The sequence below is a fragment of the Limnobaculum xujianqingii genome, from assembly GCF_013394855.1.
Taxonomy (GTDB): Bacteria; Pseudomonadota; Gammaproteobacteria; order Enterobacterales; family Enterobacteriaceae; genus Limnobaculum; species Limnobaculum xujianqingii.
The window spans coordinates 1-56909 of sequence record NZ_JABMLK010000002.1; the positions used below are offsets into that span (position 1 = coordinate 1).

General features: G+C 45.0%; 59 protein-coding genes, 1 tRNA gene, 1 pseudogene and 1 riboswitch (1 of these 62 running past the window's edge). Of the genes and pseudogenes, 42 read left to right on the plus strand and 19 right to left on the minus strand.

Features of this window, described 5'->3' with window-relative positions; translation table 11 throughout:
• The first annotated feature begins 100 nt into the window (after positions 1–100).
• The 3 genes from GOL65_RS13955 to GOL65_RS13965 all read left to right on the plus strand — a co-directional run bounded on the left by GOL65_RS13955 (position 101) and on the right by GOL65_RS13965 (position 4075).
• Complete coding sequence (locus GOL65_RS13955; protein WP_179038393.1) at positions 101–2179, plus strand: replication endonuclease; 2079 nt, start codon at positions 101–103, stop codon at positions 2177–2179.
• Positions 2180–2299: 120 nt separating this feature from the next.
• Complete coding sequence (locus GOL65_RS13960) at positions 2300–2500, plus strand: hypothetical protein (RefSeq protein WP_179038394.1); 201 nt, start codon at positions 2300–2302, stop codon at positions 2498–2500.
• A 336-nt stretch (positions 2501–2836) separates the two neighbouring features.
• Complete coding sequence (locus GOL65_RS13965; RefSeq protein ID WP_179038395.1) at positions 2837–4075, plus strand: HEPN domain-containing protein; 1239 nt, start codon at positions 2837–2839, stop codon at positions 4073–4075.
• Between the two features lie 450 nt (positions 4076–4525).
• Here GOL65_RS13965 and GOL65_RS13970 read toward each other — a convergent pair whose 3' ends face one another.
• Genes GOL65_RS13970 through GOL65_RS13980 form a run of 3 tightly spaced genes read right to left on the minus strand, consistent with a single transcriptional unit; the run spans position 4526 to position 8077 of the window.
• Entirely contained in the window at positions 4526–5557 is a 1032-nt protein-coding gene (locus tag GOL65_RS13970) for a phage portal protein (protein WP_029094709.1), read from the minus strand.
• Positions 5550–6311, minus strand: coding sequence for a terminase large subunit domain-containing protein (locus tag GOL65_RS13975; RefSeq protein WP_179038396.1), 762 nt, complete (start codon positions 6309–6311; stop codon positions 5550–5552). Before GOL65_RS13975 ends, GOL65_RS13970 begins: the two co-directional genes overlap by 8 nt.
• Complete coding sequence (locus GOL65_RS13980; RefSeq protein ID WP_179038397.1) at positions 6311–8077, minus strand: terminase ATPase subunit family protein; 1767 nt, start codon at positions 8075–8077, stop codon at positions 6311–6313. Before GOL65_RS13980 ends, GOL65_RS13975 begins: the two co-directional genes overlap by 1 nt.
• Before the next feature lie 165 nt (positions 8078–8242).
• Between GOL65_RS13980 and GOL65_RS13985 the strand changes: the two genes are divergently transcribed.
• The 25 genes from GOL65_RS13985 (at position 8243) to GOL65_RS14100 (ending at position 24674) form a co-directional block, all read left to right on the plus strand.
• Positions 8243–9064: a GPO family capsid scaffolding protein gene (locus tag GOL65_RS13985; protein WP_179038398.1), complete on the plus strand. Its 822-nt coding sequence runs from the start codon at positions 8243–8245 to the stop codon at positions 9062–9064.
• Positions 9065–9077: 13 nt separating this feature from the next.
• Entirely contained in the window at positions 9078–10169 is a 1092-nt protein-coding gene (locus GOL65_RS13990) for a phage major capsid protein, P2 family (protein WP_179038399.1), read from the plus strand.
• Between the two features lie 2 nt (positions 10170–10171).
• Positions 10172–10831 (plus strand): phage terminase small subunit, encoded by a 660-nt coding sequence (gene gpM, locus GOL65_RS13995; RefSeq protein ID WP_029094713.1) that lies wholly within the window; start codon positions 10172–10174, stop codon positions 10829–10831.
• Between the two features lie 86 nt (positions 10832–10917).
• Entirely contained in the window at positions 10918–11382 is a 465-nt protein-coding gene (locus GOL65_RS14000) for a head completion/stabilization protein (protein ID WP_179038400.1), read from the plus strand.
• Positions 11379–11582, plus strand: coding sequence for a tail protein X (locus tag GOL65_RS14005; protein WP_179038401.1), 204 nt, complete (start codon positions 11379–11381; stop codon positions 11580–11582). The genes GOL65_RS14000 and GOL65_RS14005 overlap by 4 nt, the downstream gene beginning before the upstream one ends.
• Positions 11573–11824, plus strand: coding sequence for an HP1 family phage holin (locus tag GOL65_RS14010; RefSeq protein WP_179038402.1), 252 nt, complete (start codon positions 11573–11575; stop codon positions 11822–11824). Before GOL65_RS14005 ends, GOL65_RS14010 begins: the two co-directional genes overlap by 10 nt.
• Positions 11805–12341 (plus strand): lysozyme, encoded by a 537-nt coding sequence (locus tag GOL65_RS14015; protein ID WP_179038403.1) that lies wholly within the window; start codon positions 11805–11807, stop codon positions 12339–12341. The genes GOL65_RS14010 and GOL65_RS14015 overlap by 20 nt, the downstream gene beginning before the upstream one ends.
• On the plus strand, positions 12341–12766 hold the full coding sequence (gene lysB / locus GOL65_RS22260) for an Rz-like lysis system protein LysB (protein ID WP_179038404.1): 426 nt from the start codon (positions 12341–12343) through the stop codon (positions 12764–12766). The genes GOL65_RS14015 and lysB overlap by 1 nt, the downstream gene beginning before the upstream one ends.
• Positions 12657–12902, plus strand: a complete 246-nt coding sequence (gene lysC, locus GOL65_RS22070) for an Rz1-like lysis system protein LysC (protein WP_267313826.1) — start codon at positions 12657–12659, stop codon at positions 12900–12902. The genes lysB and lysC overlap by 110 nt, the downstream gene beginning before the upstream one ends.
• The gene (locus GOL65_RS14025) at positions 12865–13284 is read left to right on the plus strand and encodes a phage tail protein (RefSeq protein ID WP_179038405.1); all 420 of its coding nucleotides are present in this window, start codon (positions 12865–12867) and stop codon (positions 13282–13284) included. The genes lysC and GOL65_RS14025 overlap by 38 nt, the downstream gene beginning before the upstream one ends.
• Positions 13281–13718, plus strand: coding sequence for a phage virion morphogenesis protein (locus tag GOL65_RS14030; protein ID WP_179038406.1), 438 nt, complete (start codon positions 13281–13283; stop codon positions 13716–13718). Before GOL65_RS14025 ends, GOL65_RS14030 begins: the two co-directional genes overlap by 4 nt.
• A gap of 73 nt (positions 13719–13791) precedes the next feature.
• On the plus strand, positions 13792–14412 hold the full coding sequence (locus GOL65_RS14035) for a phage baseplate assembly protein V (RefSeq protein WP_179038407.1): 621 nt from the start codon (positions 13792–13794) through the stop codon (positions 14410–14412).
• The gene (locus GOL65_RS14040; RefSeq protein WP_179038408.1) at positions 14412–14753 is read left to right on the plus strand and encodes a GPW/gp25 family protein; all 342 of its coding nucleotides are present in this window, start codon (positions 14412–14414) and stop codon (positions 14751–14753) included. The genes GOL65_RS14035 and GOL65_RS14040 overlap by 1 nt, the downstream gene beginning before the upstream one ends.
• Before the next feature lie 2 nt (positions 14754–14755).
• Positions 14756–15667 carry a baseplate assembly protein gene (locus GOL65_RS14045; protein ID WP_179038409.1) on the plus strand — a complete coding sequence of 304 codons (912 nt, stop codon included), beginning with the start codon at positions 14756–14758 and terminating at the stop codon, positions 15665–15667.
• On the plus strand, positions 15660–16265 hold the full coding sequence (locus GOL65_RS14050) for a phage tail protein I (RefSeq protein ID WP_179038410.1): 606 nt from the start codon (positions 15660–15662) through the stop codon (positions 16263–16265). Before GOL65_RS14045 ends, GOL65_RS14050 begins: the two co-directional genes overlap by 8 nt.
• Complete coding sequence (locus GOL65_RS14055) at positions 16265–17536, plus strand: phage tail protein (protein ID WP_179038411.1); 1272 nt, start codon at positions 16265–16267, stop codon at positions 17534–17536. The genes GOL65_RS14050 and GOL65_RS14055 overlap by 1 nt, the downstream gene beginning before the upstream one ends.
• A gap of 1 nt (position 17537) precedes the next feature.
• Entirely contained in the window at positions 17538–17960 is a 423-nt protein-coding gene (locus GOL65_RS14060; protein WP_179038412.1) for a tail fiber assembly protein, read from the plus strand.
• Between the two features lie 102 nt (positions 17961–18062).
• On the plus strand, positions 18063–19232 hold the full coding sequence (locus tag GOL65_RS14065; RefSeq protein WP_179038413.1) for a phage tail sheath protein: 1170 nt from the start codon (positions 18063–18065) through the stop codon (positions 19230–19232).
• Between the two features lie 8 nt (positions 19233–19240).
• Entirely contained in the window at positions 19241–19756 is a 516-nt protein-coding gene (locus tag GOL65_RS14070) for a phage major tail tube protein (RefSeq protein WP_179038414.1), read from the plus strand.
• A 69-nt stretch (positions 19757–19825) separates the two neighbouring features.
• Entirely contained in the window at positions 19826–20140 is a 315-nt protein-coding gene (locus tag GOL65_RS14075) for a phage tail assembly protein (protein ID WP_179038415.1), read from the plus strand.
• 14 nt (positions 20141–20154) lie between these two features.
• The gene (locus GOL65_RS14080) at positions 20155–20271 is read left to right on the plus strand and encodes a GpE family phage tail protein (RefSeq protein WP_179038416.1); all 117 of its coding nucleotides are present in this window, start codon (positions 20155–20157) and stop codon (positions 20269–20271) included.
• Entirely contained in the window at positions 20268–22838 is a 2571-nt protein-coding gene (locus tag GOL65_RS14085) for a phage tail tape measure protein (RefSeq protein WP_179038417.1), read from the plus strand. Before GOL65_RS14080 ends, GOL65_RS14085 begins: the two co-directional genes overlap by 4 nt.
• A gap of 11 nt (positions 22839–22849) precedes the next feature.
• Complete coding sequence (locus GOL65_RS14090; RefSeq protein ID WP_051323313.1) at positions 22850–23278, plus strand: phage tail protein; 429 nt, start codon at positions 22850–22852, stop codon at positions 23276–23278.
• Between the two features lie 2 nt (positions 23279–23280).
• Complete coding sequence (locus tag GOL65_RS14095; RefSeq protein ID WP_179038418.1) at positions 23281–24393, plus strand: phage late control D family protein; 1113 nt, start codon at positions 23281–23283, stop codon at positions 24391–24393.
• Between the two features lie 59 nt (positions 24394–24452).
• Positions 24453–24674, plus strand: coding sequence for an ogr/Delta-like zinc finger family protein (locus GOL65_RS14100; RefSeq protein ID WP_179038419.1), 222 nt, complete (start codon positions 24453–24455; stop codon positions 24672–24674).
• Between the two features lie 26 nt (positions 24675–24700).
• Here GOL65_RS14100 and GOL65_RS14105 read toward each other — a convergent pair whose 3' ends face one another.
• A complete protein-coding gene (locus GOL65_RS14105) occupies positions 24701–25270 on the minus strand; it encodes a DUF4875 domain-containing protein (RefSeq protein WP_456152041.1) in 570 nt (189 codons plus the stop codon).
• A gap of 170 nt (positions 25271–25440) precedes the next feature.
• Positions 25441–25516 (minus strand) — tRNA-Ile (locus GOL65_RS14110).
• Between the two features lie 141 nt (positions 25517–25657).
• Between GOL65_RS14110 and mug the strand changes: the two genes are divergently transcribed.
• On the plus strand, positions 25658–26158 hold the full coding sequence (mug, locus tag GOL65_RS14115; protein ID WP_140920392.1) for a G/U mismatch-specific DNA glycosylase: 501 nt from the start codon (positions 25658–25660) through the stop codon (positions 26156–26158).
• Between the two features lie 38 nt (positions 26159–26196).
• On the opposite strand, the gene GOL65_RS14120 is transcribed toward mug, so the two are convergent.
• The 5 genes from GOL65_RS14120 to GOL65_RS14140 all read right to left on the minus strand — a co-directional run bounded on the left by GOL65_RS14120 (position 26197) and on the right by GOL65_RS14140 (position 32785).
• A complete protein-coding gene (locus GOL65_RS14120; RefSeq protein ID WP_140920391.1) occupies positions 26197–26760 on the minus strand; it encodes an NADAR family protein in 564 nt (187 codons plus the stop codon).
• 91 nt (positions 26761–26851) lie between these two features.
• Entirely contained in the window at positions 26852–28696 is a 1845-nt protein-coding gene (gene rpoD / locus GOL65_RS14125) for an RNA polymerase sigma factor RpoD (RefSeq protein ID WP_140920390.1), read from the minus strand.
• 166 nt (positions 28697–28862) lie between these two features.
• Complete coding sequence (dnaG, locus tag GOL65_RS14130) at positions 28863–30611, minus strand: DNA primase (RefSeq protein WP_140920389.1); 1749 nt, start codon at positions 30609–30611, stop codon at positions 28863–28865.
• Between the two features lie 148 nt (positions 30612–30759).
• Positions 30760–30975, minus strand: coding sequence for a 30S ribosomal protein S21 (rpsU, locus tag GOL65_RS14135; RefSeq protein ID WP_027275017.1), 216 nt, complete (start codon positions 30973–30975; stop codon positions 30760–30762).
• A gap of 256 nt (positions 30976–31231) precedes the next feature.
• Complete coding sequence (locus GOL65_RS14140) at positions 31232–32785, minus strand: vWA domain-containing protein (RefSeq protein ID WP_140920388.1); 1554 nt, start codon at positions 32783–32785, stop codon at positions 31232–31234.
• Positions 32786–33065: 280 nt separating this feature from the next.
• On the opposite strand from GOL65_RS14140, the gene tsaD reads away from it, so the two are divergent.
• Positions 33066–34082 (plus strand): tRNA (adenosine(37)-N6)-threonylcarbamoyltransferase complex transferase subunit TsaD, encoded by a 1017-nt coding sequence (tsaD, locus tag GOL65_RS14145; protein ID WP_130593734.1) that lies wholly within the window; start codon positions 33066–33068, stop codon positions 34080–34082.
• A 98-nt stretch (positions 34083–34180) separates the two neighbouring features.
• On the opposite strand, the gene plsY is transcribed toward tsaD, so the two are convergent.
• Complete coding sequence (gene plsY / locus GOL65_RS14150; protein ID WP_140920387.1) at positions 34181–34816, minus strand: glycerol-3-phosphate 1-O-acyltransferase PlsY; 636 nt, start codon at positions 34814–34816, stop codon at positions 34181–34183.
• Positions 34817–34923: 107 nt separating this feature from the next.
• Here plsY and folB point away from each other — a divergent pair, with 107 nt between their 5' ends.
• Both folB and bacA read left to right on the plus strand, forming a co-directional pair.
• Entirely contained in the window at positions 34924–35283 is a 360-nt protein-coding gene (gene folB / locus GOL65_RS14155) for a bifunctional dihydroneopterin aldolase/7,8-dihydroneopterin epimerase (protein WP_140920386.1), read from the plus strand.
• A 126-nt stretch (positions 35284–35409) separates the two neighbouring features.
• On the plus strand, positions 35410–36231 hold the full coding sequence (gene bacA, locus GOL65_RS14160) for an undecaprenyl-diphosphate phosphatase (protein WP_140920385.1): 822 nt from the start codon (positions 35410–35412) through the stop codon (positions 36229–36231).
• A 303-nt stretch (positions 36232–36534) separates the two neighbouring features.
• On the opposite strand, the gene GOL65_RS14165 is transcribed toward bacA, so the two are convergent.
• A complete protein-coding gene (locus GOL65_RS14165) occupies positions 36535–37767 on the minus strand; it encodes a multifunctional CCA addition/repair protein (RefSeq protein ID WP_140920384.1) in 1233 nt (410 codons plus the stop codon).
• Between the two features lie 102 nt (positions 37768–37869).
• The gene (locus GOL65_RS14170; protein ID WP_140920383.1) at positions 37870–38490 is read right to left on the minus strand and encodes a TIGR04211 family SH3 domain-containing protein; all 621 of its coding nucleotides are present in this window, start codon (positions 38488–38490) and stop codon (positions 37870–37872) included.
• Positions 38491–38697: 207 nt separating this feature from the next.
• Here GOL65_RS14170 and GOL65_RS14175 point away from each other — a divergent pair, with 207 nt between their 5' ends.
• Together GOL65_RS14175 and glnE are read left to right on the plus strand one after the other, a co-directional pair.
• Entirely contained in the window at positions 38698–39990 is a 1293-nt protein-coding gene (locus tag GOL65_RS14175; RefSeq protein ID WP_140920382.1) for a CYTH domain-containing protein, read from the plus strand.
• 32 nt (positions 39991–40022) lie between these two features.
• Positions 40023–42863 carry a bifunctional [glutamate--ammonia ligase]-adenylyl-L-tyrosine phosphorylase/[glutamate--ammonia-ligase] adenylyltransferase gene (gene glnE / locus GOL65_RS14180; RefSeq protein ID WP_140920381.1) on the plus strand — a complete coding sequence of 947 codons (2841 nt, stop codon included), beginning with the start codon at positions 40023–40025 and terminating at the stop codon, positions 42861–42863.
• 41 nt (positions 42864–42904) lie between these two features.
• Here the strand turns inward: glnE and GOL65_RS14185 are convergent, their stop codons facing one another.
• Positions 42905–43837, minus strand: a complete 933-nt coding sequence (locus tag GOL65_RS14185; RefSeq protein ID WP_140920380.1) for a Kdo(2)-lipid IV(A) acyltransferase — start codon at positions 43835–43837, stop codon at positions 42905–42907.
• A 145-nt stretch (positions 43838–43982) separates the two neighbouring features.
• On the opposite strand from GOL65_RS14185, the gene hldE reads away from it, so the two are divergent.
• The gene (hldE, locus tag GOL65_RS14190) at positions 43983–45410 is read left to right on the plus strand and encodes a bifunctional D-glycero-beta-D-manno-heptose-7-phosphate kinase/D-glycero-beta-D-manno-heptose 1-phosphate adenylyltransferase HldE (RefSeq protein WP_140920379.1); all 1428 of its coding nucleotides are present in this window, start codon (positions 43983–43985) and stop codon (positions 45408–45410) included.
• Positions 45411–45419: 9 nt separating this feature from the next.
• Complete coding sequence (gene yjeH, locus GOL65_RS14195) at positions 45420–46679, plus strand: L-methionine/branched-chain amino acid transporter (protein WP_140920378.1); 1260 nt, start codon at positions 45420–45422, stop codon at positions 46677–46679.
• A 55-nt stretch (positions 46680–46734) separates the two neighbouring features.
• Here yjeH and ubiK read toward each other — a convergent pair whose 3' ends face one another.
• Positions 46735–46986, minus strand: coding sequence for a ubiquinone biosynthesis accessory factor UbiK (gene ubiK, locus GOL65_RS14200; protein WP_130593733.1), 252 nt, complete (start codon positions 46984–46986; stop codon positions 46735–46737).
• Between the two features lie 188 nt (positions 46987–47174).
• Positions 47175–47342: riboswitch (FMN riboswitch) on the plus strand.
• Between the two features lie 105 nt (positions 47343–47447).
• Here ubiK and ribB point away from each other — a divergent pair.
• Positions 47448–48101 (plus strand): 3,4-dihydroxy-2-butanone-4-phosphate synthase, encoded by a 654-nt coding sequence (gene ribB, locus GOL65_RS14205; protein WP_140920377.1) that lies wholly within the window; start codon positions 47448–47450, stop codon positions 48099–48101.
• A 281-nt stretch (positions 48102–48382) separates the two neighbouring features.
• Here the strand turns inward: ribB and zupT are convergent, their stop codons facing one another.
• Complete coding sequence (zupT, locus tag GOL65_RS14210) at positions 48383–49150, minus strand: zinc transporter ZupT (RefSeq protein ID WP_140920376.1); 768 nt, start codon at positions 49148–49150, stop codon at positions 48383–48385.
• 316 nt (positions 49151–49466) lie between these two features.
• Between zupT and ygiD the strand changes: the two are divergent.
• Positions 49467–50257: pseudogene (ygiD, locus tag GOL65_RS14215) on the plus strand (4,5-DOPA-extradiol-dioxygenase).
• A gap of 372 nt (positions 50258–50629) precedes the next feature.
• Here the strand turns inward: ygiD and GOL65_RS14220 are convergent.
• The 3 genes from GOL65_RS14220 to tolC all read right to left on the minus strand — a co-directional run bounded on the left by GOL65_RS14220 (position 50630) and on the right by tolC (position 54174).
• The gene (locus tag GOL65_RS14220) at positions 50630–51787 is read right to left on the minus strand and encodes a glutathionylspermidine synthase family protein (protein WP_140920374.1); all 1158 of its coding nucleotides are present in this window, start codon (positions 51785–51787) and stop codon (positions 50630–50632) included.
• A 12-nt stretch (positions 51788–51799) separates the two neighbouring features.
• On the minus strand, positions 51800–52462 hold the full coding sequence (locus GOL65_RS14225) for a DUF1190 family protein (RefSeq protein ID WP_140920373.1): 663 nt from the start codon (positions 52460–52462) through the stop codon (positions 51800–51802).
• Positions 52463–52821: 359 nt separating this feature from the next.
• On the minus strand, positions 52822–54174 hold the full coding sequence (gene tolC / locus GOL65_RS14230; protein WP_140920372.1) for an outer membrane channel protein TolC: 1353 nt from the start codon (positions 54172–54174) through the stop codon (positions 52822–52824).
• 236 nt (positions 54175–54410) lie between these two features.
• On the opposite strand from tolC, the gene nudF reads away from it, so the two are divergent.
• The 4 genes from nudF to cpdA all read left to right on the plus strand — a co-directional run.
• Positions 54411–55043 carry an ADP-ribose diphosphatase gene (gene nudF / locus GOL65_RS14235; RefSeq protein WP_140920371.1) on the plus strand — a complete coding sequence of 211 codons (633 nt, stop codon included), beginning with the start codon at positions 54411–54413 and terminating at the stop codon, positions 55041–55043.
• Between the two features lie 109 nt (positions 55044–55152).
• Positions 55153–55491, plus strand: coding sequence for a hypothetical protein (locus tag GOL65_RS14240; RefSeq protein WP_130592610.1), 339 nt, complete (start codon positions 55153–55155; stop codon positions 55489–55491).
• A gap of 289 nt (positions 55492–55780) precedes the next feature.
• Positions 55781–56206: a DUF1249 family protein gene (locus GOL65_RS14245; protein ID WP_130592609.1), complete on the plus strand. Its 426-nt coding sequence runs from the start codon at positions 55781–55783 to the stop codon at positions 56204–56206.
• Positions 56207–56256: 50 nt separating this feature from the next.
• Positions 56257–56909 carry the 5' portion of a 3',5'-cyclic-AMP phosphodiesterase gene (gene cpdA, locus GOL65_RS14250; protein ID WP_140920370.1) on the plus strand. The gene runs 175 nt beyond the window's last position, so the window shows 653 of its 828 coding nt (coding positions 1–653); its start codon is at positions 56257–56259; its stop codon lies off the right edge, out of view.

Sequence of the window (56909 nt, forward strand, 5' to 3'; positions counted from 1 at the left end):
ATTGGGCCTTAACAACTCGCGGCGGCAATCAATTTGATTTATTGGCTTCCGTAAATAATCACAGCGTTTGTAATAGTGTTTATGCCGGTGTGTGTGAGTAATGCTGGTAAATACTCCTTATGTTCTTAATGCCAATGGCGCTTTAGAAAGTATTCTGATGCCGGTTTTCCCTACCAGAAAACCAGCCAACATGTCGATCACTGAGCATGAACTTTATGAAGTAAACAGCGATGACCATGAGTGGCGCAAGAAATACCTAGACGAAATGCCGGGCTTTCTGTCCGGCTACTTTGGCCGCCGGTATGAAACATTATTCAATACCAAAGGGCGGCGTGTTGCTAATACATTTTTGCGTACCGCGGTAGGCGATAATGTATTACCAAGACTGAAAAAAGTTAGTGATAAATACAAAATCACGGCCTTTGCTGCTGACCATCTTCAACTCGCTATTTTTGACGATTTCGAAAAACTGCCAACGCTGGACCGCCAGCAGATCAGGAACCTTGCGCATAATGTCGCGATGTATATAGAAACCGCCTTTAATGGTTTTATCGATCGAGTTAAACCCTCACCAGATAGCGACGACGCGCTATTTAAAATCTATGCGGCCGTTGCTGATCTATTAACCCCTTTTAATATCACCCCGCCGTATTGGTCGCTTTATACCAATGAAAAAATGCATGACCGCCATATTTTATCGGCTATCGCCCGTATGACTTCCCCCACTTGGTGGACCAGTCAAATTAAGCGCCGCCGGGATTTACAGCGGGAACATTTATCAATTGCGGTTGGCCAAGTCCAAAAGGCAGCATCCGCTTATGTTAGCCGGACAACGCTAGGAGAGTGGAAAGAACAAAAAAAACGAAATTGGGAATTCTTTAAAAAACATGAGTTAGAAAATCAAGACGGCGATCGTGCTTCACTTGAAACGATGGTACTAGCCAGTAACGCTAATCCAGCCGTGCGGCGGGTTGAACTCATGGTAAGAATGAGGGGGTTTGAAGATCTTGCTGATGAGCTGGGCTGCGTAGGTGAATTCTATACCATCACCGCTCCATCTAAATATCACGCTGTACGGTCTTCAGGTGGCTTCAATCAAAAGTGGAACGGCTCAAGTCCGCGAGATACACAAAAGTACCTTTGCAACGTATGGGCGCGTATTCGTGCAGCCCTGAGTCGGGAGGATTTGCGCGTATTCGGGTTCCGCGTGGTTGAGCCACATCACGATGGAACACCGCATTGGCATATGTTGTTGTTTATGCCGCCTGAACATGTCGACGCAGTGAGAGATATCATGTGTTACCACGCCCGCATAGACGATTCTGAAGAACTACAAAGTGACCGCGCTCTAAAGGCCCGCTTTCATGTTGAGCCTATCGATAAAGAGAAAGGCAGTGCAACCGGTTATATAGCTAAATACATATCAAAAAATATTGATGGCTTTGCTCTAGATGGTGAGACCGACAACGAAACCGGGCAGGATTTAAAAGGCATGTCTAAATCTATTACCGCTTGGTCGAGCCGTTGGAAGATCCGCCAGTTTCAGCAAATCGGCGGCGCACCGGTCACGGTCTGGCGAGAATTACGGCGGGTGCGTGGTGACGAACAGATCTTTAATGATGCTGATATGGATAACGTGCGATTTGCTGCCGATATTGGCGATTGGTACGCATATACGGAGTTGCAAGGCGGCGCATTCGTTGCTCGTAAAAATCTTACCGTTCGTCTTTCTTATGAAACAATCGAAGAAGGTGGCGCATATGCGGAAGAGATCAAGAAGGTTCAAGGGGTATTCTCTCCCTATCTGGGTGTGTCGTCAGAGATAACAACGCGTACGGTAAAGTGGAAGATTGTCCCTAAGTCAGCCGCGTCAGCGGATGATGCCCTTAATATGGACCGCAACGCGGTCCCTTGGAGTTCTGTCAATAACTGTACGGAGCCACAGCGAAGGGTTAGCCGAAATATAGAGTTGCAGTTAAAAAGCCGGGGTGAAACTGGCGACCCGGAACAGGTTTCAATACTTATTCGTGGTGGAATTCTACGAACAGACCCCGGAAAGGGGCTGAGGATTGCAAATAATCAGCTTGTTGATGTGACCATGGGGTTAGATGTGGACCGGGTTTATGTTCCTGATAATTTCGGCAACGTGGAAAGGGTTTTTCTGAGGTTAGGTATCTAAAATATCTTACCTATTGTTATTTATATTATTTAATCTATAAGTGATATTTTTTCATTAAAGCATAGACAACAACCCAAAGTTGTTTTACTGTGTTTATATACAGTTATTTTTGGGGGCGGAATGGGATTATATTTTAAGCAATCGATGGCAGTTGAGCGGTCTGAATTGTTGGTACGGCTGATTGTTGACGCTCAGTGTTCAGAGAAAGATAAGGAGATTGCTATTGCTTGGATTGCTGATACCTTGGGAAATGATAAAAAGTTAAGTGAGCATAAAAAAAATAGTGAAACAGATAACGATGGTATTTTTCTGGAAGAATAATGAAGTCGATAAAAATTTATCAAGAAATTCTCTCAATAGGTTTTGATGTAAAATTTATATTTTTGATATATTCATGTTATGTACTACCTCTCAATAAGGAATGCCCCAAATTGAGAGGCAGTGAGTTATAGCTTAAAAAAATTGTATAAAAACTCAGTGGTGATTTTTATATACCTAGATTTTATATGATACTTATAGAAAATTAGCATCAAATTATATGTCTTTTTTTCTATATTTCATCCTCGTTGACTTGCTATCAAATTAGGCCGGGCTAGATTAATGTATAAAAATATGTATATGATAGGGTTATATTTATTTTTATACGGAGATTCAGTTATGACGCCTAATTCCTACACATCAGAATATCTATTGAATTTTTCTGAAGAAAGAAAATTATTTCAAGATGAAAATGATTTAATTAATGGACTTAAATTGAATAAGAATATAAAAATAACGATAGGTGATAAAAGTCATCTAATCGAGTTTAACGAACGTAAGTACGAATTAGATGTAAAGAAAATTAAATCTAGGGTAGATGTTATTAGAAATTATTTAATAAAAATATCAACTAAAGAAAAATGTGATTCACATGAAGAAAAAATATGTTTTAGAGATTTAAATTCTGAAGTTATAGAAACAATAAAAGAGCTACAACATTCACAGTTAAATACATTGCGTGATGACTTGTCTACAGAGTTTTCAATAGAGAGTTACAAGCACATACATGAAATAGAAAATAAAATGAGGAAGTTAATTACTATATTTATGTCAATAAAAGTTGGATTGGAGTGGGTTTCATCAAACACACCTAAGGATGTTATTGACTCTATTAAAAACCCAAATGATAAGAAAGATACGCAATCTTTAAATACTTTTCTATCTGATACTGATTTCATACAACTATCAAAATTCTTATTTGATAAATATAGTACTTTAAAAGTTAATGATGTACATAGAATTTTATCTAGCAAAAAGAAAGCAATTGATATCGAACAGTTAATGGAGTTTATTCCTCAGAGTAATTGGCAGCGGTATTTTGCACCAGATATAGATGGTGATAATAAGAATAGTAAAATTGATGAGCAAATAATAGATGCGTGGGAAATGCTTTATGATTTGCGTAATAAAATAGCCCATAATAGGTTCATTTCTTATGAGGATAAACAAAAAATAATAGCAAAAAAAGAAGAGGTAAATAGTGTCATTGATGATGCGTTAAGTAAAATTGATAATATTGAAGTAACTAATGAACAGAAGAATGAGATAACTTCAGAGTTGAAGTCAACAATAAAAGAAGAATTGGAGGTTGTTGCTACTGTTGAAGAAAACATCCCATCATCACCTAATGAAAAACTTATGTTGGAAGCAGAGCAAACAATAAAAAAACTGACAAAATATATATATATGGATATTTCCGAACACTATAAAAAAGAACTAAGAAGGCATAGAAATAATTTAAATAGAGCGATTGAAAATTTTAGGCGGGAACCGTCAAAGCAATTGGGTATTAATATGTTAGACTTGGAGTTGATTAGATCTAAGAAGTATTTGTTAACATTAAAAGATGTTATATAATTTTTATTACACTATGAGATAAATTTATTTTTTTAAATTTTAATCAGAAATATTATTACTGGTTTTTTAAAATCCCAGTTATTTGCTTATGCTAGTTATAACTAATCTTAATTACAGTTTATTATTATGCATGTCTATGCTGCATGAATCCGCATGAGCACCACGTTAGATAATTTACCTTGTAACCCCCAGTCAGGCGTGGTCCAAATCGGATCGCGCACTCGCATGAAAATCATTCAATCAAGTGCGGAGGCGTGGTGGGGGTACGATTGCGCGCGCTGAGTGATTTAGATGTAAAATCGCCCACTCAGGCCGCATCCTGTGCTATTCACTTTCATCCATTAAGCCAGTGAGTTGCTTCAAGTGGAGCCTTTGAGAATGGCGCACAGCTCGATATAACGCAGGCAATAAAAAACCGCCACGCGGCGGTTTAGTTTGTAGGGTTGATTATCAATCTGCAGGTAACTGATATTCTTTAAATCTGATCACTTCATCACCAAACCATTCGTTAAACTCTTTCATTCTTTCCTGTAGTGGTATCAGCTCATTCTGTACAAAAACCTGTGAGGCTTTCTTAACATCACCAAAGCCGCCAGTATTGTTAGGGATAATTCCCATCATCTGAGGTGGTACGCGGTGAGCGCTTAACATGTCGTCTCGTGTAACATTCTTAATGTTAAAAAACTCATCCTTAGCCGTGACTTCACTCAGTGGAATTATCTGTATGCCGTCTTTCTTACCATTGGGTGCATACATGAACAGATTGCGGAAGTTGCCACGCCCGCGCGCACTTTTCATTGCATTGCGGATATTATCAACATCAGTCTGATTCTGAGCCTGATCGGTTAAATACATGATGTAACCGGCGTGTTGTCCATTTTCAAAATACTTACGGCGAAATAGCGTCGCTGATTCATTAAGCCAGATAGAGTTCAGCGCTGATAAATATTCAGGAACGCCGTATACCTCCTGATTAATATCAGGTTCAGGTAGGTGAAATATACTGCCCTGCTCAAACTCATAAGCCTTATTCCATTCATTAACAAACCAGAAACTCTGCAGATCGATGCCCCGCCGGGTAAACTTAGCTAATGATGATTTAATTTCTAATGGTTGATGTAATTTGTTCTTTCTAACTTCTAGATAACCATTGCCAAAAATTAAGTAATCCAATGACCATCGGCTGAAATCCTGCTGTTTTAGCAGCTTATGGGGCAGAAATGTACTAACTAAAATATTTCGTTTTACATAGATAGGTGAGCTGTGATGAGTTGCAGCGCGAAAGGTACGCGATAAGCCTTCTAAGCTAACCGGCGGCTCATAATATTTATCTATTGCTACACATTCAACATAGCTAAGAAAATCATTGCGATCCATTACTGGCACTGGGTCACCAAAGGTTAGCTCGATCGGGCTGTGGTTTTTATTAGCCGGTTGCTTACTGGCCTTTAATGCCTCTTTCTTTAATTGACGCTTACTCATTTCCACGCTCCGAATTATTCCATTGGCATAAATATAATCTATTGAAAGTTTCGGCGGTCATTGAGTCTTGAATATCCTTGATTGACTCTTGATCCCAAAGGTTGCAACCCTGCTCCATGGCTTGGTAAATTGTAATTGATTGCCGCCACTGGCCATCTACGCAGAGTTGACCGTTATTAATATTTTTAATTGGAATATTTCCCTTGGGTATTTTTGTTTGTTTAATTAATGACCCATTCCAAATAGCAAAGCCTGATTCAGATTCTGAAACTGATGTATAGAATGTACTGCGATATTGGTTGTGTGCAGCTACACCTATAGCTATTTGATAAACGCTTTTTGGATCTTTCATCCACGCATACTCACTAACATAAACGTTTCCATGTAAGGCTGCGAAATGACTTTTTTCACCGTGAAAACCAATCATTGCGCCATTACTTAAATAGATATCTTTGTTTGTAGTGGTTAATTTAACGCCCACCTCTGCAGCAAATGAGGTTATGTAAGATCTAAGAACTAATGCGGCTTTCTGGCTTGTAGCTATAATTTGCTGATTACGGCCTGTAGTTAGTGAATCAATAAGGGCCTCTCGTGAGAAATAACTATCTGCTCCAACTTGTCTAGCTTTGGTGAGATTTCTCTTTCTTTGGCTTAATCCTGCGTGATACCAATCTAATTGATATTTAAAGGAATTTTTTAATAAATTATCTTGTAAATCATCAATCTGAGTTGGTGTGAATGAGTTGGCTTTCATTAGTATATTTCCACAATGTTAGAGTTTTGCTGCGTTGAACCTTCCAGCGGTTCATTAGATAAGGCGTGCATTGTCGCCCAAGCTAAATCAGCGTGGCTGGCTTCTTCACTGCGTGAGGCTTCATAAGTTGGGCGGTTTCCGCTGGCTGTTATCGCTTTGCGGATTGCCATAAATGATTGGGCTATATCGGTATAACCGGCATCAAACTCTAAGCGCCGATTAGTGATTACGTCTTTAGCTTTAAGGACTAGGGCATTTTTAACTGTTGGGTTATAGACAAACTCACGCGTAGCCGGGAAGAACTGTTTTACTAAATGATATACGCCATGCCCTACGCCGGTTGAGTCGATACCTATGTAAGTCACGTTATAGCGTTCAGTTATTTGCTTGATACTCTCCGCCTGTGCGGTGAAGTCCATCCCCCGCCATTGATGGCGCTCAAGAATACGAAATTTACCACCGGGTACAACTGGCGGAGCTATAACAACACATCCGGCACTATCGCCGTTAGCAGTTCCCTTGGCTGGGTCATAACCAACCCAGACTGGCCGGTAAGCAAATGGCCGGATCAGAAACTGGTTGTAGTCCTCCCATACCTCCATGCTATCAACCATACAGCGCTGCATTTCTTCCAATGGAAATACAGACGATAAATCATCGACAAACTCACACATCAGTAAGTTTTGGTAATCATGCGGCCCGTATTCCAACCTGAGCTGGTCAAGGTCAAACAGGTTACAGCCGCCGTTTATTGCATCCTCAACCGTGATGATTTGTCGATATTGACCATCCTGACAAAGAACACCTTTTCCTAAATGCGAATGTGTTAGATCGAGTTCAATACGATCAGCTTTAGGCCGTCCTCGGTTGAACAGTGCACCACTCCAGAACGGATAAGCGCTATGGGTTAGGCTGGATGGGGTTGAAAAATATGTTTGCCGCCATTTTTTATGCAGCGCCATACCGGATGAGACTTTTTTCAACTCAAGGAATTTCGGTATCCAGAAATATTCATCAAGGTATAGATTGCCGTGATAGCTCTGTGCTGTACGGGCGTTTGTACCAAGGAAGTACAGCATTGCACCGTTAGGCAGCGTGATCGGGTCACCACGCAAATCAACATCCACCTCTCGCGCAAATTCAATAATATATTGCTTAAATACGTGGGCCTGTGCCTTGGATGCTGATAAGAATATTTGATTACGCCCGGTAGCAAGGGCATCAATGAACGCCTCTCGAGCAAAGTAGTAGGTCGCACCTATTTGCCGTGATTTGAGAATGTTTCGGATCCGGTGTTGGTTTCCAGCTCGATACCAGTCGCGCTGATAATCAAACATAGAATCCATAAACAGGCCGTTTAATTTATCGATCTGCTCTTCTGTAAACTGGTTCTTTTCGGCTTGCTTTCGAGTGCCACTATTGCGGCTTTTGATGTTTGGATTTAAATCAGCCTCATTCCCGCCATTGTTAAATTTACCTATTCTTGCGTGTCGTTCAGCTTGTCGCCCTAAAAGGTCTATTTCCTTAAGGTCTCGGCCTTCCTTTTTGGGATTCATGATCAGTTGGCAATAACGCGCTGCAGTAGTTAACTGCATCTGATCTAAGGGGCCATAGCTGCCCCATTTATCGCGCTTTTTCCAGCTGTGGACAGTCGAAGGCTTCTCGCCAAGCATTTCAGCAATGCGCGCGATGCGTAGCCCTTGAAAGTAGAGGAACATTGCCTGACGGCGTGGATCCAGATCGGTATTTACGAGTGTCGTATTCATGCCGCAAGATTAGCGACCGTTTACCAACTTCACGATTAACCGCCATTGTGTGAATCCCTACACACAAGGCTTTTATTGTTTCTTATCCCTAATCCCCGCCAACATACCCGTTACTTATTTTTAGTTTGTTATTACTACATATATTTATTAACCGGGGCCTGTCGAATGGGTAAAAAATCAAAGTTTTTCCGTGTTGCTGTTGAAGGGGCGCTATGTGATGGGCGCACTTTAGAGCGTAAACACATCGAGCAAATGGCTGCAAATTATGATCCAAAAGTCTATTTGGCTCGCGCCAATCTTGAACACTTAAGAAGTGTTTACCCTGATAGCGTTTTTCGTAGCTATGGTGAAGTGCTGGCGGCTAAAACAGAGGAAGTTTCTGACGGTGCGCTGGCGGGTAAGTTAGCGCTATTGGTTCAGGTTGATGCCTCTGATGATTTGGTTGCACTAAATCAGTCAAAACAGAAGTTATCTACCAGCATTGAGTATTACGCAGAGTTTGCAGATACCGGTGAAGCCTATTTGGTTGGTCTGGCATTTACCGATAACCCCGCCAGTTTGGGAACTGAAATGATGATGTTCTGCGCCAATGCTCAGAGTAATCCGTTAGCCTCCCGAAAAACCAATTTATTAACCTCTTTTACTGAGGCGCAGGAAACTACGCTTGATTTCGAAATTGAGCCAGAACCCAAGCCGAGCCTTTTATCCATGGTGAAAGGGATGTTAGGTAAAAACAGCAAACAGCAAGCTGATATTCAAAGCGATGTATCAGGCGCTGTAGAGCTACTCACCTCACACCAACAAACTTTAGCCGATCGTATTTCTGCAATGGAAAAACTGCAGGCAGACGACTCGCAAAAATCACAGCTAGAGCAACTATCGAAAGACTTCACCGATCTGAGAACTCAGTTATCAATAGAAGATCGTAACTCAAGCCATCGCCCGCCAGCTACCGGCGGCGGCTCTTCAATCGTGACTGATTGCTAAGGAAAATTGATTAATGAAAACCCTTACCCGCAAAGCATATAACGGCTACTTAATCCAGCTCGCCAACCTGAATCATGTTGATGTTCAGGATTTATCTTCTAAATTTCCGGTAGATCCATCCGTCGAGCAGACTTTGGAAGAGAAAATCCAAGAATCAGCCGACTTCCTGAAAAATATCAATATTTCACCGGTAGATGATAAATCCGGTCAGGCTCTTGGCTTAGGTGCAGACCGCCCATGTGCGGGAACAACCGATACAACCACTCAAGAGCGCGAGCCAACCGACCCAACTAGCATGACTGCTGTTGAGTATGTTTGTGAGCAAACCAATTTTGATACGTCGTTAACCTATAACAAGTTGGATTTATGGGCTAAGAAAAAGAATTTTCAGCCAATTATCAGAGATTCAATTATTAAGCGTCAGGCTTTAGACCGGATCATGATCGGTTTCAATGGCGTTAAGCGTGAGAAAACATCTGATAAAACTACTAATAAGATGCTGCAGGATGTGAATGTTGGTTGGCTGCAGAAAATCAGAAATGACCGCCCAAGCCATGTTATGTCAGGTGTAACTGATGAATCCGGTCAGGTGATTGTAGATAAAATATATGTTGGCCCCGGTCATGATTATATCAACCTCGATGCTGTTGTAATGGATGCCGTTGATAACATTATTGCGGAACACTTCCAAGATGATGATCAGCTAGTGGTTATCTGTGGCCGTAAGTTACTCAGTGATAAATATTTCCCTCTGGTTAATAAAGAGCAAGAAAACACAGAGCAGCTAGCTGCAGGCTTAATTATCAGCCAAAAACGGTTAGGTGGTTTGTGGGCGGTTCGGGTGCCTTATTTCCCAGCTAACGCAATGTTAATTACCCGCTTAGATAACCTGTCTATCTACTGGCAAGAAGGGACGCGCCGCCGTTCAATTATCGACAATCCAAAGCGTGACCGTATCGAAAACTATGAGTCAGTGAATGAGGCTTACGTTGTTGAAGATTACGACTGTGCCGTTTTGATTGAAAACATTGTTATTGGCCCAAAAGCGGAAGTGATCGAAGAGCCAGAAGATGAAGCGCCGAAAACAGATGGCGCAGAGGCTTAATAATGACTAGTCCAGCTCGCCGTCATGTAGTCCGCGTTTCTGCTCAAGAGGCCGCCCGAAAGGGCGGCTCATATCAGTACGCCAGCGCATATGAACTGATGTTGGTTAAGTTAAATGCCGATCGCCAGCGGTTGCGGTTAGTCCAATCTGTAGAGAAAAAGGCAGAACTTAAGAAAAAGTTATTGCCTGAGTACTCGCCGTGGGTGGCCGGGGTTTTATCGCACGGTATAGGCCATCAGGATGATGTTGTTATGTTTATCATGATTTGGCGTATTGATACCGGTGACTTGTCCGGTGCGTTGGATATCGCTGAGTATGCCCTAAAACATGATCTTGCCATGCCCACGCGATTTAATCGCCAGACTGCCTGCGCAATTGCTGAAGAGGTTGCCGAATATGGATCTCGTAGTTATGGGGCTAAATTGCCGGTTGATTTACCTCTACTGATGCGAGCCTTAGAGCTAACTGATGGCAAAGATATGCCTGATGAAGTCAGAGCCAAGCTGCATAAGATTATTGGCTTTGCTGAACGCTCACGAAATAACCCTGTTATCGCCCTTAATCATTTAACTCGCGCCTTACATTTGCATAGTAAATGCGGTGTGAAAAAGGATATCGACGGGTTAGAGAGAGAGATAAGAAACGCCGCTAAAAGCGGATAAAAGAACGTGCCAACGCGCGGGGCGGCACGGGTAAGTGTTGAATTAAACGCTTATTCCGTCCACCGCCCAACCTAACAGGGAATAACATGAAATTTATTACCGCTAATCCACCGCCAGAAAATGAAGAGCCAATCGTTAATACCAATTTTTGGCCCTCTGTTGATTTGGCTGATTTACGGGATGTTATGCGTATTGATGGAACCGTATCTACTCAACGGCTCCGGCATATTGCGTTAAATGAAATTGCCAGTGTGAATGGTGAGCTTTTTGTCTGGCGAGATGAGCAAAAAGCTAAAGGTTACTCGTCTTTAAGTGCCGTTCCGGCGGATTCCATTGGCGGCCATAGCATCCATTTATTCAGATATAAGCAGGCCGTGTATTGTAAGACCAAAGCCGGGTTACTTGAACGTTACCGGGATTATGACGCGACCAATTCAGGCAACCAGAAAGCTGAGGAAATGCCGGATTCTATTGATGATTTACGCCGTGATGCGGCTTGGGCCATTAGCGAGATCCAAGGCTTGCCTCATAGCACCGTTGAATTGATATGAAAGTTATCGCACATCAGGGAGATACCGTGGATGCCATCTGTTGGCGGTATTACCAGCGTACAGCCGGTGTCACTGAGTTAGTGTTAAGAGCTAATCCTGGTCTATCAGATCTTGGTGTGATTATTCCGCATGGCACACCGGTAGAACTACCGGATATCGCGCCGGTAACAAATAGAAAAATGGTACAGCTATGGGATTAGTTGAGCGCTTGATTTTGGATATATCTAACTGGCTGGATCGTCATATCACAAATCTTAGCTACTCAATGTCTGTTCTTGTTACCACTTGCGGTGCGATGACATTGCAAGAATGGATGTATGTAACAGGGATCGCTGTGGCAATCGGTACGTTCTTTGTTAATTGGCACTATCGCCGGAAAACAGCACGGATATTAAAAGATTTAGGAATAAGTCAGAGGATTTATGAAGAAACTAACAGGTAGTGCCTGCGTTATTACTGCAGTATTAGGTATTTTCTGGACGCTGCCCGGCGCGGATTCGTTGCGGGTTAGTGATGATGCTATCCAACTTATTGCTGAATTTGAAGGCTGTAGAACTAATGCCTATCAATGTTCAGCCGGTGTCTGGACAAATGGAATCGGTCATACCAAAGGCGTTAAACGTGGTGATACAGCAACAACAGATAAGATCGCTAGATTCTTGATTGAGGATATTACTGATGCTGAACGTTGCGTTATGTCTAAGTTAAATGGCGAAAATATGCCTCAGAGTGTTTTAGATGCCAGCGCATCGTTAGTACTGAATGTTGGCTGTCAGGCGGCAATATATAATCGAAAACAAAAAAGGCCAACCTATTTAGCAGCGCATGCAACTCAACGAAACTGGCGCGCCATGTGTAATGAGTTCGGCGGCTTTAAATATGCAGCCGGAAAAGTTTCGCCGGGATTAGAACGCCGGAGGGCTGCTGAAACTAAATTATGTTTATCGGGGGTTCGGTGATGAAACTAACCGCTGTATTTATTATTTCTATTATCGCTGCTGTTATTTTCTTGTTATGGCGGGTTGATTATTTATCCGCTAAATGGGACAACGCAAAATTACTGATTAATACCCGTGATAACACCATTAATGAATTAAATAAAAGCATTGAAAAATTGGCTTCATTAAAGCGTGATAATGATAAGGCTCAGGTTATTCATCAACAGCAATTAACGAAAACAACTGAACGGCTTAATATCAAAAATAAGCAATTACAGAGACTGACTCATGAAAACGAAATGTTACGCGACTGGTTTAATTCTGGCTTGCCTCCTGATGTTATCAGGTTGCGCCAAAGGCCCGCCATCAACGGCGCGTCAGATTATCGTAAATGGTTGTCCGAGCGTGACAGCTTGCCAGTTTCCGGCCCAGAATCCATTCACTAACGGTGATCTGGATGATGTGGCGAATCAGTTAGAGTTGGCGCTATATCAGTGCGCTGAAAAGGTTGATATGATTTTAAATTGCCAGCGAGATATTAATAATGATAAAGCCGGATTCTCTGAGGGATATGCTCAATAAGAGTGTTGATTTTGTCCGTAAATCACCTGAGAGCCTACATGTATTTATTAAAGACGGAAAAGTTATTTCTACGTTGGGTCCTTCACTATCATTCGAATATCAGTATGTGATGAATATATTGATTACTGATTATTCAGGTGACGCCAATTTATTAATCGTACCGATCTTGTATTGGCTGAGAAAAAATCAGCCAGATATATTAACTGCTGAATCTGACGGCTTTAGATTTGAGGTCGATTTTCTGAATCATCAACAACAGGATATTGATATTTCATTACGGCTAACGGAGCGCGTTATTGCCAGTATGAAAGATGGCGCTATTTTTATTCAAAATATTCCTGAACCACCACCACCTATTAGTGATGAATGGGCTATGCCATGAGTGACTTACATCAGGTAGATCAAGCCATTGCCGCATTAATTAACCGGACATCACCTGCAAGTCGCCGCAAGATGAACTCTGCGTTAGTGCGAAAGTTACGCCAGCGCCAGCAGATAAGTATCCAGAAACAGCAAGCCCCGGACGGAACGCCTTACGCCCCACGAAAAAATAAGAAGCCGGGCAAGCGGGTAATGTTCCGCCGGTTACGTACCGTTCGTTTTATGAAAACGCGATCTACGCCCGATGATATGACTATTTCATTTACTCAGGGTGTGCAGAATATAGCGCGGATCCATCATTATGGGCTGAGAGAGAAAATAGAAACCAGAGGGCGGAAACTTGAAATTAAATACGCTCGGCGGCAGTTGATTGGTCTTACTCATCATGATGTGGAAATTATCGGTGATTCAATTATCGATTTTCTCAGTAAATAAATTCAATTTGTGTCACCTCTGGCACACCTTTAATTAATCCAAAAATTGTCAGGTAATCGGCACACTACCCGTTATGAATAATCTTGATGTAATAACCGACCTGAGAAGGCGTTTAGATAATTTATTGCGTGTTGGTGTTATATCTGCGCTCGATCCTGCTCGTCCATATTGTCGGGTTAAAACCGGGGAGCTTGAGACCGGCTGGATAAAATGGATATGTCAGCGTGCCGGGGGCGATTCTGATTGGTGGCCACCAACGGTAGGCGAACAATCTCTATTATTGTGTTTGGGGGGCGAACTGACGACGGCCTTTGCTTTGGTGGGTATTTATTCCGACGATCATCCGCCGCCGTCCCTGTCACCAACGGCCCGGAAAATTAAGTTTTCTGATGGTGCAGTTATTGAGTATGAGGCCGCAACCAGTACGTTAAACGTTGATGGAGCCAAGACAGTTTTAATTGATAACGCCGATCTGATAACTGCCAATGCAGGAACCAAGATAATGCTTAACTCGCCGGTTGTTGAGTGTTCAAGTTTATTAATCACTCAATCTCTGCAGGTGAACGGCGGCGGGACGATGAAAGGCAATATTAATCATAGTGGCGGCAGTTTCTCATCAAATGGCGTGGTTGTTGATACTCATATTCATGATGGTGTTAAACAGGGCAGTGATTCATCAGGGAGGCCGAGATAATGTATTTAGGTATGAACGCCGATACCGGGCGCAGTATTTCCGATTTGGATCATATCCGCCAGTCGGTGAAAGATATCATTATTACACCGATTGGCTCCAGAATTGCCCGCCGGGAATACGGTTCATTGCTGTTCAGGCTCATTGACCAACCCCAAAATGATGTAACCCGATTAAGAATGATGTCAGCTATTTATAGTGCTCTCACCCGGTGGGAATCTCGCATTCAGCTAACCGATATTGATGTACAGCCTTCTTTTGATGGAACGATGGTTGTTACGTTTAGTGGTAAGCGAATAGATACAGATATGAACGTTAATTTTGAACTGCCAATAGGGGGCTAGCGATGAGTGGCGCTATTGATTTAAACCAGTTACCCGCCCCTGATGTGATTGAGTCATTGGATTTTGAAGTAATTTTTCAAGAGCGAAAGCAGCGGTTAATTTCACTTTATCCAGAAGAACAGCAGTCCAATGTTGAGGCGACATTGCAGTTTGAATCTGAGCCAATCGTTAAGCTACTGCAGGAGAATGCTTACCGTGAGTTGGTGCTCAGACAGCGAGTTAATGAGGCCGCACGCGCCGTGATGGTTGCTTATTCTGGCGGTAATGACTTGGATAACTTAGCGGCAAATTACAATGTTGAACGTCTTGTTATTCATCCTGCAGATAGTAAGTCCATTCCCCCGGTTGCTGCAGTGATGGAGTCTGATAGTGATTTAAGGCTGAGATTGCCTCAAGCCTTTGAGGGGATGAGCGTTGCCGGGCCTACTGGCGCTTATGAGTTTCATGCCAGAAGCGCTGATGGTAGGGTGTCTGATGTGTCAGCAATCAGCCCGCGCCCGGCTGAGGTATTAATATCAGTTTTATCCAGAGAAGGCACCGGTCAGGCAAGTAGCGATCTTATTTCAATTATTAATAAAGCGCTTAATGATGAGAACGTGCGCCCGGTTGCTGACCGTGTGACGGTTCAATCAGCGGAAATAATTAAATATCAAATAGAAGCCAATTTATGGTTTTATCCGGGGCCTGAGTCTGAGCCTGTGCGATTAGCGGCAGAAAATAAGCTAAGGGAATATATAGCAATACAACGGCGGTTAGGCCGGGATATTAGGAAAAGTGCTATTTATGCCGCCTTAACCGTTGAAGGAGTCCAGCGCGTTGAGTTAATCAGCCCGGCTGAGGATGTGGTTTTGGATAAGACTCAGGCGGCTTATTGTTCCTCATATCAAATTGGTTTTGGTGGATATGATGAGTAATCAGTTATTGCCTACTGGCTCATCTTTGTTGGAAATCGCAGCTGCAAAAGCGTTAGCTGATATCGATCAGCTCTCAGTGCCTCTGAGGGAACTTTGGGATCCAAACCTTTGCCCTGCTAATTTTCTGCCTTATTTGGCTTGGGCTTTCTCTGTCGATTATTGGGATAGTAACTGGCCCGAACAGGTGAAACGTAATGCTGTTTCTGCGTCTTATTATATTCACCGGCACAAAGGCACTATTGCCGCCATTCGCCGAGTTGTTGAACCATTGGGTTATTTAATCCGTGTTGTTGAATGGTGGAAATCTGGTGATATTCCGGGAACATTTCGGCTTGATGTTGGTGTCTTGGAAACGGGTATCACTGATGAAATGTATCGGGAGTTAGAGCGGTTAATTAATGATGCAAAACCCTGCAGCCGCCACCTTATCGGACTCTCGATTAATTTAGAAACTCAGGGCCGCGCTTATATTGCTTGTTCTAGTTATAGCGGGGATGAATTAACTATATATCCATACGTGCCGGATGAAATTGTTATTAGCAGTAATATTAATACGGCTGGCGTACTTCACTTAATAGACATAATGAGAATAGAGTAATGACAAGTAAATATTATGTGATTCTAACCGCAATTGGTGCAGCTAAGTTGGCTAATGCTACCGCCTTGGGTGCTCAGTTAGAAATTACCCATATGGCTATTGGTGATGGTGGTGGAGTAGTTCCTAATCCTGATGCCACACAAATCAAATTAGTGAATGAGTGCTACAGGGCCCAATTAAACTCATTGTCTGTGGATGGAAACAACCAGAATCAGATTATTGCCGAAATGGTTTTACCCGAGACTATAGGCGGCTGGTATATCAGAGAAACCGGACTTTATGATTCCGCTGGCGATCTGATTGCTGTAGCTAATGCCCCTGAATCCTATAAGCCGCAATTACAGGAAGGATCTGGCCGTACACAGGTTGTACGGATGGTTTTGATTGTTAGCAGCTCAACCAATGTATCATTGAAGATTGATCCTGCTGTAGTGCTGGCAACTCGTCAGCATGTTGAACAGTCAATTTCAGCGCTTGAACTGAGAATGAAAACGGCTCTTAGTGATCATGAGGAATCAAGGAACCATCCTGATGCGACTTTGACCAATAAGGGCTTAATTCAACTTGCGTCTGGTAATGATGTTTTTAATGGAATTAATAATAAAAAAGCGTTAACTCCTAATTTACTTCAAGTTAAAGGTTACTTTCATTCTCAGGTTAATAAGCAGGATATCAGCCAATTTACCTTTAGCGATTTTGGGCGTCGCGTATGGGTTGATTCTGACTCTCCGTCTGCATTTACATTGCCAGACATCAGCAAGATTGGCTGTAGTGGGCAAACTATCACGATCTGGAATGTTAAAGATGCGAACATTACCATCTCGGTTGGTAATGAAAGTAATAACATATCAATACCTATGTCCACGGTAAAAATGCTGACATTAAAACCTACTGAAAGCGCCACATTTATTGTTGAGCAGAATAAGGTATGGCATGCCACGGGGGATGGAGTCTTAAAACACTCAATAATGTTTGGTGCAAATCTTGCACAAAATGGGTGGAAGAGAGAGCCATCAGGGTTGCTTACTCAATGGGGATCGGCAATTGGGAGTAATGGATTATCGAATGTAACGTTTCCGATCGCTTTCTCTAATCGCCCATTTACGATAATTTTTGGTTTTCGAGAGGGGGCCTATCCTACGTATGCACAATCTATAGTATTGGATGACACAGCAACAACAAATGTAGGATTTAGATGTAGAACAATGATGGCAACTTATCCTGCGTCGAATTCAGCAAGTGCCTACTTCTGGCGTGCAGAGGGTGTATAAAATGTATAATTATAGCGCGAAAAATAACGCATTCTATCCAGACTCAGAGAGGTCCAATTATGAGTTATACGACTCTTGGCCTAATGACTGCGTTTCAGTTCCCGATTCCATTTATAGTGAGTTTGCAGCATTTGAGCCACCGATTGGTAAAGTACGGACCGCTGGCAGTGATGGGTTGCCGTACTGGAACGATATTCCTAAAGCGACAAAAGCCGAGCTTATCGCGATTGCTGATGCTGAAAAATTTGCTTATTTGGCATTAGCAAATGAGAAAATAGCACCTATGGCTGATGCAGTTGATCTAGAAATGGCCACGAATGAAGAAATAAGACAACTTAAAGAGTGGAAGATATACCGTGTATTATTAACTCGAATTGATACCGGTACGGCCCCAGATATCATCTGGCCCACTCAACCAGAATAATCAGATTGTGCCAGCAATGGCACACATCCAATAAGCTGCGCTCTTCTTATCCTTTCCTCATTATATCCGGTGACATTCTTTGTTCACCGGAGAACTATTTTAATGGCTCAAGATTATCATCACGGCGTACGCGTTCAGGAAATTAATGAAGGAACGCGTACTATCAGAACTATCAGCACTGCAATTGTTGGCATGGTCTGCACCGCTAATGATGCTGATGAAAAAATATTTCCATATGACACGCCGGTTTTACTCACCGATATCAATAAAGCCATCGGGAGTGCTGGCGAAGCTGGAACGCTTGCCCGATCTCTTGATGCTATCGCAGATCAGACTAAGCCGGTCACGGTTGTTGTTCGTGTGAAAGAGGCTGAAACGGAAGAGGAAACTACCTCAAATATTATTGGTGGCAATGTTGCTGGCCGTAATACAGGTATGAAAGCCTTACTTTCAGCACAAACACGACTAGGTGTAACGCCACGTATTTTGGGTGTTCCGGGTCTTGATAACGAGTATGTATCAGCGGAACTAGCCTCTATTTGTCAGTCATTGCGGGCGTTTGGTTATATCAGCGCTCACGGCTGCGAGAGTAAAGAAGAGGCAATGTTATACCGGCAGGGGTTCAGTCAGCGCGAACTAATGTTGATTTGGCCTGATTTTATTAACTGGGATACCGTTAAAAATCAAGAGGCCACAGCCTACGCCACCGCCCGCGCTTTGGGGTTACGCGCCAAGCTGGATGAGGAAATCGGCTGGCACAAAACCTTATCAAACATTGGTGTAAATGGCGTGACCGGGATTAGCCATGATGTTTATTGGGCGCTCCAGAATCCCGCCACTGATGCAGGGCTGTTAAATGAAAATGATATTACTACCTTAATTCGTAGTGATGGCTATCGTTTTTGGGGGTCCCGTACCTGTTCTGATGATCCGCTTTTTGCATTTGAAAACTATACCCGTTCGGCTCAGGTTCTGGCGGATACGATGGCAGAGGCTCACATGTGGGCGGTCGATAAGCCATTAACGCCAACTCTGGCAAAAGACATTATCGAAGGCATTCGGGCCAAGCTGCGTGAGCTGGTTTCTACCGGCTACCTGTTAGGCGGTGATTGTTGGTATGACGATTCGGTCAATGATAAAGACACATTGAAAGCCGGTAAGTTATATCTGGACTACGACTACACGCCTATCCCTCCACTGGAAAACCTAATGTTCCGTCAGAGAATCACTGATTCTTATCTGATGAACTTTGGACAATCTTTAAATAGCTAGGGTGAAACATGGCATTACCAAGAAAACTTAAATACCTCAACACGTTCGTTGATGGTGATAACTGGGTTGGTGTTATTGAATCCATGACCCTACCTAAGCTGACTCGTAAGTTAGAGAACTACCGAGGCGGCGGAATGAATGGTTCTGCACCTGCTGATCTGGGGCTGGATGATGATGCGTTATCGCTGGAATGGGCTATTGGTGGTCTTCATCCACTTATCTATAAACAGCTTGGCGCGCCAACTGCTGCCGCAGTACCTATCCGTTTTATGGGGTCGTATCAGCGGGATGATACCGGTGATACTTCTGCGGTAGAGGTTGTGATGCGTGGCCGTCATAAAGAGGTTGATGGCGGCGAGTTAAAGCAAGGTGAGAACACATCGACCAAGATCAGCACTATCTGCACGTATTACAAATTGGCCATTGATGGTGAGGATATCGTTGAAATCGACACTATCAATATGATTGAAATTATCGGCGGTGATGACCGCTTAAAACAGCACCGGAAAAACATCGGGCTGTAATTCATTTAATTATCACATTTAAGCGCGTCAACTGGCGCGCTATCACAATATAAATTGGAGTAGATACAAATGGCGAAAGATAAAGGTACGGTAAAAGTAGTAGAGCCAGTAACGCTGGATACGCCTATTCAACGCGGTGATACCGAAATTACGCAGGTCTATGTTAAGAAGCCTAATTCCGGCTCTCTGCGCGGTACTTCCCTAACTGACTTAATGGGGATGGATGTTGTTGGCCTGATTAAAGTCTTGCCTCGTATAACCAACCCCGCACTGACAGAAGTCGAAGTTCAGAATATGGACCCTGCCGATCTGGTTCAGTTGGGTAGTGAACTTGTTGGTTTTTTGCTACCGAAATCAGCGCTGCCGGGATACCAAGAGGATTAACCGTTAATGATCTGATGGCGGATATTGCCATCATTTTTCATTGGCCTCCTTCTGAAATGTACGATATGAGCATTACCGAACTTTGGGAATGGAGAGCGCAGGCAGCAAGGCGAACGGAGAATGATGAGTGAGTGGTTCAAAATTAGAGTTAAGAGTAATTCTGAATGCGGTTGATAAACTCACTCGCCCATTTAAATCGATGCAATCGGCTAACACTAAGTTGGCCCAAAATATCAAAGCCTCCCGTGAACAGCTTAAGCAACTGAATAGCCAAGCCTCACAGATAGAGGGCTTTCGTAAAACACAGGCTCAGGCCGCAGTTACTGCGCAGAACTTAAAGAAGGCTAAAGCTGAGGCCGCCGCCTTAGCCCAACAATTTAAGGCATCACAAAACCCTACCGCGCAGCAAGCCAAAGCTATGCGGGCGGCTGCGCAAAATGCCAAACAACTACAGCAACAGTATAACGGTCTGCAATCCTCACTACAGCGCCAGCGTGATGCACTAAACGCAGCCGGGTTATCAACCCGCACGCTGGGCACATCACAGCGGGCATTAAGAACCAACATTACCAGCACCACGCAGCAACTTAGGGCGCAACAAGCAGAGTTAGTCCGGCTTGGAGAACGTCAACGGCGGCTAGCGGCAGTTAGAGATCGTTATCAGCGATCTATGCAGCATAAGGCTGTAGTTGCCGGGATGGGATACACCACTCAAGCCACCGGGCGTAGGGTTGGTCAACTGGGGATCCAGTCATTACGGGTAGGTTATGAATTTGATGCTTTGATGAGTAAAACTCAGGCCGTAACCCGCATTCAGGATAAAAACGCGCCAGAAATGCAGGCGCTCAGGCAGCAGGCAAGAACGTTGCCGCTATCATCAAAGTTCACTGATTCCGAAGTGGCCGAAGGTCAATACTTTTTAGCCCGCACCGGCTATAACGCCAAGCAAGTATTAGGGGCAATGCCGGGAATGCTTAATCTTGCCTCGGCTGGCGGTATTGATCTAGGCACTACCGCAGATATAGCATCAAACATTCAGATGGCCATGGGAATACCGGCCGAGAAGATGGACCACGTTGCAGATGTTATGACGGCGCTATTTACTCGGAATAACGTCGATATTCCCATGCTTGGTGAGTCTCTTAAATATTCTGCCGGTGTTGGCCGGGAATACGGGCAGAGCCTTGAAACCGTGGCAGCAGCAACGGCAATGCTAGGGAGTGCCGGTATTCAGGGTAGCCAAGCTGGTACAACGATGCGGAGTGTATTAAGCCGGATTGGTAACTCTGCCGCAGTGAAAGAATTAGGCGTTAAGACCTCAGATAAAAATGGGAATATGCGGGACTTAGTCGATATTTTGAAAGATATCGACGCTAAAACCGCGAAAATGGGGAACGTTGATCGCGGAGCTGTTTATAAGTCCATCGCTGGACAATATGCGGTTACCGGTTTTGGTGTACTCATGCGTGCTGCCAGTAATGGTTCTTTGGAGAAAATGAGAGGCCAGCCCGGCGAGTATGACGGTGAAGCGACTAGGGTCGCCAGAACGATGATGGATAACTTAGCCGGTGATATGACTATTTTACACGCCGGTTTAGAGAACATCAGCGTTGAGCTATTTGAAAAGAATAACGGCTGGTTACGAGAAACGGCCACAAAACTCAGTGATATATTGCATTCAATTTCAGACTTCTTAAAAGCCCACCCTGCCGTGAGTAAAGGGATCGTAATTATTGCCGCTTCTTTTGCTGTAGTTGCCACCGTGATGGGAACGTTGATGATCGGTGTTATGGGGGTTCTTGGCCCTTTGGCTATGCTAAAAATGACATTTTCTATTCTCGGCATTAAAGGTTTTTCAGCTTTCTCCTTAATTACCAAAGGTGTTGGCCTATTGGGTAAAGGGATTATGTTTTTAGGTCGGGCAATGATGGCTAACCCCATTTTGGCAATCATCGCCCTGATAGCGATGGCAGCTATCTGGATTTGGCAAAACTGGGATTGGTTAGGGCCAAAGTTTATAGCACTTTGGGAAAGCGTTAAAAACGCCTGTTCTGTTGCTTGGACCTATATAAAGAATGCTGTAATAACTGCAGCTAAAGCGGTATTGAATTTCTTTATAGATTGGTCATTGCCGGGGCTGATTTATAAGCATTGGGATGCCATTCGAGATAAGACCGGTAAGGCATGGGAAGCATTTAAACGGGTTTGTACGGATGTAGGTACAGCGGTTGCTAACTTTTTTATTAATTGGTCCTTGCCGGGGATCATCTATAAGCACTGGGATGGAATTGTCGATTATGTCAAAGGGCTTAAAGATAGTTTTGTTGAGAATGGCCGGGCCATTATTGACTGGTTGTTATCAGGGATTGATGAGAAGTGGTCAGAACTAAAAAATAAATTTAGTTCTTTAAGTGATCTCATCCCCGGCGGGGTTAAAGAGTTCTTTGGCGTTGAGGCCAGTGCCGAAGTACAGACAAATGGCAATGACCAGCCTCTTTCTAAAATGGCCGATCTGGCTTCTTACCAGCCCCTTAAATTTGGTGGCAGCAATCAGTATGTGGATCAGTCCAAGACTGAAATCAATATTACAAATGGTTCGGGTAATACGGATAGCACGGTAAAGCTGAAAAGAATGCTTGATGAAAGAGATCGAGAAAAGGCCGCACGTCAGCGCAGGGTGTTAGCTGATACTAACTGAGTGGTGAATTTATGATGATGATATTAGGTATGTTCCCGTTCATGTTAAAAACGGTCCCGTATCAGGAATTCCAGCAAACAAAATCGTGGCGCTTTCCCACTAATAATCGCGTTGGAAAATCGCCAGCGGTGCAGTTTACCGGAATAAATAACGATACTATCACCTTATCCGGCGTCTTATTACCTGAGTTTACCGGCGGGCGGCTATCCATGTTTGGGCTAAAAACAATGGCTGATGCAGGTATGGCTTGGCCTTTGATTGAGAGTAGTGGCGCTATATATGGCATGTTTGTTATTGAGAGTATAACGGAAAATAAATCCTTCTTTTTTAAGGATGGTACGGCTCGCCGGATTGAATTTACCATTAACCTTAAGCGCACTGATGATGGCTTATTGGATATGTTAGGGAGCTTAGGCGAGAAAATAGCGGGGTTATTCTGATTATGCTTGATGGAATAATTAACGCCCTAACCGCAAACCCGCTAGCCCCTGACTTTAAGCTGTCTATTGCAAGTAAAGATATTACGAAATCGTTAAGCAGCCGGTTAATTTCGTTGTCTTTAGCCGATAATAGAGGCTTTGAAGTAGACCAGCTTGATATCACCTTGGACGATAGCGATCAGATGTTGGAGTTACCGCCGCGTGGGGCTGTCATTTCTTTATCATTGGGCTGGAACGGCGAACCACTAATTGATAAAGGTGATTTTACGGTAGATGAAATTAGCCATTCTGGTACACCAGATGTATTAACTATACGCGCGCGTAGTGCTGATTTTCGGGGGAATATGAATATCCGTCGTGAAAAGTCATACCATGAAACGACGTTAGGCGAGATCGTTTGGGGAATAGCCGAAGCTAATGGTCTAAAGTTTAAAATATCACCAGAGTTGGCTGAGATTGATATAGACCATATAGACCAGACTGGTGAAAGTGATGGCAGTTTTTTAACTCGGATCGCTCAGGATTATGGGGCTATAGCGACAATTAAGAAGGGCCAATTATTATTTATTTTACCGGGTACCGGTCTGACGGCATCAGGTCATAGTCTAGAGCCTTTTACACTTAAGCGCAGTGATGGTGATAGCCATCAGTTTAATATTGCCGATCGTGATGCTTATACGGGAGTAACGGCCAATTGGCTGGATACCAATACCAAAGATAAAACCAAGGCTACCATTAAACGAAAACCTCGGAAGAAAAAGAAAAAAAAGGAGGACGATTCAGATCCTGAGCGTGATAAAAATAAGGAATACCTAGTTGGAACGGATGAAAATATCTTTGTTATGCGACACACCTACGTATCAAAGAGTAACGCTATGCGGGCCGCTAAAGCCAAGTGGGAGCAATTACAAAGAGGTGTAGCAACATTCAGTATTCAGCTAGCGCGCGGGCGCCCTGAACTTTTCCCTGAAACCCCGGTAATAGTCTCAGGTTTTAAGAAGCCAATAGATGAGGCTCTGTGGATCGTTAAGGCTGTGAGCCATAGTTTAAGTGATAGCGGGTTTACGACTTCCTTAGAACTAGAAGTAAAGATCGAAGATATTGAGCTGGAATAATCGCTTTTCGTTATTTAATGTAATATTATTCACGAATCGTAAATTTAGAGGTGTTTATTATGATGCGATGTAGTCAATGTCATGGTCCGGCACATACCCGAAGTAGTTGTGAAATGTCGATAACAACAAAAGAACGCTATTACCAATGTCAGAATATTAATTGTGGCCATACGTTTGTTTGCCATGAAACTTTTATCAGATCAATTTCGGTTCCCCATAATATTAACCATGTTCAAGCACATCCAACCGTCACCGAAAGTCAATGTGTTTTACCCATGTAAAAGCCCGCGTTAGCGGGCTTGCAGTGCTATTTTACTGGTTCCAATTCTATATAGGGTACATCAACTTCTGATGGTTTTATTTTGAGTTTTTTTGCTACGTCTGCCGTTATTTTTTCATCCTCAAAAATCCCTTTTTCGGCTAGTTCATTAGCGCTTTTTATTGACTGTGCCCATACCTGAATCGCTTTATCAGTCAGCTTAATATCAGACGCTTTCACATCCCACTTAATACCATCACATGGTGAACCTGCAGGCCCGCAGCCATCAGCGTAATAGTCTGCCTGAGCCAATAGAGCGCCAGCGCCTAGTAGTGATTTAGCCGGGATTAATGAAACGCTAACTACGGTGGTTTTGTCTTTTTCTGTCTTATCATTAACTGCCTGCTTTAACACTTCCGCGCGGCTGATTTTATCCTGTGCGGCTGGCGCAATGATGGTCATGCTTGCCCTGATGCGCTGATTTCCTATTGATGTGTTTGTATCTTGGATAATTTCATAAGCAGGTGCTGAGGCTGCTGCGATATTGGCAAAAACCAATATTGATGAACTTATTAAGTATAGGGCTGCTGTGAGTTGTAGCTTAGAGAATAGAGCCATTTGAGATCCTACTTATAATTCGGGGTTACATTACATACTACATTTGGATCGATAGAGTTTCATTGGCTTTGATGCAAAAACCGATCGCCATTTCATCGCCACTTTAAGTTAGGCATAAAAAAGCCCACTTAACAAAGCGGACTTAATTATCTGTATTTACTACTAAAATTTGGTGGCCCCTGCTGGACTTGAACCAGCGACCAAGCGATTATGAGTCGCCTGCTCTAACCACTGAGCTAAGGGGCCAAGTGGCGGCGATTATACGGTAAACCTTATTGTTTAGTCCATAGTTACGTAGTGTGAACGTTGGTTTTATGCACAGTTGTAGATCGTGATGCTTGCTGGTAGCGTATACCTGATAATGATTTGATCTCAGGCGAAACAACGATGCTTAAAGATATTTTACAGCCCGGTCTACAGGTGGTTTTTTGCGGCATCAATCCGGGGCTAAAAGCCTCAGCCAGCGGCTTTCATTTTGCTAATCGAACTAATCGATTCTGGCGAGTGTTATATCAGGCGGGTTTTACCAAAACGTTGTTAACGCCGGAAGAGGATCGCAAGATTTTAGTAAGCCACTGCGGATTAACTGCTCTGGTAGCGCGGCCAACAGTACAGGCAGCGGAGCTTTCCAGTCAGGAGTTGAAACAAGGGGCGACGTTACTGATTGAGAAGCTCGAACGCTATCAGCCTCGTGCCGTAGCGATATTGGGTAAACAGGCCTACCATCAGGCATTCGGTATACGCAATGCCCCATGGGGTAGGCAAGATATGACCATAGGTCAAACGCAAGTCTGGATATTACCTAATCCCAGTGGTTTGAACCGCGCAACGCTGGAACAATTAACCGAAAGCTATCGTGAGCTGGCGATAGCATTAGAGATTGTGTAGGGCATTTTTGAAGTTATGCTGTTGGTTCAATTCTTAAATTAGCCACCAGCAGCTAAACGCTCCCGAACCTCCATCAACGCAAATCCCAACAAATTCTGTCCATCCCATAATAAAGGGTTTGCTGCTCGAGGGTCATCCTGTGCCAGACCAATACCCCAGATCTTGTCCACCGGGCTGGCTTCAACCAGAACTCGCTGTTTGGTATTGAACAGAAATTCCTTCAGATTTGGGTGCTGGCTGAACTTATGCTGATTGCCTTCACAAACCAGCTCAAAGCAGCGTGATTGCCATAGCTGTTGATCGAAGCCCTTTACCTGTCTGCCCAGACTTTTAGCCTGTGCGGGCGTTCTGGCGCTTAAAATCTGTGGAATAATCTGTTCATCACCAAATAACTGAGCTTTACTCGCCATCATCCAATGTTCTGCAGTTGCATAAGTGACTCCGTCAACCACAAAAGGGGAGAGCCACCACTGGCTAAAGCAGGAAGCCGTAATAACGCCATTGGCTGAGGGTTGATGCCCCCAAAAATAGAGATACTTAAACTGAGTGCCTGACTTCACTGCACTCTGTAATGCCTGAAGTGAATAATTTCCCTGTTGCATATAACCTTCCCTTAAAATAAAGACTAAGCCTGAAAACAAGAAAACCCCAGAGGGCTGGGGTTTTCTTGTTTACTATTCATCAACGCAAAGATTAATCATCCAGGAAGCTGCGCAGTACTTCTGAGCGGCTTGGGTGACGTAACTTACGTAATGCTTTCGCTTCGATCTGACGAATACGCTCACGGGTAACATCGAACTGTTTACCCACTTCTTCTAACGTATGGTCAGTATTCATATCGATACCAAAACGCATGCGCAGCACTTTCGCTTCACGAGCGGTCAGACCGGCAAGTACGTCGTGGGTTGCTGAACGCAGGCTTTCAGACGTTGCAGAGTCCAGTGGCAGCTCGAGGGTGGTATCCTCGATAAAATCACCTAAATGCGAATCTTCATCGTCGCCGATTGGCGTTTCCATAGAGATTGGCTCTTTGGCGATCTTCAGCACTTTACGGATCTTGTCTTCTGGCATCAGCATGCGCTCTGCCAGTTCTTCCGGCAGTGGCTCACGCCCCATTTCTTGCAGCATCTGGCGAGAGATACGGTTAAGCTTGTTAATCGTTTCAATCATATGCACTGGAATACGGATAGTGCGCGCCTGATCGGCAATTGAACGAGTGATCGCCTGACGGATCCACCAGGTGGCGTAAGTTGAGAACTTATAACCACGACGATATTCAAACTTATCTACCGCTTTCATCAGACCGATGTTACCTTCCTGAATCAGATCCAGGAACTGTAAGCCACGGTTGGTATACTTTTTAGCGATAGAGATAACCAGACGTAAGTTTGCTTCAACCATCTCTTTCTTCGCACGGCGAGCTTTGGCTTCACCGATAGACATGCGACGGTTGATATCTTTAACCTGCTCGATGGTTAAGCCGGTTTCATCTTCAATTAACTGTAACTTCTGGATGCAGCGCTCGACTTCTTCGCTAACATCTTTCAGTTTTTCAGACCATGGTTTACCCATCGCCAGAGCGCTGTTAAACCAGTCCATTGACGTTTCATTGCTGGCGAACAGAGTGACGAAGTTTTTCTTCGGCATTTTACTCTGTTCAACACACAGTTTAAGGATCAAACGTTCCTGAGTACGGACGCGATCCATCATCTGGCGCATGTTGTTGACCAGATAATCAAACTGTTTTGGCACCAGACGGAACTGTTTGAATACTTCAGACAGTTTTACGATCTCTTCAATTGCCTGTGCGTTGCTGCGACCAAACTCTTTAATGGCCTTGCGGGTAGCTTCATATTGCAGACGCAGGTCGTTAAACTTCTCACGGGCAAGTTCAGGATCGATACCGATATCTTCATCGGAATCGGAATCATCAGAGTCTTCGTCATCATCGTCATCATCATCCTGCTCTTCGCTGGATAATTCTGAACCTACATGTGTTGCCGCAGGACCAATGGTGTCATCAGCATTAGGATCGATAAATGCGGTGATAATGTCAGACAGTCGGGTTTCGCCAGTTTCAACGCGGTCGTATTGTTCCAGCAGATAGGTGATCGCTTCAGGGTATTCTGCAACAGAACACTGAACCTGATTGATACCTTCTTCTATGCGTTTTGCAATGTCGATCTCGCCTTCGCGGGTTAACAGTTCAACGGTACCCATTTCACGCATATACATGCGCACCGGATCTGTTGTACGACCGATTTCGGATTCAACGCTGGAGAGCACTTGTGCTGCGGCTTCCGCTGCATCTTCATCGGTGTCTGCGGTGTTTTCTGCGAGCATTAGATCATCGGCATCAGGTGCTATTTCCATTACCTGAATACCCATATCATTGATCATCTGGATGATATCTTCGATTTGATCTGAATCGATGATATCTTCAGGCAGATGGTCATTGACCTGAGCGTAGGTCAGGTAGCCTTGCTCCTTGCCTAGGGTAACAAGAAGTTTAAGCTGTGACTGCGGGTTTTGCTCCATAAGACGGTATCCACACTTCAGAGTATTAAATTTTATCGGCTAAGCCGGTAATCATAAGGTAGTCGGGCTATGTTTATCAGCTGTCGCCTTTATAAACAGCTATGCGCAGGATTTCTTACCTGCAATGAGCGGCACTTAAGCCGTTAATTCTGTTAAATCTGTCAAACTAATCTTTTTTTGCCAGAGCCATATTCAAAGACCATAATTCTTTGCGCTCTTCGGCATTCAAACCGTGGGTTCTGTCACGGGCAATCAGTTCTTCCTGACGTTGCTCTAATACTGAGTCATACAGTTTAGCTAACGTATCAAGAAATGTTTCTTCAACCATGTCCTCTACAATCATGTGGTTCCATGTTGCTAAAGTTTCAAGTTGTTGACTGTAATTATTTCCGCGATACAGCTCTAAAAGTTGTCCGGTAGTTAATCCCGGCTGAGCCAGACAGGTTTTAACCAGCTCAATAAACAGCGGTACTCCCGCCAGATTGGTCTGTTCCAACCCCTGTACTGACGGAACCTGTGTTGCCAGATAAGGACGCTGAATCAACAGACCTATCAGTATACGCATAGTTGTGCGTTTTAGCTGGGGTGCCTGATAGCTTTGTTCAGTTTCAATTTGTTTCGGCATCAGTTTATCTAGCTGACTGTCATCCAGAATGCCCAGCTTTTGTCCGAGCTGCTGGCGTAGATATAAACGTAATGTCTCGCCAGGTACCTTGCTAATAAGCGGCAAGGCTAATGTACTAAGTTTAGCACGCCCATCAGGTGAACTCAGATCGACCTGCGGCATAAGTGTATCAAATAAAAACATCGAAAGAGGTTGGGCTTGTTCTAAACGTTGCTGAAAAGCTTCCTTTCCCTCTTTTCTTACCAGCGTATCCGGATCTTCTCCATCCGGTAAAAACATAAAGCGTAGCTGGCGACCATCAGTCAGGTAAGGCAGGGCGGTTTCTAATGCACGCCATGCGGCCTCACGACCGGCATTATCGCCGTCATAACAGCAGATAACGTTATCCGTAGAGCGGAACATTAACTGAATGTGTTCTGCCGTTGTGGAGGTTCCCAGCGAGGCGACGGCATAATCAATGCCAAACTGCGCCAGTGCCACCACATCCATATAGCCTTCAACGACTAACAGCTTATCGAGCTGATTACGATTCAGCTGCGCTTCATACAGGCCATATAACTGGCGACCTTTATGGAAAATCTCTGTTTCCGGTGAGTTTAGATATTTAGGTGTTCCGCTACCTAAAATTCTTCCACCAAAGGCGATAACCCGACCGCGCTTGTCGCGGATGGGGAACATGACTCGTTCGCGAAAGCGATCATAAGTCCGCCCATTATCATTGGTCACCAACATTCCCGCATCATTGAGTGATTCGCGGTTTTCCGGTGAGCGACCAAAACGTTTCAGAACGTTATCCCATCCGGAAGGCGCAAAGCCAATGGCAAAGCGCTGAATAATGTCGTCACTTAAACCACGTTGCGCCAGATAGTTTCGCGCATCCTGAGACTGAGGTTGGTTTAAGGATTCCTGATAGAACTTAGCTAATGGTTCCATCAGTTGATACAGACTTTGTCTTTGGTGTTTCTCTAACTGGCTGATACCGGTGCCGGATTCGTAAGGAATTTCCAGACTGTGCATGGTTGCCAGTTCTTCAACGCTTTCAACGAACTCCAGACGGTCAAAGTTCATTAAGAAATCAATAGCATTACCATGAGCTCCGCAGCCGAAGCAGTGATAAAACTGTTTTTCACCGTTAACGGTGAAAGAGGGCGTTTTCTCATTATGGAACGGACAACAGGCGTGATAATTCTTGCCTTGCTTTTTAAGCTTCACACGAGCATCTATAAGATCGACGATGTCCGTACGGGCCAGCAAGTCATTGATAAATACGCGTGGGATTCGTCCTGCCATTAAGCCTCAATTCGTAAATCCATAAATGAGAATAAGCCGCGCATTCCTTTCGGAAAGCACGGCATACTTATATGCAGTTAGCTATTACTAGCTTTAGCTACACGACCAACCTGCGCATTAATCGCGCGCTCGGAGTTAACCGAAGGTATTAATACAGGCGGGTGCGGCGTGCGTTTTCACGAGCTAATTTCTTCGCGTGACGTTTCACAGCAGAAGCTTTAGCGCGTTTACGTTCAGTAGTTGGTTTTTCGTAGAATTCACGGCTACGAACTTCAGCAAGGATACCTGCTTTTTCGCATGAACGCTTGAAACGACGTAATGCTACGTCAAATGGCTCGTTTTCACGTACTTTAATTACCGGCATGTGCCTTTCACCTCAATAGAAATCGGTTTTGCTGCTGGCGCTGTTGCCAGCCATATTCAAAATGGTGCGGAATTCTACTGCGAATAGGTGCTGCTTGTAAAGTCCTGTTACCGATTCATTCATCGGTAGTTGGCAGAAAACAGCCCGTCATCATTGTATAAACAGCTACCATCACGTTAGTGCGCTGAAAGTCCCGGTTATTTTTATCCATCTATAATCGGGACTTTCAACCATCAAATTTTTACTATTTTAATGCTTATTTGCCCTGGCCTTTCACCGGTGAGCTTTTTGGTAGCTCATTTTGGGCATTGCCAACTAACTGAATAAACTCTGAGCGCAGATCGTATTTATCCGCACCGCGACCTTCATTTGCCAGCTTCAGGGTATCGTCCAGCGTGAATGCGCCAGTTGATGCACCGTTATCTTTTAACTGCTGAGCAAATGCAGCAACAGCAGCGGCGAAGCGGAAATCTTTGCTGCTGTTATCCAGAGTATTGTTCATTTGTGATTCAGGAACCGGTAGCTCAATACGCTGAGGAGTGCTTTGTGCATTTGGCGTTTTATAGCGCAGATGCATCATAGCGATCTCTTTGGTTTGACGCAGGTAACTGTTAGCGGATGGTGTACCGATGAAACCATATTGTTCAGCGTTCCACTCTTCTGAGCTGCCCGCAGGAATAATTTCATACAGCGCGGTCATGGTTTGACCGGTGACCACAACACCGCTATTTGCCGCATTGCTGTTCTCTTCTGATGGTGTCTGATAACCCAGCAGGCGGTAGGCCTTAATGTACGTTGGGTTAAACTCGACTTTCATAGAAAACTCTTTTGCTACCGGTGTTTGTGTAGCACTTAATTGCTCATCCCACACTTTGTCGCTGTCGCGGATGTTGTCGATGTACTGATGCACACCGTTACCAACGTAAGCCACTTCAGCCAGTGAAGATGGGCTAAACTGACTGGCGGTGAATCCTAAAGTGGTTAGGGAAATTTGTGAGGCTGGATGGTTAGCGAAGAAATCGCTGGCATCCTGTACTGTGCTGAAGCCTGCATTATAAGTGCTGTTACCCACCAGAATGACGCGGTTGATACCATCAGCAATATAATGATCTTTTGCCAGAGTATAAGCTTCTGTCAGACGAGAGCTGTCCTGAATGGTTTTTCCACTGCTTAAGCTGGAAATTGCAGACAGCATTTTGTCTTTTTTATCGCCAGTAGTTGGTTCCAGCAGAACGCCTTTATCGCCAGAGGCACTCATCAGTGTCAAAGTATCCTGAGGAGTTAATTGATTAACCAGATGAGTCAGGCTGGTTTTGATCAGTGACAAATCAGCACCTTCACCACCGACTAACACCACCAGGTTTACCGCACGACGCTCAGTACTGGTTTGAGCATCACCGGCTTTAATTGCTACGCGTAGCAGACGGGTATTTGGATTCCATGGCGTAATCGCGATTTCACCGTTAGCCGCGAAAGGAATTCGCCCTTGTGGCTGTGGATAATCATAAGGGAAGAAATTTACCCACTCAGACAACTGAATGCTGTTTTTTCCTGGCAGGGTTGAACGTGCCAGAGCACGGCGCATATTATTGTAGCTACCGTTATTGTCCGCGGCAGAAATCAATACTTCAGGGCCATTTTGGGCGCTTGTTTTATAAGCCTGTTTGATTTCCTGCTCTGGTGATCCTGCCGTTTTTGCTGGCGAAGGAAGATTTAAATTAGGATCGGTTGAGCTACAGCCGGCAAGTACCAGTGCACTCAACAATGCCAGGGAATGGATTCCACGTTTAACACTTTGAGCTTTAGTCATTTCTATCTCAATCAAGTTGTTTGGTGTTCATTAGATGGACAAAAGAAAGGCGAAGCATACCCAGAGTTTCCGGGGTGCTGCAAGCGACTTTGCGCCTAGTTTATCGAAATATGTTAGCGACTGCTGCTAATTAGTGATATTCAGTAGCATTTTTCTTGAAGTGTGTGATTCTTTATTTTCAGCTTATTGTCTGTGTTATTATTTAACGCAATACAAATTGTGTGTCCGCATGGTTGTGACAGCGGCGCAGATAATGAATTCAGAGGCTGTCTGGCAGGTTATGCGTATATTAGGTATTGAAACGTCATGCGATGAGACCGGTGTGGCGATTTATGACGATCGGCAGGGCTTATTAGCCGATCAACTTTACAGTCAGGTTAAACTGCATGCGGATTACGGTGGTGTAGTACCTGAGCTGGCATCTCGCGATCACGTACGTAAAACCGTTCCTCTGATTCAGGCTGCGCTTAAGCAGGCAAATCTAACCGCCGCTGATATCGATGGTATCGCTTATACCGCCGGACCAGGTCTGGTTGGGGCTTTGTTGGTTGGTGCAACCGTTGGGCGTTCTTTGGCACTGGCGTGGAATGTTCCCGCGGTAGCGGTTCATCATATGGAAGGTCACCTGTTAGCACCAATGCTGGAAGATAATCCACCGGAGTTTCCATTTGTTGCGCTGTTGGTTTCTGGTGGACATACCCAACTAATTAGCGTTACGGGTATTGGTCAATATGAACTGTTGGGTGAGTCTATTGATGATGCCGCCGGTGAAGCATTTGATAAAACCGCTAAACTGCTGGGGCTGGATTATCCCGGTGGGCCTATGCTGTCTAAAATGGCACAACAGGGTGTTGCCGGACGTTTTACTTTTCCGCGCCCAATGACCGATCGTCCGGGCCTTGATTTTAGTTTCTCCGGTCTTAAAACGTTTGCTGCTAATACCATTCGTCAGTCCGGTGATGACGAGCAAACTAAAGCCGATATTGCCAGAGCATTTGAAGATGCGGTGGTGGATACGCTGGCAATTAAATGCCGTCGGGCGCTGGATGAAACCGGATTTAACCGCCTGGTGATGGCTGGCGGTGTCAGTGCTAACCGCACGCTGCGCAGCAAAATGGCCGATATAATGAAACAGCGTAAAGGCGAAGTATTTTATGCTCGTCCTGAGTTCTGTACCGATAATGGCGCAATGATTGCCTATGCAGGAATGGTTCGACTGAAAGCCGGTGAAGCGACAGGGCTGGAAGTATCGGTTCGTCCACGCTGGCCGCTGGATCAGTTGCCACCGGTGAGTTGATCATGGTTGAATTTGAATAACTAAATAGCTATTCCGGCCGTAAATATGTATTTGCTTAAATACAATCAGCGGCCGGAGAATTTTGTTGAATAGTTAACTTACTCTGGTTTATCGCTATCTGTGGTTTCTTCTGCTTTCTTCTTCTTAAACCGATCCCATATCTTCCCTTCCTGACCGCGCCATAACCGCTGAATATTGTCATGATGACGAATCAAAACCAGACAGGAAAGCATTGCTACCGGAAAGGTGAACTGCGGTTTAAACCACCAGGTATAAAACGGCGCAATGAGTGCACTGATAATGGCACCCAATGAGGAATAACCGCTGAGCAGCACTGTCAATAGCCAGGTCCCGGTCATTAGTCCGGTCAAATCCCAGCCTATAGGTGCAATGGCACCAAATGCAGTTGCCACACCTTTACCACCGCGAAAGTGGAAGAAAATCGGGTAGATATGTCCCAGACAGGCAACAATAGCGGTTAAGCCAAGATAAAGAGGGGAAAGGTTCAGCTTGTAGGCCACCCAAACAGGCAGCATGCCTTTTAGTACATCGAATATTAATACGGCTGCAGCTGCAGCTTTTCCGCCAATACGCAGCACATTGGTTGCACCGGGATTACCGGAACCATGCTCTCGTGGGTCGGGCAGTTTGGCGATACGACAAACCAACACTGCGCTGGATATTGATCCACATAGATAGGCGATAATGATCATGCCAAGCGCGATAGCACTCATAAACTCGATTCCATCTAATAATTGTCGTTTTACTCTCTGCTAACGTGGATAATACGCATATTCTGCCCGAAGTGGTATGCCTTAATTGAAAAACTGAGAGTGATGTTATGGATATCGTATTTATAGAACAGCTCAGCGTCATTACAACCATCGGGGTTTATGACTGGGAGCAGACGATTAAACAGAAGCTTATTTTCGATATCGAAATGGGCTGGGATAATCGCAAAGCCGCCGCCAGTGACAACGTTTGTGACTGCCTTAGCTATGCTGATGTTAGTGAAGCCGTGATTGAAAAGGTCGAAAACGAGCGTTTTGCCTTAGTTGAACGAGTAGCAGAAGAAGTTGCTGATTTATTAATGCAGCGTTTTTCTATTCCATGGATTAGGATCAAAGTGAGTAAACCGGGAGCCGTAGCAGCGGCGAAGCAGGTTGGTGTGATCATTGAACGTGGTTCACGCTTAGCCTGAAACAATAAGCCCGATGGAATGAAACTTAATGAACTGAATTCTGTCTGAGCTGCGCGGGTTATTAAAATTATTGTCTGGTAATCAGGCACAAATATTTTCTTTATCTATTTTGCAAGGGATCTATTGATGGATGGTTTTCACTCGTTGGTCGTGGCATTTATTCTCGGTGTTGTTGAGGGGTTAACCGAGTTTTTGCCGGTTTCCTCAACGGGCCATATGATTATTGTTGGTGAGCTGTTGGGTTTTTCTGGCGACACCGCATCTACATTTGAAGTAGTTATTCAGTTAGGGTCAATTCTTGCGGTCGTGGTGGTGTTTTGGCGTCGCCTGTTTGGTCTGATTGGTATTCATTTTGGTGAGGTTCCTCACGAAGGGAAAGGCAAGGGGCGCCTGACTCTGGCACATATTATTTTAGGGATGTTACCGGCGGTGATCGCTGGTTTTGCTCTGCACGATGATATTAAACAATATTTGTTTGGCGCTAAAACCGTTATGTATGCCCTGATTGCCGGCGGTTTATTGTTGATTGCTGCTGAAATGCTAAAACCTAAAGTTCCGCGTGCGGAAGGGCTGGACGATATGACGTATCGCCAGGCTTTCATTATTGGTTGTTTCCAGTGCCTGGCCCTGTGGCCTGGTTTCTCCCGTTCAGGTGCCACTATCTCCGGTGGAATGCTGATTGGCGTTAGCCGTTATGCCGCATCAGAGTTCTCTTTTATTCTGGCTGTACCGATGATGCTTGGTGCGACAATTTTGGTGTTGTACAAAAGCATGGGGCTATTAGTTTGGGATGATTTGCCAATGTTTGCCGTCGGCTTTTTCACTGCTTTTGTGGTGGCGTTGCTGGCGATTAAAACCTTCCTGAGCGTGATTAAGCGTTTCTCATTTATTCCATTCGCTATCTATCGCTTCTTCGTTGCTGGCGTTATTTATCTGGTGTTTTTCTGATTTAAGTATCAGAGGCATAATGAATAAAAAAGGCACTGATTGTTATTAATCAGTGCCTCAGATTGCTGACAAAATTCTGATAGTTCAGTATGGTACCTTAAGATAGCTAATCGTCGGGAGGGACGGGTGTTGGGGTCGACTTGGCGTAAGCCAACGAAGCGCCCCTAACCCGGCCAGGCCCGATGCGCTCCAATGTTAAGTACAAATGCTCTACCGACCGTATTCAGTGTTGATTTAAGCACATTATTTTTACGGTCGGAATATCCACAGGTGCTGATTTATTAGGTTTGACTGACAAATTAATTAGCTTTGCGGCTGATTTTCTTTCCAAACAGTGAGCGCCTCTAAACGTCGCTTATTCAGCTGCTCTTTAATATCCGCACCAGTGAATCCCTGATCGATAATATCTTTAACCGATACCCCATTAACCACGTCAAAAGCCTGTCTGAGATAGTTTGCCTGCGGATAGGCTTTTTGCTGCCAGCCAGCCCGACCGCGATAATCTGCTTCGCTGACCAATAGCATCTGTTCCAGCCGATGTGGTTTACGCCAGACATCGATAGTGTTCAACATACTTAATATACTGTCCGGTCGTAATTGATATATGGTGTGAATGCGATCGTGGTACTCAGAAACCAGACAGGCCAGCTCGCGAGTAGCATTAGGAATTTTGTAGCGCTGGCAAATATCTTCTACCAGCTTTATGCCAGCTAAACCATGACCATGATGGTGGGGCCAGAGCGCTTCTGGCGTAACACCTTTACCGACATCATGCAGTAATGCGGAGAAGCGGACATCTATTTCATCACTCAGGGTTGCAGCCATCTCCAGTACCATTAATACATGTACACCAGTATCGATTTCCGGATGCCATTTTTCAGGAGCTGGAACGCCAAACAAATTATTAATTTCAGGGAACAAAACTGCTAAGGCACCGCATTCTCGCAGTACTTCAAAAAATACCTGAGGGCTACGAGTTGATAGTGCTTTTTCCGTCTCTTTCCAGACGCGTTCTGCCGTCAGGTGTGCTATTTCACCGCTGTTAACAATCTCTTTCATCAACTGCCAGGTTTCTGGTGCGATGGTAAAGCCAAGATTGGCATAACGTGCAGCAAAACGGGCAATCCTCAATACTCGTAAAGGATCTTCACTGAAAGCCACTGATACGTGGCGTAAAATACGCAGCTCCAGATCCCGTTGACCATGATAAGGATCGATAAGAGTACCGTCGTCATCCTGCGCAATGGCATTGATGGTGAGGTCCCGACGTAGTAGGTCTTGCTCCAGAGTGACATCCGGGGCGGCATAACAGGTAAAACCGGTATAGCCGGATCCTGATTTACGCTCGGTGCGTGCCAGCGCGTGCTCATCATGAGTTTGTGGATGAAGGAATACCGGAAAATCCTTTCCTACCTGCTGATAGCCTAACGTTAGCATTTGTTCAGGTGTGGCACCAACCACCACCCAATCACGCTCATGTACGGGTAAGCCCAGTAGTTGATCGCGGACGGCTCCGCCAACAAGATAGGTTTTCACGTCTTCTCCAAAAACTTCATTAATTTAAAATATATATAAATAAAACGCCGGCCAAATAGCGCCAGCGTTGATATATCGCTTAACAAAAGCATTCGCTACAGATTAGTTCATCCAGCGATCTTTTTTGCGGCGTGGGATCAGATAAGGTAGTAACAGGCCTAAAATCAAACCAACACCGGCTACACCACCGCCATACATAAACCATTGTTGGATAATGGTACGTTGCTTATCATCCATTTGCAGGCTAATGTCACTTACCTTTTTACGGGCATCGGCTAGTTCATCTTTTAACTGCTGATTTTCCTGCTTTAAGCCATTGATAATGCCATCGCTCTTGGCAACTTTTTCCTGCATATCAGCAGTGCGTTGGTTCCAGCTATTATCAATATTAGTCAACTTATCGGTCAAATCTTTGACCTGTTGTTCAAGTGCCGGCACTCTTTCACTCAGGCTAGGGGCAGTGCTGAGTTGATCCATAGGGATCCAGGCGGTACGGCCTTTGCTGTCCTGAATCTGGCCATATTTAGTACTATCGTTAACGGCAAGCAACTCAACCTTTTCGCCAGCATTGATAGTACCGGTCAGGCGATAGTTATCTGATGGTCCCCCACGCAGATAAGTATTCAGATTATCAGAGATGTATCTGGTATCAGCCGCAACGGTAAAAGACGTCATACTCAGTGATGCGAGTAAAGCGATAGAAATTGTTCTTAAATTTAGCATTGTCAGTATTATTTATCTGTTCAGAAAAGTTACCTATGTAACGATAGTAGAGCCTTCGGACAGAGTGTGCAATGTAAAACCTATGTTGCAACCCAATAAAGAGCGCAAATCAGGTAGTTTTTTACCCTGCCGATGGCGTAAATTACTGCATTGCTCGCATAATTCTTATCATTTGTTATTGTTTGTTTTTTAACTGCGGAAACCATTATGACCGTTGAGATTGAGCTTAAATTTATTGCCACTTCTGAAGCCGTTGCTACTTTGCCTGAAGTCATATCCCGATTGAGTGCGGAAGGAGGGGAGGTTCAGCAGTTATCAAATACTTACTATGACTCGCCAGAAGGCGTATTGCGTAGTCATCGTATTGGCTTGCGTGTCAGAGGCTGCAACGATTCCTGGGAGATGACGCTGAAATCTGCAGGAAATACTGTGGGCGGTGTTGCTCACCGGGCTGAATATAATATTCAGTTGCCTTCCAGCAAGCTGGATATCGCTTTATTACCCGCTGACGTTTGGCCTGCCGATGTTGATGTTTCAGCCTTACAGACTAAGTTACAACCACTGTTTACCACGGATTTCAAACGCCAGAGCTGGTTGGTTAATTTTCAGCAAAGTCAGGTAGAGATTGCTCTCGATCAGGGACATATCACGGCAGGCGAAGCCAGTGAAGCCATTAGCGAGCTGGAAATGGAACTGAAGCAAGGCAATGCTGCGGATATATTGACTCTGGCTCAACAGTTAACCAGCGTAAAAGGATTGCGTTTAGGTAGCCAAAGCAAAGCCGCACGGGGATACCGTTTATTAAATGGCGATACTTCCTCCGTTGTTATGCCAATGGATGTGTTGACCGTCTCTGAGCGCGCTACTGTTGAGCAAGGCTTAGCAGCAGCATTGGAGTGGGCATTTGCTTACTGGCAGCGTAATGAGGCCTGTTGGTTTGATGGTGAGCCACAGGCTCAGTCGGCAGTTAACCACAGTCTGACGGCAATCCGTCAAATTCTGGCGTTGTTTGGCGGCATTATTCCCCGTAAAGCAACCGCTCCGTTACGTGAACGTTTAACCGAGCTGGAGCAACAGCTTGAAGTAGCTCAGGAAGCGGCGGCTGTCTGCTATCAGCCAGCATATCTGCAACTGAAACTGGCGCTGATGGCCTGGGTGATGAATAAAGGATGGCGTATTTTTATCGACGATAAAGGAAAACAAAAGCTGGCGGGTTCTTTTAAACGTTTCGCCGATATCATGTTGTCCCGCTGTAAGTCAGAGTTGAAAGAGGCGTTCAATAAGAAATTAACCAATGATGGCTATAACGACCAGCAGTCGCGTCTGGAACGTCAGATTATCAATTTCTATTTGCTTTCCGGGGCATACGATAAAGAACAGTCTCTACCATATATTGAAGTCTGGCAGAAACTATTTGATGCGCAGGGCGATCGTGACACATTACGTCGTAACGCCATGGAACAGCCACTGTTCTGGTTAAACAGTTCGCAGCATGTATAACCCGTAGCCTATTATTTTTGTAAGGACACCCTATGTTGTCTCATTTCCCACTACTTGAAGCTCAGCGGATTAAGCGCCAGTCTGAGCTGGCTGAACGTCTGGAACAGGCAGTCCAGTTTAGTCCACAGGATGGTCAGGCGTTAGCACTCAGTGACTTTGTCAGTGATGGCTTACTTCAGCATCCGGAGTGGTGGGATGAGCTGCATCAAAATCCGCCTGGTGCCGCGGATGCTGAACACTATCAACAGTGGCTTCAGGTAGTTCTGTCTGAGGTGACTGACGAAGCTAATCTGTTGCAGGTTCTGCGCCTGTTTCGTCGCAAGATGATGATTCGTATCTCCTGGGCACAAAGTTTAAAGCTATGTGATACCGAACAAACCCTGAGTCAGTTAAGTTTATTGGCAGAAACATTGATTATTGCCGCTCGTGACTGGCTGTACGATCTTTGCTGTCGGGAATGGGGAACGCCGGTTAACAGCAGTGGAACCCCACAACCGTTATTTATTTTAGGTATGGGGAAGCTGGGAGGCGGGGAACTTAATTTCTCATCAGATATCGACCTGATTTTTGCCTATCCGGAAAACGGTGAAACCCAGGGGGGACGCCGTCAACTGGATAATGCTCAGTTTTTTACCCGATTGGGCCAGCGGCTGATTAAAGCACTGGATCAAATCACTCAGGAAGGGTTTGTTTATCGGGTCGATATGCGTTTACGCCCCTTCGGTGACAGCGGGCCATTGGTGTTCAGCTTTAGCGCTCTGGAAGATTACTATCAGGAGCAGGGGCGTGACTGGGAACGTTATGCCATGGTGAAAGCGCGAATTATGGGCGACCAGCAGGATAGCTACAGTGAAGAGTTAAAACGAATGCTGCGTCCTTTTGTCTTTCGTCGCTATATTGATTTCAGCGTCATTCAGTCATTGCGCAATATGAAGGGAATGATCGCCCGGGAAGTTCGTCGTAGAGGCTTGTCGGATAATATCAAGCTGGGAGCCGGCGGTATTCGTGAAATTGAGTTTATCACTCAGGTATTTCAACTGATTCGCGGCGGGCGTGAACCCAGCCTGCAAGGAAACTCCTTGTTGCCTACCCTTCAGGCTATCGCTAATCTGGAGTTATTGACTCAGGAACAGGCGGATGCGTTGGGTATCAGCTACCTCTATTTACGTCGACTGGAGAACCTGCTGCAGGCAATTGCCGATCAGCAAACGCAAACACTGCCGGTGGATCCTTTAGATCAGTCTCGTCTGGCAATGGGTATGGGGAGCACGAGTTGGGAATCTATGCTGTCACAGCTGGGACAGCATATGGCTTCGGTCAGAGAGATTTTTGCCAATCTTATTGGTGATGATACACCTGATGTGGAAGAAGATTCCGATAATTTACGCTACAGCCCTCTATGGCTGGACGATTTGGATGCCTGTGAACTATCACAATTGATGCCTCAGTTAGATGAAGAGTCACGGCAACGGGTGAGAGAGCATCTGGCTGAGTTTCGTCATGATATTGATAAACGGTCAATTGGACAGCGAGGTCGTGACGTCCTCGATAAGCTGATGCCAAGATTGCTGTCCGAAGTTTGCCAGCGTGAAGATGCCGACAGCGTTTTACCGCGGCTGACTCATTTGATTCTGAGTATTGTGACCCGCACTACTTATCTGGAGTTGCTGGTGGAATATCCCTCCGCCATGACCCATCTTATCCGGCTTTGTGCAGCATCACCGATGGTGGCCAGCAAGCTGGCTCATTACCCGATTCTGCTGGATGAGCTGCTGGATATTAACTCGCTGTATCAGGCGGTTCCGCTGAGTGCTTATCGTGATGAACTGCGGCAATTTTTACTGAGAGTGCCGGAAGAGGACGAAGAGCAAAGGCTGGAAGCATTACGTCAGTTTAAGCAGACCCATTTGTTACGCATCGCCGCTGCGGATATTGCCGGAGCACTACCGGTTATGAAAGTAAGTGACCACTTAACCTATCTGGCGGAAGCAATTATTGAAGCCGTGGTTCAGCAGGCATGGTTCCAAATGACAGCACGTTATGGTCAGCCATCTCATTTATATGAGCGGGAAGGTCGCGGATTTGCTGTAGTGGCCTATGGCAAACTGGGAGGGATTGAACTGGGTTATAGCTCCGATTTGGATCTGGTGTTTTTGGTGGATTGCCCGGAAAACGTCACCACAGATGGAGATCGCAGTATCGATGGTCGTCAGTTTTATTTACGTCTGGGCCAGCGGATTATGCATTTATTCAGTGCGCGCATGGCCTCCGGTATTCTGTATGAGGTTGATGCACGCCTGCGGCCATCCGGAGAATCAGGCTTGCTAGTCAGCACTATCAGCGCTTTTGAAGACTATCAGCGCAATGAAGCATGGACCTGGGAACATCAGGCGTTAGTACGTACTCGCATTGTTTATAGTGACCCGATTTTGCATAAAGAGTTTGACCACGCCCGTCATGAAATATTGTGCCTCGAACGTAATGAACAGCAGTTAAAACAAGAGGTGCGGGAGATGCGGGAAAAAATGCGCAACCACCTTGGCAATAAAGATGCAGACCTGTTTGATTTAAAAACTGATGAGGGCGGAATAACGGATATTGAATTTATCGCTCAGTATTTAGTGTTGCGCTATGCCCACCAACAGCCTCAGCTTACTCGTTGGTCCGATAACGTCAGGATTTTTGAACTGATGGGTAACTATCAGATTATGGACGAGCAGGAAGCTATGGCCCTGACTAAAGCTTATGTCACTATGCGTGATGAAATTCATCGTCTGGCATTACAGGATAAACCGGGGCAAGTACCCAACGGAAGGTTTGAGCAGGAAAGGGCACGGGTCAATCAGAGCTGGCGCAAGTGGTTGGCAGAGTAAAACTTATCGCTTCTGGCGTTGATGTTGCCAGAAGCGATAGCTTATTGATACAACGATGCCTCGCCCGGAGGGCGAGTTTTAAACCGACGGTGTAACCACATATATTGCTCAGGGGCCAGCATGATCTGTTGTTCAATCGCCTGATTCATAAAGGTGGCTGCAGCAACTTCATCATCTGTCGGGAAGCCTTCCAGAGGCGGTTGTACAATCAGAGTATATCCGTGATTATCATCATTTCGTTTAGGGATAAACGGAACCAATAGCGGGTTAGCCATACGGACTAAAATTGATGTGCCGATAGTGGTTGCCGCTTTTTCTACTGCAAAGAAAGGGGCGAATACGCTGTTTTTGGGGCCGTAATCATGGTCCGGAGCGTACCAAACCAGCTCACCTTTTTTAAGTGAACGAATCATGCCTTTTACATCACGGCGATCAAGCATATATTTATTGGAACGCAATCTTCCCCAGGTTTGTAACCAGTCCATTAGTTTGTTGTCATGAGGACGGTAAACGCCTACTCCGGGACGATGCATACCAATAATTCGGGCGCCAAGTTCAAGGGTCAGGAAGTGTATACCAATCACTAATACCCCACGTTTTTCCGGGATACCTACATTCAGATTGTCCATTCCCTGAACCTTACACCACTTTTTGACACGCCAGTCAGGCCAGAACCAGGCCATGCCGGTTTCAAATACGGCTAACCCGGTTGCTTCAAAGTTTTTAATCATCCAAGCTTCATGCTCTGCTTCAGTCATTTCAGGAAAACAGAGTTCAATGTTGCGGCGTGAGATCATCTTTCTGCGTTTCATATAACGCATAGCAAAACGGCCTAAACCTCGCCCCAGACTACTAATCCAGGGGTAAGGCAGCAAAACGATCAGGTACAAAAAAGTGATACCAGACCATAGCAGCCAGTAGCGCGGGTGTAACAGTTCTCGGCTAAATTCCGGGAGTACTTGATTTTTTGACATAACAAATCGAATTAGAAAATTATTGTCCAATAGTTTAAAAAATACATTTATCAGTTTAACGGTATTTTTATCGCATTCCTATTTTACGATGTGATTATGATAAACTGCACAACAATAGATGCTGTCCTCGTTTATGGAGTATGGGATGAAAGTCATGTTACCCGATTTTAGCCGTGCCAGCGTAATGGTTGTCGGTGATGTTATGCTCGATCGCTATTGGCATGGGCCAACCAGCAGAATTTCGCCTGAAGCTCCGGTGCCGGTAGTTAAAGTCAATATGGTAGAAGATCGTCCCGGAGGTGCAGCAAACGTTGCAATGAATATCGCCTCCCTGTGCGGCGTTTCTCGGTTGGTTGGTTTAACCGGTATGGATGAACCTGCACGCGTACTCAATGACAAACTGAATGAAGTCAATGTTAAGTGTGATTTTGTAACGATAGCTTCTCATCCAACGATTACCAAACTGCGGGTGCTTTCCCGTAACCAGCAGTTATTGCGCCTCGATTTTGAAGAGGGTTTTGAGAATGTAGATTCTCAACCGATTCTGGATCGTGTCCAACAAGCATTGCCTCATTTAGGGGCGCTGGTGCTATCTGATTATGCTAAAGGTGCGCTGGCTTCGGTCCAGTCACTTATTGCGCTGGGGCGCGAAGCCGGTGTTCCGGTACTGATCGACCCGAAAGGGGCTGATTTTGAGCGCTATCGTGGTGCTACGCTGCTGACGCCTAATTTATCTGAATTTGAAGCGGTAGTCGGTCAGTGTAAAACTGAAGATGAACTGGTTAGCCGGGGCATGGCGCTCATTGAACAATTTGAATTCAGCGCATTGCTGATAACTCGTTCAGAAAATGGTATGACGTTGCTGCAACCGGGCAGAGATCCTTTCCATATGCCAACTCAGGCGCAGGAAGTGTATGACGTTACCGGTGCCGGTGATACGGTGATAGGCGTTCTGGCCGTTAGCCTGGCGGCTGGTCTGACGCTGGAAGAAGCCTGCTTTATGGCCAATGCCGCTGCCGGTGTGGTGGTGGGCAAGCTGGGAACATCAACGGTTTCTCCTATTGAGCTGGAAAACGCAATCCGCGGCAGAGCAGATACTGGTTTTGGCGTAATGAACGAAGAACAGCTGAAACAAGCCGTTGCTCATGCTCGTCAGCGTGGTGAGAAAGTGGTGATGACCAATGGTTGCTTTGATATTTTACACGCCGGTCACGTTTCTTATCTGGCAAATGCCCGTAAACTGGGGGATCGCCTGATTGTGGCGGTTAACAGCGATGCTTCTACCCGACGTTTAAAAGGGGAAACTCGCCCGGTAAACCCTCTGGCACAACGTATGATCGTGCTGGGTGCGCTGGAATCTGTCGACTGGGTGGTTTCTTTTGAAGAGGATACGCCTCAGCGCCTGATTGCGGATATTCTTCCCGACCTGTTGGTGAAAGGTGGAGACTATAAGCCAGAGGATATTGCCGGTAGCAAAGAAGTTTGGGCTGCAGGCGGTGATGTTCGCGTTCTGAACTTTGAAGATGGCTGTTCAACCAGCAATATTATTAAAACCATTATGGAACGCGGATAACTAGCCTCAATGAGTGGATTAAAGCAGGAGCTGGGCTTAGTTCAGGGAGTCGGTTTACTTTCAACATCGCTGTTGGGTACAGGCGTATTTGCCGTGCCTGCACTGGCAGCGCAAATAGCTGATTCTGGCAGTCTGTGGGCCTGGCCTGTTTTAATTATTCTGGTTTTTCCTATTGCTATCGCCTTTGCTGCGTTGGGGCGTCATTTCCCTAACGCTGGTGGCGCAGCGCACTTTGTCAGTCTGGCATTTGGGCCTCATATGGCGAGAGTGACCGGTTGGCTATTTTTATCGGTGATTTCGGTAGGGCTCCCAGCGGCATTACAAATAGCCTCAGGTTTTTGGCAGGCGGCATTTGGGCTGGAGCATTCAGGCCTGTTGTTGGTTCAATTAGGTACGCTGTTGGCGATTCTATTGTTAGGAATGCGCAGCGCCGGTTCCAGTGCTAATGTGCAGGTCATTATTGCGGGTCTGATTGTGGCGATGGTGGCAGCTATCTGGTGGAAAGGGGGAATTACGCCCGGTTCCATCCAATGGCCAGCCTTGAGCACCTTATCTGCCAGTCCAATGTTTAGTGCGTTAGCCGTGATGTTCTGGTGTTTTGTTGGGCTGGAAGCGTTTGCCCATCTGGCAGCAGAGTTTCGCAATCCGGAACGTGATTTCCCCCGAGCTTTACTGATAGGTATGCTGGTGGCCGGTGGCGTTTATTGGAGCTGTACTGCTGCGGTGTTAGCATTTCATTCTTATGGCGGGGAAATGGCTGCATCGGCTTCTTTGCCATCAATAGTGGTTCAGCTATTTGGACAGCATGCATTATGGGTGGCTTGTATTATTGGCTATCTGGCCTGTTTTGCCAGTCTGAATATTTATACTCAAAGCTTTGCCCGTCTGGTGTGGTCGCAAACCTATGAGCAAAAGCCCAAAGCCTGGGTGGCGCAACTTTCCCGTTCCCGTTCACCGTTGAATGCACTGTCATTAGTCTTGTTATGCTGTCTGATTTCATCGCTGGCGGCCGACTACTTCTCTCTGGAACTGGATGAGTTGATCGTTTATGCCAACGGTATTTTTGTATTTATCTATCTGCTTTGTATGCTGTCTGGCTGTCGCTTACTGAAAGGAAGTTCCAGAGTGATGTCGTTTATTGGCACTGCTTTGTGTGTTTTATTGCTGGTGATGATTGGCTGGAAAACGCTGTATGCGATAGTGATGTTTGCGTTACTGTGGCTGATACTGCCGCGGAGAAAGCAAGCTTCAGCAGAGGCTGTGGGATAGTAATGTACGCATTAGCAAAGCCGGGTGGCTTCACTAATGCGTTTAAAAAGCAGGATTATTCCTGATTGCCTTTGGCTTCTAACTCAGCCAGTCGCTTTTCTAATGCATTCAGTTTTTCACGGGTTCTTAGCAGAACCTGAGTCTGAATATCAAACTCTTCACGGCTGACCACATCCAGTTTCGCCAACTGATTCTGTAGCCCCTGACGGATCTTCTTCTCGACTTCATCGCCCAGTTCGCGAATACCTTTCGGCATTGATTCGTGAATTTGTTTAGCTATCTGTTCAATTTTTTTCGGATCGATCATTGGTCTACCTTTGATGGTTGATGGCATCTTATTTAATCCCACTGATTAAGAGATAACCGCTAGTTTACTGTTTGTTTTGCAGAGTATAAACATTTGATAGCGGAGTGTCTTGGATCTGTCAACTTTCTGTGGCTAAGATTTCCCTTGTCTGTATTGCCCCTGCTATTAATAAGCGTTATAGTAGAAACGCTTATTCTCAGGGCGGGGTGGAAATCCCCACCGGCGGTAAATCATTAAGCCTGATGGCAACATGAAAGCCCGCGAGCGCTTGAGCCTGATGAAAGTCAGCTTCAAGGTCAGCAGATCCGGTGTAATTCCGGGGCCGACGGTTATAGTCCGGATGGGAGAGAGTAATGACAATGGTCGGGCATTCGCTCGCCTTACGTTATTTTAGGCTTTTCGCCTGCTTCCTAAGCTGCCCTGATTCTGGTAATCCATATAAATTAAGAGGTTATTTTACCATGAATCAGACATTACTTTCCGAATTCGGTACCCCAATTGCTCGCGTTGAACTTGCGCTGGATGCTTTGCGCAATGGTCGTGGCGTTATGGTGCTTGACGATGAAAACCGTGAAAACGAAGGCGACATGATCTTTGCCGCCGAAACTATGACCGTTGAGCAAATGGCTCTGACCATTCGCCATGGTAGTGGTATCGTTTGTCTGTGCATTAACGAACAAACCCGTGAACAGCTGAACTTACCTATGATGGTTCCAGCTAACTCCAGCCGCTATCAGACGGCGTTTACCGTCACTATCGAAGCTGCTGAAGGGGTCACGACCGGTGTTTCTGCTTCTGACCGGGTTACCACTATTCGTGCGGCTATCGCAGATGGTGCAACAGCTAACAGCTTACACAGCCCAGGTCACGTTTTCCCATTATGTGCCCGTACCAGTGGTGTATTAACCCGCCGCGGCCATACTGAAGCAACTATCGATTTAGTTACTCTGGCTGGCTTTAAGCCAGCAGGCGTACTTTGTGAACTTACCAATGACGATGGCAGCATGGCAAATGCGCCACAGGTTATTGAGTTTGGTAAACAACATAATATGCCGGTGGTAACCATTGAAGATCTGGTTATGTATATTGAGCAACACGCCAGAAAAGCCAGCTGATTGTTATATTGATAATAAAAGCCGCATTAGCGGCTTTTATTATGACTGATGACAAAGTCAGATGATTCAGTTTTATTTTTTAGCATAGCCAATCGGAGGGAGAGCTTTCCGTGGGGGGCGACTTGGCGTAAGCCAACGAAGTGCCCGTAGGAAAGGTAGGCCCGACGCGCTCCGCAGCTAAGTACAGATGGTTTTCCGGTCGAGCACAAAGCGCATATAAGCACTTCATTTTTTACGGCCGGAATATTCTCAGGTTCTAATAAAAAAACAAAAAGAATAAATTACCCAACAGTCCATAACTGCAACATCATCAAACTCAACCCCATCACCGACATGCCACAAAGAATACCGTAGCTTGGATTATTATTCGGGTCGATTTCTTTGGCTAACGGCATCAGTTCATCAACCGATAGCGCCACCATAATCCCGGCAACCGCTGACATTATCGAAGCCATAATTACCGGAGAAACGTTCGGGCCAAGCAGCAAAAAGGCAAACAGGCCGCCAACAATTTCAGCAACACCAGAAAGGCCAGCCCAGAGCAATGCAGTGCGTTTTGAGCCCGTCGCCGCATATACCGGACCCGCTACCGCCAGACCTTCAGGAATATTATGGATGGTAACCGCCAAAGCAATCCCCAGACCCAGCTCCCAGTTAGTGCTGGCAGTTACGAAAGTGGCGATACCTTCAGGAAAGTTATGCAGGCTAATACCCAAGGTGAGTAAAATTGCAGTACGTCTCAGATTACGAGAGGGCATTTTTCCCGGTGTCAGATCGTGAGCATGCTGGTGGGGCAGTATGCGATCCAGCAAGAAGTAACCAAGCAGCCCAATAATAAACATGCTGTACCCCAATACCGGAGACATTCCCGGCGTATTGAGTGAGGCTGGCAGCATTTCCATCAGGGAGATTAATAACATAATACCTGCGGCAAAACCAAGTGCGAATGCCAGTACGCGATTCGAGGGTTTTTGACCGATAATCCCCAGAAAAGCACCTATAAAGGTAGAGCCCCCGGCAAGTACAGTAAGAATTAGTGGAACTGACATAAAACCTCTCATATGAGAATGATTATCATCGCCGATGATAGCAAACCTGACAAAAATATCGAATATAGATTAGCAATTTATTTGATAGGGTGAATAAATCAGCAGTTGTTCAATTTTTTTGACCCTGTCTGTCAGGCTTATCCTCTTTTAAACAACAGGATAAAGCTTAAGATATCACCTATCGTTACAACATATGTTTATCTGAACGAACAATTAATTTTAATCCCGGATTGGTTTTCTGATGCAGATAATCTGCCTTAGTAAATAGCATCAGCTATCAGGATAATCAACCTGAACTAAAAACAGAGGAAAAATAATGAACAACAGCTTAATGCCCGCCCTGTTTTTGGGGCACGGTAGCCCAATGAACGTACTGGAAGAGAATATTTATACTCAGGCATGGCACCATTTGGGTAACACATTGCCACGCCCAAAAGCGATTCTTGCGGTTTCGGCCCACTGGTATACCCGTGGAACGGCGGTTACGGCAATGGAACATCCTAAAACGATCCATGATTTTGGTGGTTTTCCTCAGGCGCTATTTGACACTCAATACCCGGCTAAAGGTTCTCCGCAACTGGCTGCACGAATTCAGGAATTACTGGCTCCGGTTTCTGTCATTGCGGATATGACCGAGTGGGGATTAGATCATGGTACCTGGGGCGTATTGATAAAAATGTATCCTGATGCTGACATTCCTGTCGTTCAGTTAAGCATTGATGCCACCCAACCGGCAGCTTATCACTATCAACTGGGCCAAAAGTTAGCGGCTTTACGCCGTGAAGGCGTGATGATCGTTGCCAGCGGTAACGTGGTGCATAACCTGCGGATGGCAAGATGGCAAGATGGCAGGGTAATCAACAGCCTTTTGACTGGGCGGAACGTTTCGATAATTTTGTACGCGACAATCTGACCTGGCAGGGGGATAACCACCCACTGGTTAACTTTATGGACAACCCGGATGCACATCTGGCCTGTCCAACACCAGAACACTATTTACCGTTGCTGTATGTGCTGGGAGCTCGGGAATATAACGAACCAGTAAGCATACCGGTGGATGGTATTGAAATGGGGTCGTTGAGTATGTTGTCGGTTAAGGTGGGATAGGTTTTTTTTGACCTTTATGAGCACTGGAATTCAGCCGACAACTGAATGAGGGTAGCACGGCTGGCATGGATGCCAGCCGAGGCGCAGCGACGTAGGACAAAATTGCAGGAGCAATTTTGAACAGCACGAAGTGCTGGCCCAAAGGGCCGAGCCTCATGGATGAGGCGAGTACTCCGGCTCTGCGCCGGTGCGTAAGCCCGAATGAAGGCGGAGGGAAGTCGCGTAGCGACCTGGATTCGTGTGCGAAAGCGCGGGATTGTTAAGGGGGCTCGCTAGCCCCCTTGACTCGGCCACTTACACGATGGTCTATTTGAACTCGGTACTATTAGTGGACGAAATTTACTCGGAATTAATGGGTTTTTATCAAACACATTAGTCCAATATGATATGCGGATAATACCGCGAAAGATCCTGAGTAATTAAGCTACGGTCTTCCCGCAGGCCAATACCACAAGGCTCATCATCTACCAGCCAGCTGCCAATCAGGGTGTAGCTGTCATTAAAGCGCGGTAGCGGGTGGAATTGCTGGATAATCATTCCTTCTTCGCCGTAAGGCCCATCGACTTTGCACACTTCCTGACCATTTTCGATAATCTGAATGTTGGCACCTTCCCGTGAAAATAGCGGTTTGGAAACGTAATGGTTCAGATTATGGGTTTCACCGGCGAAATAGGCCGGTAGCAGGTTTGGATGATTAGGGAACATCTCCCACAACAAAGGCAACAGCGCTTTATTGGAGATAATGCTTTTCCATGCAGGCTCTAACCAACGCACGCCAGCGTCAGCCAGCTTGGTAGAGAAGATCTCCCGGAACATGAATTCCCAGGGGTAAAGCTTGAACAGATTGCTGATGACCTGATCTTCGGTATCAGTAAACTGGCCTTTCTCACCCAGACCAATCTCTTCAATAAACATAAATTCATTGGCTAAACCTGCTTCGTTAGCGCAGTCTTGCAAATACTGTACGGTACCGCGATCTTCTTCGGTATCCTGGCAGCAGGCAAAATGCAGCAGATTAAAACCATGTTGTGCTTTCAGCTCGGCAAAACGCTCAATCAGCTTATCCTGCAAGCTATTGAACTGATCGGCATCGTGGCGCAGCTTACCTGCATTTACCTGATCTTCCAGCCACATCCATTGGAAAAAGGCCGTTTCATACAGCGATGTTGGGGTATCAGCATTATTCTCCAACAGTTTGGCCGGGTTTTTACCATCGTAGGCCAGGTCGAGGCGAGAATAGAGCGACGGCTGTTGGGTTTTCCATGAAGTACGAACAAAATCCCAACAGTGTTTAGGAATATGGAATTTGGTTAACAGCTCTTCACTGTTAACCACTTTCTCTACCACCTGTAAGCACATCTGGTGCAGCTCTGCGGTGGTGTTTTCCAACTCTTCAATTTGTGCCAGTGAGAACTGGTAGTAGGCATCTTCACACCAGTATGGTTCGCCATACATAGTGTGAAAATTGAAACCGTATTCAGTAGCTACTTCACGCCAGTTTGGACGTTCGGTAATAGATTGACGAATCATTAAAAATTAACCTTAGCCACCGAATGAACGACTTTTTGTTGATGAGCTGTTTGAAGACGAGCTGCTGCGTGACATGCTATTTTGTTTCGCCACTGAATCACCAAAACCACCGCGGGTAACGGTTGTCGTGGTAGCTGGCTTAGGTGCCAGCGCGCTCTTATCCACTTTCATGCTTCTGCCAGTGGTTGCATTGCCATAGCTACGACCTGTTGAGTCAACAAATTTGCCGTTAGCCGGGCTACCTGCTGCTTTAGAAGTAAACAGTGGAGATTGACCATAGCCACCACCCATCATGCGGCCCATCATATAACCCGCCATCAGCGGCATCCACATGCTGCTTTGTTGTGGTTGTGCTGCCATACCTGCCTGAGCAGGAGCTTCGGTACATTGAGCTTCACCAAATTCGGCTACGCAATCTTCTTTAGTTGCGTATTTTGGTGCGGTTTTTACTGCTTCTTCCAGCGCCTGATTATAAGCAATGGTGCACTGATCGCCCATTGATGGGTTACTTTGTTTACATTCATCCGCATTCTGGAACAGGGATACGCTTTCGTCAGCCTGTTCACAGCCCGACAGCATAAATACGGCACTTATTGCCAGCGCAACAGGGGCTAAACGATAAGTACGGAAGGATTTACGAAAAGAGTCACGGTTGATGTGTTTAGTGCGTTTCATGAGTTATCAGTCCCAGAGTTAAATTCAAAAATCGTATTGCTGCCAGTGCTGCTAATTTTCAGAAAAATAACTCATCTATGTTCATTACTTTAGAAGGGATAAAAAGAACATAAATGTATTGGTGGTTTAGCTGAAAACGTAGAGCCAGACAGGGAAATTCCCTTTATGCATGTACCCAGTAGAATAGGCGAAATAAGCGATAAATTAAAGCAAAGATCGATGCTTTAGCCACAATTGAGGGTTCTGGCGGGAAAAATGTGCGCTGAATCGCGATTTTAGCGAAAGGTAGGTAAAAAAATTCCCCCGGACTCAGAGAATTCGGGGGAACAGAGATATTACCACTTGGGTTAATTAAAGATTTATTCTTTAACTTTAATCACCGGAATGGTTGAGCTTGGTTTACCCAGAGTTTTATTAAGTAAATCCAGATCGGTTTCGTTCAATGTGCCTAGCGTATATTTGATGTTTAACTGATTAATCAGATAATCATAACGTGCGTTGGACAGTTGTTGCTTGGCGTTATACAGGGTAGTCGTCGCGTTTAACACGTCCACGATGGTACGAGTACCCACATCATAACCTGCCTGAGTGGCTTCTAATGAGCTTTGTGCAGAAACCACGGTTTGTTTATAAGCATTCACTGAGCTGATAGATGCAGAGACGTTATTGTAAGAAGAACGTACGATTTGCACTACAGAGCGATGTGCGCTTTCTAACGCTTCACTGGCACCAACGTAATTATATTGTGCCTGCTTAACGCGGGAACTTGTCTGACCGCCGCTGAACAGCGGGAAGCTTAGCGTAAAGCCAGCAGTGGTATTACCGTTAATGCTATCGTTTTGACCCAGAGTGCTGGTACCGCGGTAGTCATTGTTAGACAGCCCACTGGAGGCGGTAAATGCTAACGTTGGCATATGACCTGTCTGTTGCAATTTAACCTGTTCGCGGGATAAATCCTGAGCCAAACGGGCAGTTAACAGGTTCAGGTTACGGCTTTCCGCTTCCTGTAGCAGAGTATTAACGTCATTAGGACGACGAGTACTGAAACGCGCGGTGTCCAGCGAGCTCAGTTCCGGATAGAACATTCCGGTAATCTGGCGCAGAACTTCCAGAGAGTTTTCCAGATTGTTGCGGGCGGTTACTTCGTCTGCCAGCGTCTGGTCATATTGTGCCTGGGCGTTTTGCACATCAGTAACAGCGACCAGACCTACGTTAAAACGTTGGCGAGCCTGATCTAACTGACGATAAAGCGCATCTTTCTGTGCTTCAGTAGTAGAAAGAATATCCAGACTACGCAATACATTAAAATAAGCGGTAGCCGTATCGAGAATCAGCGTTTGTTGCTGAGCCTGATAAGAAACGTCCTGAACGCCTGCTTGTTTTTCAGTAATATTAAGCTGGCGCCATAAAGACATATCAAAAATAGTTTGGCTTAATTGCAAAGTGCCACTGGTCACATCACTTTTACTGCCGCTGTTGTCACGATAGCCACGGTTAATGTTATAACCTGCATTTAAACCTAATTGAGGCAGCAGGGCACCGCGAGACTCACTAATTTTTTCATAGGCTGCATCACGATCGGATTCTGACTTACGTAAGTCAGGGTTATTGCTTTTAGCCTGCTGGTAAACTTGCAGTAAATTTTCGGCATAGCTTGAAGTGCTCAGGCCAACCAGGCTAAGACCAATAATCAAAGGAAGCAGTTTTTTCATGGGCGATCCTTGTTGTACAGCAGTAATGTTGTTTTGACTGATTGCTACGGTCAGATATTAAATATAGTCGCAAATTCTACCAGAGTATTCCTTATAATAAAGGTAGCTTTATGTGCCATCCCGGCATTATTTACAGAAAATTTACCTATTTCTGGCATTTATCTGTTGAAGCTGTCTGGTATAGCTAACTTAATAGACGCTATAAGACCACTTATCGACTAAAAGAGAAAGAAATAATGAAGTTATCTCAATCAGTACCCGTGACATTAGGTAAGGATGATGTGGAAATTATTTCACGAAAGCCACTTTTTCGCGGTTTCTTTTCGCTGACGGAATACCGTTTTCGCCACCGTTTGTTTGATGGCAGCATGAGTGGTGAAGTGGTCAGGGAGATTTTTGAACGCGGTCATGCCGGAGTATTACTGGCTTATGATGCGGTTCGCGATACCGTGGTATTGATTGAACAAATCCGTATTGCTGCGTTAGAAACCAGCGATAGTCCCTGGCTGTTAGAGTTAGTTGCCGGCATGATTGAACCCGATGAAAATATTGAAGAAGTGGTTCGTCGCGAAGCACAGGAAGAAGCGGGTATTGTTATTGGCCGTTGTAAGCCGGTTCTCAGCTATTTAGCCAGTCCCGGCGGGACCAGCGAGCGTTCGTCAATTATGGTAGGTGAAGTTGATTCTTCTAAAGCCAGCGGCATTCATGGTCTGGCCGAAGAACATGAAGATATTCGTGTTCATGTGGTCAGTCGTGAGCAGGCTTATCGTTGGGTGGAAGAGGGAATTATTGATAATGCGGCAGCAATTATTGCATTGCAGTGGTTACAACTGAATTATCAAACTTTACGGGCTGAATGGCAGAATTAAAATCGGACAATTGATGATTTTATACCGCAGAGATTTTATTCTGCGGTTTCCTGTTAAATTATCCGGAGGCTGCTAATATAAAAGGAATAATTATGAGAGGGGGTGTGCTGTGGCCAATAAAATTGTTGATAATATTATTAACAGCATTGAGCTAATTACCGATCCGTGGATTGATTCTGAAATTCACGATTTTTTCCATCTGGATGAGAATGTTGTTGAATTTAGCTATGAAGTAATTGATAACAAATACTATATTGAGGTGATGTTAAAACAACCTGATATTCATACAATTAAAATGCATTTCATGTCGTTTGTTTCGTTGATGCAACACTCTAATTTCACTTTTTACTCCAGAAAAGCAAATGATCAAATTATCAGTTACAGGCTGATTTCTGGTGGTAGCGATATGAAAGGTTTTTATTGTGAGGTTAATTACGAACATATTTAATACATAATATTATTGTGGCTATAGGGATGTAACACCGCAGTATTTTCCGTAAATGTCATTATTATATTATGCCTGATAAACCCCAGGCATATTTAACAACATATATAAACGTCCACTCTCCTCCTTTACTTTTCCTGACTAATTGATTCTTTATTTCTGTGTGGTTTCTGAATAATAATAGGTCGCCTGATATTGAGACTACCGTATAGAATAATTGTGCTGATAAAGTTGAGCTAAAAACGAGTGATAAATTGATTTTGTATGATAAAAAGACAATGGGCAGGGTGAAATGAAAAAGAAGTATGTACCTGATTTTCCTGCCATGATGCGCTTAACGGAAGTCAATTACGCTCAATTACGTCGCCTGATCCCTCGTGACGATACGCCAGGAAGTCAGGTAGAACTGCAGGTTGCCGGAGCGGTATATCGTATTGAAACTCTGGAATCTACCCGTTACACCTCTTATGTTTCTATTAAGCAAGTTTTTCCTAAGGTTAGTTACTGGAGTATGCCCTGTCTGAATGTAAGGCTTTACCATGACGCGTTAGTTGCAGAAGTGTGTTCCAGTCAACAGATCTTTAGATTTAAAGCAAGTTATGATTATCCTAATAAAAAATTACACCAGCGTGACGAAAAACACCAAATTAACCAATTTTTGGCGGACTGGTTGCGCTTTTGTCTGATGAAAGGAACAATGTCTGTTCCGATTTGTTAAACACTTAGAAAGCAGGAGCTTACTAACTTAAGCCTTTTGAAGGAAATCTCTTGGAAAGCCTTTTTCAACTCCCTTTAGCGCGTGGGTCTAAAGTGAGAGTTTTACAGATTACTGATACTCACTTATTTGCTGGTGCTGATGAAACGCTTTTAGGGGTAAATACCCTGAAAAGTTATCAGGCAGTATTGCGTGCAGTCGCCGAAAGGGGGCACGATTACGATTTAATCGTAGCGACGGGTGATTTAGCTCAGGATCGCTCTTTTGCCGCATATGAACGTTTTACCGCGGGTATTGCGACTTTACCGGCACCTTGCGTATGGCTGCCGGGTAACCATGATTTCCAGCCGGCTATGGTTGATGCCATGGCAGCGGCACAGATCCTCCCTTCTAAACAGGTACTGCTTGGCGAAGACTGGTACGTTATTTTACTGGATAGTCAGGTATTAGGTGTACCTCACGGTGAACTGAGTGAATACCAACTGAATTGGCTCGATCGTTCACTGACACAGTACAGCGATCGTCATGCATTGATTTTACTTCACCACCACCCTCACTCTTCGGGCTGTACCTGGTTGGATCAACACAGCCTGCGTAATGCCCATATGTTAGCGGAAGTGCTTGACAGACACCCTCAGGCTAAAACATTGCTATGTGGACATATCCATCAGGATCTCGATCTTGACTGGAATGGGCGGCGCGTTTT

Excerpts from the sequence above, each read along its gene's own strand:
- GOL65_RS13955 (WP_179038393.1), top strand. The coding sequence starts at position 101 with ATGCTGGTAAATACTCCTTATGTTCTTAATGCCAATGGCGCTTTAGAA.
- GOL65_RS13960 (WP_179038394.1), top strand. The coding sequence starts at position 2,300 with ATGGGATTATATTTTAAGCAATCGATGGCAGTTGAGCGGTCTGAATTG.
- GOL65_RS13965 (WP_179038395.1), top strand. The coding sequence starts at position 2,837 with ATGACGCCTAATTCCTACACATCAGAATATCTATTGAATTTTTCTGAA.
- GOL65_RS13970 (WP_029094709.1), bottom strand. The coding sequence starts at position 5,557 with ATGAGTAAGCGTCAATTAAAGAAAGAGGCATTAAAGGCCAGTAAGCAA.
- GOL65_RS13975 (WP_179038396.1), bottom strand. The coding sequence starts at position 6,311 with ATGAAAGCCAACTCATTCACACCAACTCAGATTGATGATTTACAAGAT.
- GOL65_RS13980 (WP_179038397.1), bottom strand. The coding sequence starts at position 8,077 with ATGAATACGACACTCGTAAATACCGATCTGGATCCACGCCGTCAGGCA.
- GOL65_RS13985 (WP_179038398.1), top strand. The coding sequence starts at position 8,243 with ATGGGTAAAAAATCAAAGTTTTTCCGTGTTGCTGTTGAAGGGGCGCTA.
- GOL65_RS13990 (WP_179038399.1), top strand. The coding sequence starts at position 9,078 with ATGAAAACCCTTACCCGCAAAGCATATAACGGCTACTTAATCCAGCTC.
- gpM (WP_029094713.1), top strand. The coding sequence starts at position 10,172 with ATGACTAGTCCAGCTCGCCGTCATGTAGTCCGCGTTTCTGCTCAAGAG.
- GOL65_RS14000 (WP_179038400.1), top strand. The coding sequence starts at position 10,918 with ATGAAATTTATTACCGCTAATCCACCGCCAGAAAATGAAGAGCCAATC.
- GOL65_RS14005 (WP_179038401.1), top strand. The coding sequence starts at position 11,379 with ATGAAAGTTATCGCACATCAGGGAGATACCGTGGATGCCATCTGTTGG.
- GOL65_RS14010 (WP_179038402.1), top strand. The coding sequence starts at position 11,573 with ATGGGATTAGTTGAGCGCTTGATTTTGGATATATCTAACTGGCTGGAT.
- GOL65_RS14015 (WP_179038403.1), top strand. The coding sequence starts at position 11,805 with ATGAAGAAACTAACAGGTAGTGCCTGCGTTATTACTGCAGTATTAGGT.
- lysB (WP_179038404.1), top strand. The coding sequence starts at position 12,341 with ATGAAACTAACCGCTGTATTTATTATTTCTATTATCGCTGCTGTTATT.
- lysC (WP_267313826.1), top strand. The coding sequence starts at position 12,657 with ATGTTATCAGGTTGCGCCAAAGGCCCGCCATCAACGGCGCGTCAGATT.
- GOL65_RS14025 (WP_179038405.1), top strand. The coding sequence starts at position 12,865 with ATGATAAAGCCGGATTCTCTGAGGGATATGCTCAATAAGAGTGTTGAT.
- GOL65_RS14030 (WP_179038406.1), top strand. The coding sequence starts at position 13,281 with ATGAGTGACTTACATCAGGTAGATCAAGCCATTGCCGCATTAATTAAC.
- GOL65_RS14035 (WP_179038407.1), top strand. The coding sequence starts at position 13,792 with ATGAATAATCTTGATGTAATAACCGACCTGAGAAGGCGTTTAGATAAT.
- GOL65_RS14040 (WP_179038408.1), top strand. The coding sequence starts at position 14,412 with ATGTATTTAGGTATGAACGCCGATACCGGGCGCAGTATTTCCGATTTG.
- GOL65_RS14045 (WP_179038409.1), top strand. The coding sequence starts at position 14,756 with ATGAGTGGCGCTATTGATTTAAACCAGTTACCCGCCCCTGATGTGATT.
- GOL65_RS14050 (WP_179038410.1), top strand. The coding sequence starts at position 15,660 with ATGAGTAATCAGTTATTGCCTACTGGCTCATCTTTGTTGGAAATCGCA.
- GOL65_RS14055 (WP_179038411.1), top strand. The coding sequence starts at position 16,265 with ATGACAAGTAAATATTATGTGATTCTAACCGCAATTGGTGCAGCTAAG.
- GOL65_RS14060 (WP_179038412.1), top strand. The coding sequence starts at position 17,538 with ATGTATAATTATAGCGCGAAAAATAACGCATTCTATCCAGACTCAGAG.
- GOL65_RS14065 (WP_179038413.1), top strand. The coding sequence starts at position 18,063 with ATGGCTCAAGATTATCATCACGGCGTACGCGTTCAGGAAATTAATGAA.
- GOL65_RS14070 (WP_179038414.1), top strand. The coding sequence starts at position 19,241 with ATGGCATTACCAAGAAAACTTAAATACCTCAACACGTTCGTTGATGGT.
- GOL65_RS14075 (WP_179038415.1), top strand. The coding sequence starts at position 19,826 with ATGGCGAAAGATAAAGGTACGGTAAAAGTAGTAGAGCCAGTAACGCTG.
- GOL65_RS14080 (WP_179038416.1), top strand. The coding sequence starts at position 20,155 with ATGGCGGATATTGCCATCATTTTTCATTGGCCTCCTTCTGAAATGTAC.
- GOL65_RS14090 (WP_051323313.1), top strand. The coding sequence starts at position 22,850 with ATGATGATGATATTAGGTATGTTCCCGTTCATGTTAAAAACGGTCCCG.
- GOL65_RS14095 (WP_179038418.1), top strand. The coding sequence starts at position 23,281 with ATGCTTGATGGAATAATTAACGCCCTAACCGCAAACCCGCTAGCCCCT.
- GOL65_RS14100 (WP_179038419.1), top strand. The coding sequence starts at position 24,453 with ATGATGCGATGTAGTCAATGTCATGGTCCGGCACATACCCGAAGTAGT.
- GOL65_RS14105 (WP_456152041.1), bottom strand. The coding sequence starts at position 25,270 with ATGGCTCTATTCTCTAAGCTACAACTCACAGCAGCCCTATACTTAATA.
- mug (WP_140920392.1), top strand. The coding sequence starts at position 25,658 with ATGCTTAAAGATATTTTACAGCCCGGTCTACAGGTGGTTTTTTGCGGC.
- GOL65_RS14120 (WP_140920391.1), bottom strand. The coding sequence starts at position 26,760 with ATGCAACAGGGAAATTATTCACTTCAGGCATTACAGAGTGCAGTGAAG.
- rpoD (WP_140920390.1), bottom strand. The coding sequence starts at position 28,696 with ATGGAGCAAAACCCGCAGTCACAGCTTAAACTTCTTGTTACCCTAGGC.
- dnaG (WP_140920389.1), bottom strand. The coding sequence starts at position 30,611 with ATGGCAGGACGAATCCCACGCGTATTTATCAATGACTTGCTGGCCCGT.
- rpsU (WP_027275017.1), bottom strand. The coding sequence starts at position 30,975 with ATGCCGGTAATTAAAGTACGTGAAAACGAGCCATTTGACGTAGCATTA.
- GOL65_RS14140 (WP_140920388.1), bottom strand. The coding sequence starts at position 32,785 with ATGACTAAAGCTCAAAGTGTTAAACGTGGAATCCATTCCCTGGCATTG.
- tsaD (WP_130593734.1), top strand. The coding sequence starts at position 33,066 with ATGCGTATATTAGGTATTGAAACGTCATGCGATGAGACCGGTGTGGCG.
- plsY (WP_140920387.1), bottom strand. The coding sequence starts at position 34,816 with ATGAGTGCTATCGCGCTTGGCATGATCATTATCGCCTATCTATGTGGA.
- folB (WP_140920386.1), top strand. The coding sequence starts at position 34,924 with ATGGATATCGTATTTATAGAACAGCTCAGCGTCATTACAACCATCGGG.
- bacA (WP_140920385.1), top strand. The coding sequence starts at position 35,410 with ATGGATGGTTTTCACTCGTTGGTCGTGGCATTTATTCTCGGTGTTGTT.
- GOL65_RS14170 (WP_140920383.1), bottom strand. The coding sequence starts at position 38,490 with ATGCTAAATTTAAGAACAATTTCTATCGCTTTACTCGCATCACTGAGT.
- GOL65_RS14175 (WP_140920382.1), top strand. The coding sequence starts at position 38,698 with ATGACCGTTGAGATTGAGCTTAAATTTATTGCCACTTCTGAAGCCGTT.
- glnE (WP_140920381.1), top strand. The coding sequence starts at position 40,023 with ATGTTGTCTCATTTCCCACTACTTGAAGCTCAGCGGATTAAGCGCCAG.
- GOL65_RS14185 (WP_140920380.1), bottom strand. The coding sequence starts at position 43,837 with ATGTCAAAAAATCAAGTACTCCCGGAATTTAGCCGAGAACTGTTACAC.
- hldE (WP_140920379.1), top strand. The coding sequence starts at position 43,983 with ATGAAAGTCATGTTACCCGATTTTAGCCGTGCCAGCGTAATGGTTGTC.
- yjeH (WP_140920378.1), top strand. The coding sequence starts at position 45,420 with ATGAGTGGATTAAAGCAGGAGCTGGGCTTAGTTCAGGGAGTCGGTTTA.
- ubiK (WP_130593733.1), bottom strand. The coding sequence starts at position 46,986 with ATGATCGATCCGAAAAAAATTGAACAGATAGCTAAACAAATTCACGAA.
- ribB (WP_140920377.1), top strand. The coding sequence starts at position 47,448 with ATGAATCAGACATTACTTTCCGAATTCGGTACCCCAATTGCTCGCGTT.
- zupT (WP_140920376.1), bottom strand. The coding sequence starts at position 49,150 with ATGTCAGTTCCACTAATTCTTACTGTACTTGCCGGGGGCTCTACCTTT.
- GOL65_RS14220 (WP_140920374.1), bottom strand. The coding sequence starts at position 51,787 with ATGATTCGTCAATCTATTACCGAACGTCCAAACTGGCGTGAAGTAGCT.
- GOL65_RS14225 (WP_140920373.1), bottom strand. The coding sequence starts at position 52,462 with ATGAAACGCACTAAACACATCAACCGTGACTCTTTTCGTAAATCCTTC.
- tolC (WP_140920372.1), bottom strand. The coding sequence starts at position 54,174 with ATGAAAAAACTGCTTCCTTTGATTATTGGTCTTAGCCTGGTTGGCCTG.
- nudF (WP_140920371.1), top strand. The coding sequence starts at position 54,411 with ATGAAGTTATCTCAATCAGTACCCGTGACATTAGGTAAGGATGATGTG.
- GOL65_RS14245 (WP_130592609.1), top strand. The coding sequence starts at position 55,781 with ATGAAAAAGAAGTATGTACCTGATTTTCCTGCCATGATGCGCTTAACG.